Source organism: Bacillus sp. 7_6_55CFAA_CT2 (assembly GCF_000238655.1).
In the GTDB taxonomy this organism is placed as follows: Bacteria; Bacillota; Bacilli; order Bacillales; family Bacillaceae_G; genus Bacillus_A; species Bacillus_A cereus.
Genome location: NZ_JH414710.1, coordinates 335,109 through 392,779, shown reverse-complemented (window position 1 = coordinate 392,779; position 57,671 = coordinate 335,109). Strand labels below are relative to the sequence as shown.

Below are 57,671 nucleotides of genomic sequence, written 5' to 3'. Positions count from 1 at the left end.
TCTGATGCAGATACTACTCCGTCTGCATGTTGGAATAAAAGCTGAATATTATTCTCTACTTCTTGCATATTTGTTCTTAGCCCTGCAATCATCTCGTTAAAATTACTTACTAATATACCTAATTCATCCTTAGCAGTATAATCACCATGTACGGTTAAATCTCCTTCTTTCGCTCTTTCCATCATACGACTAACCGTTTGTAAAGGAGCAACTATAAGCTTGCTAATAATATAACTTACTATACATATAACGATTGTAGTAACTACTACAAGAATGATAAAGGTAATAACGGAACGATCAATCATTTTTTGAGAATCTTTAAATACTTGGTCAGCTAAATTTGAAACATACGATTCTAGATCCACTGCATAACCAGCTAACTCTATTCCCTTCGGTTTTAATTCCTTCTCAAATTCATTTACCATTTGTGGCTCGTTTGTTGCCTTCGCCTTTTCAAATAATTTTTTATATGTATCTTTATAACTTGGCAAAGATTTCTTCATCTTCTGAAACAGTTCATCCTCTTGCTTACTTAAATTAAAACCATCATCATATTCTTTTAATAAAGAATCATATTTTTTAAGATCCTTTTCAATATTATCAATTATTCCCTCTTTATTTGCCACTTCATTTTGTGATACCGTAATTAATTCTAATAAATTATATTCTAGTGAATTTTGTGTGCGAAGCATTCCTTCTAATAAAATTGCAGAATATTGATAATCATCTACTACAACCTCTGTATCATGCTTAATCTTATTAATAGAACTAATTGCTACACTGCTCATAATTACCATACCTAAAACTGCTAATGAAATAAGCGACAATAATTTATATTTCACTTTTAAATTTTGTAAAAAATACATTTTTCCACCTTTATTCCTTTATATATAGATTTTTAGAATTTTATAGCTTATTATTTACAAAATCGCAATAAAAAGCAATGATAAATATTCCCAATATCAAACTTATATCCCTATAAAAAAAGAAGTAGCTATCATGCTACTCCTTTTTGCTTTGTTTCTCATATTGTTCAAACGTATGAATTCTTTCAAAAATTGGTGGGTGCGTGTATAAGAAAAATTTTACTAACGCAGGCGGATTTACTTGGCTTAAACTTGTTTTTGATAAATATTGAAAAGTTTTCACACCAGATTTCCCGTCCTTCGTCATATTTAAAGCATATTGATCTGCGGCTCTTTCTTCTATACGTGAAACGTAGTTTGTTGCTGGTTGTGCTGCAAAAGAGAGTACAGAAGAAATTAAGAAAAATAAAGGTAAAATGGAGAAACATGCTACTTTTGAAATTTGCAATGTATCTCCCCATTTGCGAATACACATATTTATAATACGACTAATTAAAAACATACCTATAAACGATAGCAATACATAACTTGCAACGCCAAAATATATATGTTTCATAACATAATGCCCCATTTCATGAGCCATTATAAATAAAATCTCTTTATCTTTTAACTGCTTAAGCGTTGTATCCCACATTACAATACGGGCGTTAGGACCAATTCCTGTTACGTAAGCATTTAATGCATTCGTTTTTTCTGACATGTTTACTTCATATACGTGTTTAGCAGGAATGTCCGCTTTGTCTGCTATCGCTAAAATTTTCGTTTCTAATTCTTTATTTTTCAGCGTCGAGAAGTCGTTATAAAGCGGATCAATAACGACAGGCTGTATGAATGTTAAAAAGATTGTAAATGGAACAGAGAGCGCCCATCCTGCGAGCCACCATCTCTTCGGAAATTTACGGATAAGCCATAATAGAACGGTAACTACGATTAACATAGTCGCATAACTTTCCCAAAAACCGATAACATGATCTTTTATCCAGCTTTGTGTACTTTGTGTTGAAATGCCGTAATCAACGGACACTTTCCGGCCAATCCATTGCATCGGTAAGGCAAGCACTGTTGTCAATAATGATAAATAAAAGAAATAAATCGCAACTTGCAAAACACTTATTTTAGTCGTTTCCTTCGACCATTTCTCAAACTTTCTTGAAATACCTAGCACAAGTACAAATAATAAAATAATCCATTCAAGAGGCGTCGCTAAAAAGTATAGTAAATTTTTCACGCGCGAATAATCTTGGCTTAGCGTAAGCTCTCTAGCACTCATAAACGTTTCTGGATCTGCACTCGTTCCCTTATACATGTCCGGAATAAGTTCATGATTCCATCCAAATAAATACCAATATATAAGTAACGCAAATCCAACGTACAAAAAAAGCGACCAACCGATAACCTTCCTCACGCTATTCCCTCCTCTATGCTGCCTGTCTATTATTATTGTAAGTTCGTACACGCTAAATTAGAACAAGCTTATTATGTGAATTGCTCTGGATCTTTTTATTTACATAAAAAAACTCTTCTACATAAGAAGAGTTTTACCTATCTTTAAACACTTTCTTCGGTTCACAATCCGTACACTTACAAACCAACACGTACCCTACTTCCTTTTTAGATAAAATAAAAAGCCTCTTTAAGGAAGTACATCTATTAATAAACTAAAATCTTGTAAAGAGAAAGAACTATATTTCATAATACCCTGTACAGCTAAAAGTAAAACAAGACCGATCACACACATATAGTTAACGCTTTCTTCATTCTTTTTTTCAGTAACCACTCCACCACTTATACATAAAATCCCTAGCAAATGGAGCGCTAAATACATGAAAAAATAAGCTTCCTCCCAGCGCAAAATAACATTCACTGTCGTTATTAACACTAGACTAAGTAAAATCAAATAAAAAAACTTATTTGATGATATCGTTTCATTCATATAATTTTATACATCCCTTTCAAATTTCGAATTAATGATGTTTCAAAGCTATAAAGTAAATGCTTGTTTTCATACCATAAAACAAAAGGAAAGCCACCATTACTTTCTCGAATACTTTATGAATCCACATATACTTCTCTTCATTCTTTCTGAAGATGCGCTTCATCATTTCTTCTACAATTAGACCAAATATTAGTAAACCCCCGAACACAATAAGAAGAGAAATAATATTTTCTTTTAAATGAGTACTAGAAAATACGTAATACTCTGGAAACACAATCGTATCTACTACAGGTTGAAGCCAATGACAAACACTTCTATCACACATATCTGTAATAGACGTAGAATCTATAATGTCTTTTAATATTTTTTCAACCGTCTTCTTCATCTTATTTACTCCCGACTACATCTGAAAAGCTCTTTTTCTGCTCTGCATATATAACCGGCACTTCTTTACTCCAATATTTGCGATTAACAAATAAAAAGATAAGTACTAAGTTTAATCCTGTTATAAAAATAATAAGTCCAGGAAAGAATGTCGTATAATTTGAGAAATCGGCAAAACTCATAATTTTTTCTCTACTTATTAGAAAAGACGCACCTATTACAAATGCATTGTTTAACATATGTATTGCAATTGGCATGAGTAAACTTTTCGTACGAATATATACGATTGACAATACGATGCTGAATATGGCTGCACCGAGGAAATCAACATGTAACAACGCAAACAATATTGCTACAACGATGGTCGCTATGCTCGTTCCCCATTTTGTTGCAAAACGTTGAAGTAAAAATCCGCGAAAAACAAATTCCCCGATAATTGGTGCGATGAATACGACCCTAATGACTTGAGATACATATCCCCCAGTACTATCTACAATTGGTTCATGCAGGGCGTTCATAATAAAGTCCGGTGTAATCCATGCAAAACTATACATATACAAAATAAGATACCCGTAACTAAACATGCATAACATAACCGTAATGTATAAAACTTGTACCAAGTTAAATGTTTCATTTTTATTAACAAATAATGAAAATGAAATGTGGTGCTTTCTATACTCATAAGAAATCCATACCATCGGAAGGATATAGAATATAAGGATATTTATAAAAGAAGAATTTTGTATATGAAATATACTTGTTAGCAAATCGCCACTACTTCTCGCTATTAAAATTAATAGTGCAAATACAATTAAAAAATATCTAGCTCGCATCACTTGAAACGGGTTCACACTCATCTCCTCCCCTATGTTACTTTTATCATATCATTTGATTCTTAATTTTTTGCGAAAGAAAACCTTAAAATTTCCTTAAAAATTCCATAAGTTACAAAATGATGATATGATATTCGAGAAAATTAGGAGGGATGTTTATGTACCAAGCAAATATTTTACTCGTTGATGATGAAACAGCAATTTTACAATTACTAACTACCATTCTTGAAAAAGAAGGCTTTTCTCATATTACAACTGCAACATCAGCTGAAATGGCTTTATCTCTAACTAAGCAAAACAATTACGATTTAATTATTTTAGATGTAATGCTTCCTGGACAATCTGGTTTTGATATTTGTCCAATCATTCGCCAACAAACAGATTGTCCAATTTTCTTCCTATCAGCAAAAGCATCTGATTTAGATAAAATATCCGGATTTTCATACGGTGCAGATGATTATATTACGAAACCATTTAATCCATTAGAAGTAGTAGCACGTATGAAAGCACAGCTTCGGAGACATATGAAACAAACCGTACCACACGAACAAAAACCACACTCAATTTCATTTGGAAGATTTGAAATTGATCAGCACTCTGCAGAACTAACAGTAGATGGGCACATTGTCGAATGTTCTGCTCAACTCTTTCAACTACTACTCTTCTTTTGCGAGAATCCGAACTACGTATTTTCGAAAGAGGAAATATATGAAAAAGTTTGGGGAGCACCTGCCTATAATGGCGATGACAACACTGTTATGGTCCACATTCGAAAACTACGTGAAAAAATTGAACACGATCCAAGTAAACCAGAATATATAAAAACCGTTCGCGGGCTTGGTTATAAGTTCGTTACAAAGTAGGGTGACGATATGAATTTTAATAAACGACTTATTATTCAATTTATCATGCAACACATTTTTGTTTTAGTTACATTACTGATTGCTGTAGTAGCGGCTTTCACGTATTTAATTTTTCTTGTTACGAGTACTTCATACGAACCGAACATTCCAGATTCTGATAATTTTATGATTGCAAGATATATCTCTTCAGAAGATGGTGATATTTCGTTAAAAGCTGAAGTAAAAGACTTAATTAAAGAGAAAAATGATTGGATTCAAGTTGTGGAGGAAAACGGAAAAGTTCTCTATCACTTTAATACGCCTAGTGACGTGCCAACATCTTATACGAAAGCATCATTATTCTCGTATATACAGAATCATATAGAAAGCCCTTATACATTTAAATATTGGGAAATAGAATTAGAAGAAAAGAACGTACTTGTTATTTATGGCGGTATGTTAAAAAGCAATGTATTACTGAAAACGATCCAGAAAGAGCACCCTTCTGTATCTACAGATACGTTCACATTAACAGAAGAAGAAAAACAGTTACTTTCTAAAGAAAAGGCTACTCTTCAAATCTTTAATAGTGGCGGCGAAGAAGTATTCTCCTATCCAAATGGAAAGAAAAAAACGTTTTCTGCCATACAAGCTGCTCTTAACGCAAAAGAACCATGGAATCATAAAGAAAACACGTCTAGCTTTTACGATGCAAATAGTGGCAACCTTCTCGTTGTAACTGCAAAAAATGAGCACTACTATCCAGATGACGAAATTGAAGATGTATTTACTAAGAAGTTTCTCATCGGATGCGGATTAATCCTTCTTATCGTATTTGTTTATTTAGTCATTCTTTCTATTTGGTACGGTAATAAATTCGGAAAACCGTTATTACATGCGATGCGCTGGCTAAAAAATATCGCTGGTGGAAAGTATGAAGAACCTATTAGTAAAAAAGGAAAACCTGTCAGGTTCCGGCGATCTGGTAAAGAAAAATGGTCATTCCGTTTGTTTAGAGATGTAACAAGTTCACTAGAACACCTTTCTATTACACTCAAAAAAAATGATGCGATGAGGCAAGTCCTCCAGCAAACACGAGAAGAATGGATTACCGGTCTAACACACGACTTAAAAACACCACTTAGCTCTATATATGGCTACGCACTATTACTCGAATCGAATCAATATAACTGGACTGATCGTGATATTCAGCAATTTGGTAGTGTTATGAAAGAGAAATCTCAATATATGACGACATTAATTGATGATTTAAGCTTAACGTATCAATTAAAAAATAACAGCCTTCCTGCCCAACACGTAAACGTTGAAATCAATCAGTTCGTCCAAAAAGTATTATTGCAATTTATTAACAATCCAACACTTCAAAATCAAAATATTGAATTCGTACCGAGCTCAAATAAAATTCAATATTTCATTGAAGAAAAATGGTTCCAGCGTATTATCGAAAACTTACTAGTAAATGCTGTAAAACATAATAACGAAACAACTACTGTCATCGTAAAATTATCACAAAACGCTAATTCCTTTACACTCTCCATTTCAGATGATGGAAAAGGAATGGATGAAAAAACGAAAGAACTTCTATTCGAACGATATTACCGCGGAACAAACACAGAAGAAAGCAACATCGGAACTGGACTTGGCCTAGCCATTACAAAACAGCTCGTTCATGCTCATAACGGGACAATTTCCGTTGATAGTGCACTCGGAAAAGGAACGACGATTATTCTTGTGTTTCCGTTTCGTTCGTAGGAAAGACGCTATGTGGCGTCTTTTTTTCTTTTCTGGGAGAGTTTTGCGGTAATTGAAATTATGCAGATCGTTTTTTTGGGATGTTTTAGCGGTATATGAAATTATATCGGCGATTTTTTGAATATATCGGCGCAACTCGAATTATATCAGCGATTTTTTGAATATATCAGCGCAACTCGAATTATATCAGCGATTTTCTAGATATATCGACTTACCGACAAAAACCGACAATACTAACCTACTTCCCTACTATACAAAGTAAAAATAAAACTATTAACAAATACATTTCTAAACTGTTATACTATAAATAGAAGTATAAACTAACTAAGTTTTGCATAAAATGAAGTAGACGAGGTGCTTCCAACACCCCGTCACTGCAACTAATTACCGTAAGATGGAAGGTTGCAACTAAAGCTTATTTGCGCTTAGAAGACTTCCCACGCTTCGCAGGCAGACGGGTGGTCTTCTTTTTGCGCTTTTTTTGCCGTTAATTTCTTAAATCCCAAAACTATACCTTCTCTAGCTATAGTTTTTGTGATTTCCAACAAAATTTGCAAAAGAAATTCCATACGATTACACCTCCTTTCTTCACCAAATGAAGAAAGGGCATAACCTTCCACCCGCAATATTTAATTGCTATTTTATTTTACCATTTTCATATGTATTACAGATAAAACAATACAAATTTAACAATCCACTTATAAAAAAAGCGAACCATCTCCCAATGATTCGCTCTTACCTTATTATTTTTTCTTCACCGGTATCCAAAGCTCTACTTGTGCAAACTCACTTTTATCTTCGTGGCAACGCTCATCGTACAGTTCAAACTCTGTAACTCCGCAATGTTCATACCCTGAATGTGGGAACCATTCTGAGAATACTGCATTCCAAGTTTGGTGAATAGACGATACCATTTCTTTATGAGGAACTTTCGGCGTTGTAAATACTGCATATGTTGCTGCAGGGAAAGTACGCTTTGCAATTTCATTTGGTACATTTTCAAAGTCTGTAACTTCCATTCCGATAATATAAGTGAAGTCCCCTGTTTCTAAATTAAAATCAGTACATAATCCAAGCTCTACCCATTGGCTCGTATCTTTACGATTCGGAATCGTTGTTCCAAGATCTTTTTGTAAATATTCTTGCCAAAATGCTGGGATGTCTTGATGGTTTTTCCCTTCTTTACTTGTCGTCTTCAGTTCATAACCTACCATTAAAAATTCTGGTTTATTTACAATACGATATTCCATTTGTATGCCTCCTAAATACGGATTTAATTTTCTTTGCTTTACATTCACGCTGTAATACATCGGTGTTTCAATTTCTTGTTTTCGATATTCACTCGGTGTCATTTGAAATAATTTCTTAAAGGCTCTCGTGAACGTTTCGTGAGATTGAAAGCCATGCTCAAATGCGATATCAATAACTTTTTCATCCGTATGAGAAAGTTGATAAGCTGCCCGGGCTAACCTCCTCTTTCGAACATACTCCATTACTGTATCACCTACTAACGCCTGAAATACACGATGAAAATGCGACTCAGAAAAACCTGCAATACGTGCTAAATTACGCAGCGTCTGTTTTTCCATGACATCTTCCTCAATATAATCAATTGACCTTTGAATTTGTGTTTCATAGCTTTCCATCTCTGTTCACCCGCCTTATATGTATTATGATAAAAGAGAATCCTATCCAATTCTTGACGTTTTTTACTATATTTTTAAAAACAAATGTAACTTTTTGATATGTATTTCGTTGTTATGTATGAAGGGAGGGAAATGTAGTGAAACGCAAACAATCATTAGAAGACATTTACTCCAAGCACATGCAAGATTTATTTCGCTATCTTCTCTCCCTAACCGGAGATTCTCACTACGCGGAAGATCTCATGCAAGAAACGTTTTACCGCATGCTCATCCATATTGACTATTATAAAGGAGAAGAAATTAGGCCGTGGTTATTTACAATTGCCTACAACGCCTTTATCGATTGGTATCGAAAAGAAAAAAGATATAAAACAACGACAGTGGAAGAATTCCATTTACCAAACGTACCAAGTACAGAACACTCTTATTTTGTAAAACATGAGATTGCTAGTTGGTTAGACAGTTTATCTTCGCTTCCCCTTGAAAGACGAAATGTTCTACTATTACGAGATTACTACGGATTCTCGTATAAGGAAATAGCAGAGATGACTGGTCTCTCACTAGCGAAAGTGAAAATTGAATTACACAGGGGACGAAAAGAAACACAAGGCATAAAGGAGTGATTAGGATGGGTTGTACAAAGTTTAAAAAACTATGGGAGAAATACGAAAACGGAACGCTCACGCAGGATGAACAAGAGCGGTTAGAAAGTCATATTGAAACATGTGAAGAGTGTGACGATTACTTAGATGATTTGCTTTCAAAAAGTGAACCGATAAAGAAAAGACTACCACCACAAAATCTAAAAGTCCCGTTTTGGAAAATAAAATGGAAACAGCGTTGGCAAACCGTTAGTTTTGTCCTTGCTGTTTGTATAGCAATCTATTTTGTTGGTCATTTTGCATCTTCCTTTTACTTCTATTCGAACGAAATGAAAAACTTCCGGAAAGTGGATGATATACCAGCACTCGCAATAGAAGCAACAATGCCAAATAGTCGTTCCGCTGGAGGAAATACGAAGGTTAAACCTTTCTTTCGTACAGAAACTGAAATGGATTTATATAAAACGATCGGTAAAAAAGAATTTCCAATTGGTACAGTAACAATGCGTAGTTTCTTATCATCTGTAACTGTCACAAATCAATCTTGGGAAAACAGAGCCTATTCAAAAAAACTTTCCTTTGTTCATCCAAAAATTAAGGAAGAAGCTTCTTTGAAAGAATCATCTAAAAAAGTTTGGGATACACTTGGAAAGATACATGAGGGTACCGTTGCAGAATTAGCGATATCTTTCGATAAAGTTTACACTTTACAAGAAGTCGAATCCATTCTATATAGCGCATTTGAAGCACAAGAAATGCCACCAACTCCTTTATGGTACGCCTTAGACACAGGACAAGAAAGAATAAATGAAGACGATTTTCTCTTGCATAGCGGAGAAGTTATCGGATTTCGAGAACATATAAATCTTCCTGAAAATGAAACAAAAAAACTACACACAAAAGAAGATGAAGTAATCGAAATGATGCGCATTCTTTCTATAAATAAAGAAACTGTAAGTAAAACGACTTGGACTCGTGAAAAGGATCTGAACTTAGATAAGCGCTATCAGTATATAAAAGATAACGGCGTTAAAGTATACGGCATGGTCATTACTGGCCCGTCGAAAGAATTATTGAAATTACAAAACTCACCGAATGTGCGTTATGCGACTCTTGGGGATATTGAGGTTTGGAATTGGTTTGATCAGTGATGAGGAAAAGGAGAGCAAAGATATGCTCTCCTTTTTAATCCGAAATCACTTTCACATACATCCCTCTCAACGCTTTTTCATAAGCGACCTCGCTCATCTGTCTTATTTTTTCCGACACAACAGACGATGGAACAACTTCACCTTCACGAAATAATGGAGAATCAATGAGACGGACTTTATTTTTCTGATACAAATCATAATCGTTTCTATCTTCTTTTACTTTTACATTCGGATGAACTTTTCTTAATAAAGCATGTACTTCTGAATCAGTACATTGCTGCAATTTCGAAATAAGCTCCTCATCTTCAAGAAGAAAATCATCTGCATGAATAATCCTTTTATGAAGAGCTACCTTTAACGTTTTCGCTAACATATCATTTCCGTAAATATTCATTGGTTCCATAAAGAAATCGATTACTTCCTTGTAATACGTTTCTGTAAACCATTCCGCTATTTCGATATTTTGCAGAACCATTTCCCCCTTTACTTCGATGACATCCTCTAAAAAACTGTGAACTTCTTCTAAAGAAACATACCCATATGTATACATATCTCGTAACGTATAATCCACTCGATCTGCACATAATTCGGGCGCTGACCTTTCCAGTAACGTCCACTTCGAATCATCTAATAAAATATCTTCATAGTTATAACCATACTTCGCAAGGATCGCTGGAATTTCTGAGTTTTTCACAACAGAACTAAATATCTCTTCATGATAACTTTCATCTTCATTATCAAAAACGTAATCAATCACATGGGAAAAAGCAGTATGTGATACGTCATGTAGTAAACCAGCAATCTGTTCTTCTACTGAACCACCTAGTTTTTTCACTAATAACATAACACCAACTGAATGATCAAAGCGCGTTACATTCCATTTCTCGTTCATTAAGTAACTTGCGCCTGCTTGATGAATTCCCTTTAGTCTTTGCATAGACTTACTTGAAATTAATTCTTCTACTACTTGATCCACTTCAAATTCTCCGTATAGTACATCTGATATGATCACTTACAATCCCCCTTTATTTTAATCGAGTCTTATAATCTTATCTCTTTTATGAAATTAGCACCAACATAAATATTTATTGTTATTTGTTTTTATTTAAAAAAATAGAGAGCCATCAGCTCTCTATTTCATAACCCCTATTCAAATGTAACTTCTACCTGCACAATCTCCGACCTACTTCCAAGTCTAAGCGGTGGTCCCCAAAATCCAAATCCAGAAGAAACAATTGCGTGGAACGCGCCTTTTTGTGCGTATCCCCAGTCTAGCTCGTACATTCTTCTCGTTACAATATGATTGGGCGCCATTTGTCCGCGGTGTGTATGACCGGATAATAATAAATCTACACCTGCCGCTGCTGCTTGTTTCAACTCAAATGGCTGGTGATCCATTGCGATAACAGGCATCGATTTATCTACCGTACTCATTAATTGTTCAAAGCTTTGACGATCTCGCTCTGTTTTATCTCTTCTTCCAACGAGATAAAAGTCATCTTCAATTGTAATTACTTCATCTAAAAGAATACGAATATCAATCTTATCCATCTCTTGTAAAAACTCTGGAACCGCTCTACCGTAGTATTCATGGTTCCCTAAAACACCATATACGCCTAATGGTGCTTTCATTTGTTTCATGATTGGTCCCATATTCTTTTGAATGAACACACCTGGATGATCATCGATAATATCACCTGGTAGCAAAATAATATCGGGCTCCATCTCATTTACATGACGAACAAGTCTTTTTAAATGCGAAACGCCAGACAGTTTACCGAAATGCATATCAGAAGCCATCGCAATGCGTAAACTTTTACGCCCCTCTACCTTTTTCGGTATGTGCACCTCGTACTTTCTTACTACCGGGCTATACGCATTAAATACTCCATACGCAAAGATAAAGATAAATGCAGCTATCACAGCCGCCCCTGTCCAAATAATTGCCGCTTCTTTCTCTACTGAAAACTGTAAAAGAAAGACCATAATATTAGCTAATGGCAACAGCATAAGCGCATATTGTATAACCGCAAACCAAATCGAACCTATCGTTCGCAGAAATGGCAAAAACTTAAACACTTGCACGAGAATGTACGCATATGAAATAAATGCAACTATAAAAGCATAATATCCCCAAGATTCCCAGCCAAATACCGCATGAAGCCAAACCCATCCGTTCCAGCCAATGTAAAACATAAGTAGTGTGTATATAATTAATATGGTAAATATATTGAGATAACGAAGATTCTTCACAGCCAGCCTCCTTATTGATTTCTTCTATTATAACTTGTTATGCACTTATAACGTAAATATTAAGCGCTTCAATCTTCAGAATAAGAACATTGATAAACATATTGTCTTAAAATTTTTAAGAACGGCTGTAATGGACATTTTTGAGTCTTAAGTGTTGGATGAAATTCTATTATCTTTATCCTTCAAAACTCATCTATGCAATTATGCATAACCATCCATTCCGTTTTATTTTCATGTTACGATATAAATGTAATACGACATATATCGACAAAGATAAAAGGAAGTGATTGTATGAAACGTTCTAAAACATACTTAAAATGTTTAGCATTATCCGCTGTTTTTGCTAGTAGCGCTGTAACTCTTTCAACACCTGCTGCTTATGCTCAAACAACATCGCAAGTTGTAACAGATATCGGACAAAACGCAAAAACACATACGAGCTATAATACATTTAATAATGATCAAGCTGATAATATGACAATGTCTTTAAAGGTAACTTTTATCGATGACCCAAGCGCTGATAAACAGATTGCCGTTATTAATACAACTGGTAGTTTTCTAAAAGCAAATCCTACTATAAGTGATGCACCTATTGATAACTACCCAATCCCTGGCGCTAGTGCAACATTACATTATCCTTCACAATATGATGTTGCATTTAACCTTCAAGATAACAGCGCTCGTTTCTTTAACGTAGCACCTACAAATGCTGTAGAAGAAACGACTGTAACATCTAGCGTATCTTATCAACTTGGTGGCTCTGTTAAAGCTTCTGTAACGCCTAATGGCCCTAGCGGTGAAGCTGGTGCAACTGGTCAAGTCACTTGGTCTGACTCTGTAAGCTATAAACAAACTAGTTATAAAACAAATTTAATTGACCAAACGAACAAAAACGTAAAGTGGAACGTATTCTTTAACGGATATAACAATCAAAACTGGGGTATTTACACACGTGACTCCTATCATTCTTTATATGGAAACCAACTGTTCATGTACTCTCGCACATACCTATATGAATCTGATGCAAAAGGTAATTTAATACCGATGGATCAACTTCCAGCATTAACAAATAGCGGTTTCTCTCCTGGTATGATTGCTGTTGTTATCTCTGAAAAAAATACAGATCAATCTAACTTACAAGTCGCTTATACAAAACACGCCGATGACTACCAACTTCGTCCAGGCTTCACATTCGGAACTGCAAACTGGGTTGGAAACAACGTAAAAGACGTTGATCAAAAAACATTTAATAAATCATTTACACTAGATTGGAAGAATAAAAAGTTAGTAGAGAAAAAATAAGTAAAAAAACGAAGGGACTATTTAGACTCTTCGTTTTTTTACTTATTCATAATAAGATCCCGCGAGTAATACCGTCGCTATGAAATTCCATGATATATTTTTAGGCATCTCTTCACCTTTATTTTGAAAAGCATCCATTAAAATATCAATGCTTTCGTCACTTATAATCAATTTATCCCCTTTTATTTCCTTTTTATAAAAAGACATATTTCCTCTCCTTTACTCTCTTATACATATCCCTTGAAGACTCTCTTTTTCTTTCTATCACACTAAAACACGTACCACTTCTTCTAATAATAAACCCAACCACTCATCCAATTTGTTTCAAAACACTCTAATACATTCAGCCTTCTTTCCATAGTACTATTTCAACATTATACTCATTTTTTTAAATTGATAGGCTTCAACAATAGACTTAAAACTTATTAATTCTTTACATACAATATCTTTCATATACATCAAAAACCTCTCGTTTATTCTAAACATAAAAAATAAGCATCAAACTTCCTTAATATTAATAAGTTTGATGCTTACTCACAATTATTATTTAAAACATTTTTATCAAACCGTAGATAAACGATGTGGATCACAGAAAGTTTCTGTATCAATCTCTTTTTCCAGCCAAAGGTCAAAGAGCGCACTAATATCTCCATCTCCTTGTTCCATCATATACTCTTTTTCTGCTTGATGAATAGGTAATAACCAAAATAAATCAAGCTCCTTTTCTTCAAAAAACTCCATTAGCTCTGGAGACTCTCCTGCCTCAATAACTGCCGGGCTTACTAAAAGCACATTCATTGAAAAATCAGATTCAGCATCCGCATTAGAAATTGTATCCCCGTAATCAAATGAGGTTTCATCTATAAATGGATAATGTGCTAATCCAGCAAGCAAATCAATTATTTCATCATTTTAATTTGCATTTAACCAAATTAATTCTCCTTTAGCACCATTGATCATATATTCAGCTGACATCCCTAATGTCACATATGTCCATACTGGCCTATCTTCATTTTTCGGGAATTCTAAAACGTATAGCATTCCTTTTTTTAGAGCGGTATTATCTAATTCTACTCTTTTAGCTACTCTTTTAGCTCCTCTTTCACCCCAGGTATATTCAAGAATCTGACTAGGCTCTCCAAAATGTTCATAGTACTTTTTCTGAATGTCACTTAATTTATTTTTTCGAAAAAAATTCATTTATGCTCTACAACCCTCTTTCTACTATACAACCTTGTTATTAAAGATAGATTTCTTCTTTCCAACTACTGGATTTAGATTGAACTACTATTAGATTTTCACTTTCCCATTTTAATGTCCCTAAGAATCTAGAATATACCATTTCATTCCCTACCTCTTCCACCAATAGTTGATCTCGAATCTTTAATCCCTTTTCATCATACACTTCACATCGTAGTTGGAAACCTTTAACACGATGAATTCCTTTTAATATCGCTATCCTCTTACGGCTTGGGCTTTTCTTAGGTGTCTTCCCAACTAAAAATATTCCTTCATAGTTTTGCTTCACAATTTCATCTAAAGATTCCTCTATATACCCTTTCACAACAGATGATGAAAGAGTAGAGTTTTCTTCAAGTCCAGGGACAACATATTGGCGTACTAATTTGCAAAACTCTTTGTATTTCTCTTCAACTGAATTTAATGCTAAAAAGTCCATAAAATCATATGGAACATATATACGAATTTCACCCAAAGCTCTATTCACTTCATATGAAATATCAGTGTTTTCGTTAGCTAAACAAAAGACAGTTACTTTTTCAATCTCTCTTAATCCCATCTCAAACTCGCTAACTTTCTTTGAGAAAATTAGCTCAAAAATTCTAATTTCATGTACAAGCAAATAATGTTTTTTAGGACGTTTTTTTTCCAATCGTAAAACTTTACTTCAAGCAATATAATTCACTCCTTTAAATTTATCACCATGCATCGAGGACCTATGATACCTTTTATTAATTTATTAAACTGTACTCCTTTTTCATTCTACCTTATCTATATTTTTAATATGCTCTACTCACAACGCACACGGTGACATAACAGCCATAAATACATCACTTCTCTCACCTGGTGCTATATACACTCCTTCTGCATCTAAATATTCAATGGAAAAGGCTGCTAGCTCATACGCCATTTCTTGATCGCATTCAAAAAGTGGATTTATAAAAACCTCACTTCCTGTAATCTTTTGTAAATCTTTCAAACAGTTAGACTTACTTCTTGCATAATCAGCCACATTCTCATTAGCCCAAGACCACATCCAACTGTTACTCTTTTCAGACCAAGAACCTATAAAAACAACACTAAATTCAAGTAATACTTGACCATTTTTTTAAAACTGTAATATACATTGATCTTGATCATACCAATACTCATCAAAGTTATAGATATTATAATCTGAAATGAATTTTTGCTGTTTACTTTCTAATTTGTCATAACACATAACAAGATAATTTTCGAATTGTTCATCCGTCATTGCCAATTATCACACGCTCCCTTCCTTCAAGATCTCCGCTACAAACAATATATCTTACTCTCTCAAAACCTATATAAAGTGAAACTTTAATTAGCCCTTACCAATTGGGCTTTTACCAGTAGCCCCCGCCCACATATCATATACGTTTCTATCACTAAGATATCTTAATATATACAAAGAAAGAAGAACTTATATAAGCCCTTCTTTCTAAATCTTTTTCTATCCCTTCAGCACATCTGGATAATCACTTGATTTACCATTAAAGAAGTTCAATCCGATTTGCTCTTTCATTTGTTTTTCTAATAATAAAAACTCTTCTTCCTTCTTATTATCTAAAACTATTAATAGTCCCTTTTTTAGCAGAAAAGAATTAGACCACGAAAGGGATTGAAGCTTATCTTCCTCTATAAAATCAACAAATAATTTCCCGAAATAATTATATTCAAAGATTCCAGGTATTCTATTTTCTATTGAGCCTGTTATATGTTGTCTATATATGCTTCCCTCATCACTAATATATCCGTATATAGCCTTAAATTCTGATACCAACTTTTTAAATACCGCTACAATTTTATCCTTATATTTCAAAAAGACCTTGTTTGAAAAACCAATTACTAAATAGTTGACGGGTTTTTCTTTAGGACTCTCCCACCAATTTACCATCAGGGAAATACCTTTTCCTTTTCCCAGCATTCCACCTGCAGTACCTATCATCTCATCTAAATCAAAATCATAGCACCCTGGTTCAGCATGTGTCCACATTTCAACGGCTTTCTCCATAGAGAATTCTTTATTAATTGGTTCATATAGCGCAATCTTTTGAAACTCTATCCCAATCTCTTGAATCAGCTGAAAAAATATCTTTGCATATATTTCTGAACTAATATTTTCAGTTGTATAAATATTCATTTCTACCATAATAACCCTCTTTTGTATATTTATTATTTATTGTACGTATAATACTTATTTTTCCCATGTTTAACTTTTAGTGTTCCCTTAGAATTTCCCATTAATTTTTTTTATGGTTTGGATACTTTAGAGTGTTTAGAAATTATTAAATTAATACGCTTTCCTGCCTTCGCATAGTCTTTAAACTGCTGAGTCTTCAATATTCTTCGGACATCTTTAATTTCGATAATTCTACCTTTAGACAAACTATCAGGAATACGGCTATTTACCTTTTTAGTATTTTTCTGTAATCCAAGTTCTTTTAATACTTTCTTTTCAAAGCTTTTACCTATATACATAGTGTCCGCCTTTTTCACCCAATTTTTTAGCTGCATAACGAGCTATATGAGGGGCAGCCATTCTTACTCCAACTACTAGTTTTTTCCCACCAGTTATAACGAGAACTATGTGGATAAATCTAAATGAAATAAGGCTCTTACTTTGTCCATAAATCCACAAAGTAAGAGCCTTATTTTTTCTATTCACGACTTATTTTAAACTTGATTTCTCAGAGGAGTAGACAAAAACATCCATTTTAAAAAGGAAGTCAAAATTACTTTTAATGAATGTCATCCTTCTGATAATTCGAGAAAACTTTCTTTGATATCAAAAACTTGTAAAATATCCTCTTCTAACTTTAGTGCATTAAAATCAGACTTCGCCTTTTCCCCTAGTATTCTAATAGATTGAATAATGTTTTTTAGTATCAATATTTTCCTCGCGGAATAATTTGCCGTTGAAAATGTTTCATAGTCAATCCTTAATCGAAAGTCTGCTACTTTACTCTTCTTTTTAAAAAGCTTTCTTTCTTTAAAGAAACCCGCATCTTCATATTCCGGAGTTATGTTAACTACTATAGGGATTATAGCTATTTCTTCTACTTCGCTACCATAATTATTACTATTTAATTTTTCAAGGTCACTACTGATTTCTGAAATTATATTTATAAATTCCTCAGCAATGTCTCCTTCTAATTCACCACTTAAAAAAAATCTCATAATCACTCATCCTTTTCAATAATCGCTTTTATTTAGCGGGGGACGTTTCCCATTATTTTTCTTTTTATACGCTAAAATCTTTTGATGTTGCCATTGATGCATTTGTTTTTTTGTCCCCTTGGCTTCGATTTTCATATAAGCATTATGCTGCTTATAAAATTTTTGCGTATACCTTTTAGTTCCTTGTGTTGTCTCGCCATATTTTAATACTGCCTGAGTTTTTTTATCCCTTAAAGAATATCCTACCGCAGGCGCTTTTGTAGCATGCGAATTTTTATGGACTCCGCCTTTTGACTGTGGTTTTGGTTTTGGTTTTGGTTTTGCTTTTGCTTTTTTTCTACGCTCTTGTTCTTGCTTTATTAATTGTAAAAGAGCCTTAACCCCTCGATTTCCCTCTGGATCTATCAACATCATTGGATTATTATTCACATACGTATATCCATTCTGTGTCACAGGATCATCTGCATCACCTGGATCAGGGTCTACCGATAAGAACGCACCGTGGTCTGGATTATAGTAACGGGCGATCAAGTAATACATACCAATCTCTTTATCATACATATATCCCGCATATCCAAATGGATTGTCAGTCGCGATACCTTTGGTATCACTCTTTAATACATTCCCCCATGCATCGTATTCATACGTGGCTACAACTTCTCTATTTTGGTCCGTCATCGCAACTACGTCACCACGAGGGTTGTAATGATAGTATACCGTTTGACCATTCAATTTCATAGCCAAACGTACACCATCTACTGAATATACATATTGACGAAGGACTTTTCCACTTCCGTCTGTCTCATATAATGGATTGATACTATCTCCATCATAGAAATAACGTGTCACTTTTCCTTCTACATTCTTTTCAATACGACGATTATCCTCATCATACTTATAGGTCGCGAATGGAGTAGTTGCCCCTTGTTTTGTAATCGATACAAGTTGATCGTCTTCATTCCATGTATACTTATACTTCCCATCCGATGTACGATTTCCATTCGCATCATACGTTAACGATTCGTTTCCGAATTTTACAAGCTGATTTCCTTCATTGAATGTTGCCGCTATAGACTTTGTTTCTTTTCCATTCTCTACAACTTTCACACTTGTACGGTTTCCAAATCCGTCATATGTGTATGATTTACTTGTTCCGTTTGGTAATGCTTCATTTAATAGTTGGTTAATCGGGTCGTATACAAAGTTTGTTTCTGTTACTTTTCCGCCTGCACCTTCATGCTTAATCTTCGTACGGTTACCCGCTTGGTCATATTCATATCGTTCAGAAAGAAGAATACTGTTTGATGTACCTACTACTAAATCTTTAATTTTGTTCGCATGGTCATAGTTAAAGGTAGAACCTGAACCATTTCCGGCTGTATACGTACGAACATTTCCTTGATCATCATAGTCAAATCGATACGTTTGAGAACCGTCTGTCACACGAATGTTTTGATCTAACGTGTTGTAGTCATACGATACTTTATTTGTGTATCCACCTTGCGTAATTGTTTGTTCTTTTAGTTTTTCTGTCTTACTGTTTGCTTTATCGTGGTATGCCCAATCAATTTTTCCGCCTCGGCTATCTGTTGCGCTTGTGACGCGGTCAGCCTTATCGTATGTTTTCGTGCGTTCTACGCCGTTGACAAGATCTTTCACTTTCGTAACTTGTCCATTTTGATCACGTTCAAATGTAAATGAATCTTTTCCGTTGCGCTTTTCACCAATGACACGGTCTGCTGTATCATAAACAGATTCTAAAATGGATCCATTTGGCATTTTTGTTTTAATCTTGTTTGCATTTTCATCGTACGTATATTCAATACGACGGTTTAACGCATCGATATACACTGTATTTTTATTATCTACATCATATTCATATTTGTGTGTTTGTGTTTTCCCACCAAACATGACAGATTTCTCTGTTGTGTTTCCATTATGATCAAATACTCAATTAAAGAAATTGTAGAAGGAACTGATATATCACAAGGATCTCTCTATCGAACGAACAATCAAAGAAAATTTGAAGAAACACAGAGGTGACAAATTTCTATATTTTTACTTTATGGTCTATGACAGTAACCCTGTCACTCCCCAATTTACTTGGATAGCTTGATGTGCATGACGTGCTACCCCGTATATAAAAGAAACCGAAGTCTTGGCTCAGACTTCGGTTGTTCAACTTACAATGAATGACACCAATTACTAGTGGTCACATAATATTTAGTCATACATGTTTATTTATGGATATCTTTTAAGAAACCTCGCAACAAATCCACATAGTGTCTTCATTGATCTTACTAGTTATTTCTGTTAGCCTTCTTGAACTTATTATGTGTAGATGATTAAACAAATACCAATGAATACTGTTACTATACACAATATAATAGTTGTTGCTGTATCTAGCAAAATGCTTACGACCAGGAAAACTATTAGTTTAAGAGTAAAAGAAGGTCCTTTTTCTTTCCATTGTCGATAAATTTGTACCATTGCATAAATTAATGGAATCATACCACCTATAATCAGAATAATTCCTATTATTTTTTCCATGTCTCTCCTCCCGTTAAAGATTCGAATCAATAAATATAATATATAATTATACGTTCTCAAAATATATTCTTACATTTTTGAAGTTATTTATATCTGTAAAACTCTCTAATCAATTAACAATATTTTATTATCTTCTTTTTTTACTTATTTTTCTACTTATTTTTTTACTTGTTTTTTTACCTTTCTTTGCACCAAAGAGGAAAACCCCTACTCCATATCTAACTCCCCCTGAAATAGAACCACTTATTGCACCAGCATGCATTCCAAAAATCGTCCCACCTATTACTCCTACTTTACCGGCTGCTTGGTAGGTTGATGGTTTAACTCCCGTCATACCTAGTGAGGTAATGATCCCTCCTGTAGCTCCTCCAAATGCACCCCAGGTAATAGCTTTGGTTCTTATATGTTTTCCGACCCATTTCGAATCGTTTGGAAACACCTTCCTAAGTGTTTTCTTCACTGGCGCTGGAAGACGCTTAACAGTTCCTCGAACAAACTTTTTAATTGCATAATGTCCATCTGGATCCACCATCATCACCGGATTATTATCACCATACGTATATCCATTCATGGTAATCGGGTCATCTTCATCACCCGGATCAGGGTCCACTGATAAGAACACACCATGCTCCGGACTATAGTAACGCGCAATTAGATAATACATACCAATTTCTTTATCATACATGTATCCCGCATATCCAAATGGGTTGTCTGCTGCGATACCTTTTGCGTCGCTCTTTAATACGTTACCCCATGCATCATATTCATACGTTGCTAAAACTTCTCTATTTTGATCTGTCATTGCGACTACATCACCGCGTGGGTTATAGTGGTAGTATAACGTTTGTCCTTTTGATTTCATCGCTAAGCGCGTGCCACTTGTTGAGTATACATATTGACGGAGTACAGTTCCACTACCATCTGTCTCATATAACGGATTAATGCTATCTCCATCATAGAAATAACGTGTTACTTGACCATTTACACTCTTTTCAATACGACGATTATCTTCATCATACTTATAAGTTGCGAATGCATTGCTCTCACCTTGTTTTGTAATAGCTACAATTTGGTCATCTTCATTCCATGTATACTTGTACTTTCCATCAGATGTACGATTTCCATTCGCATCATACGTTAACGATTCGTTCCCGAATTTTACAAGTTGATTTCCTTCATTGAATGTTGCTGCTATAGATTTTGTTTCTTTTCCATTCTCTACAACTTTCACACTTGTACGGTTTCCAAATCCATCATATGTGTATGATTTAGTTGTTCCGTTTGGTAATGCTTCATTTAATAGTTGGTTGATCGGGTCATATACAAAGTTTGTTTCCGTTACTTTTCCGCCCGCACCTTCATGTTTAATCTTCGTACGGTTACCCGCTTGGTCATATTCATATCGTTCAGAAAGTAGAATACTATTTGACGTACCTACTACTAAATCTTTAATTTTGTTCGCATGATCATAGTTGAAAGTAGAGCCTGAACCATTTCCAGCTGTATACGTACGAACATTGCCTTGATCGTCATAATCAAATCGATACGTTTGAGAACCGTCTGTCACACGAATGTTTTGATCTAACGTGTTGTAGTCATACGATACTTTATTTGTGTATCCGCCTTGCGTTACTGTTTGTTCTTTTAGTTTTTCTGTCTTACTGTTTGCTTTATCGTGATATGCCCAATCAATTTTTCCGCCTCGGCTATCTGTTGCACTTGTGACGCGGTCTGCCTTGTCGTATGTTTTTGTTCGTTCTACACCGTTGACATGGTCTTTCACTTTCGTAACTTGTCCATTTTGATCACGTTCAAATGTAAATGAATCTTTTCCGTTGCGCTTTTCACCAACGACGCGATCTGCTGTATCATATACAGATTCTAGAATAGAGCCGTTTGGCATTTTTGTTTTAATCTTGTTTGCATTTTCATCGTACGTATTTTCAATACGACGGTTTAACGCATCGATATATACTGTATTTTTATTATCTACATCATATTCATATTTGTGTGTTTGTGTTTTCCCACCAAACATGACAGATTTCTCTGTTGTGTTTCCATTATGATCATAACGATAATTTACAGAAGTACCATTTTTTAATGTAACCTTTGTTAATAGATTATCTTTGTTATAATCATATAGTTTTGTATTTCCTTTTTCATCTGTCTCGCTCTTTTTATTTCCTGATGCATCGTATGCGAATGTATTTTTCTGTCCTTCTTCATCATACGTCGCAACAACATTTCCATCGTTGTCGTACTCGTTTTTAATAAGAGCGTTTCCTTCTAATAGGCGTATATCATCAAACCAAACTTTTCCTTTATTCTCTCTTCTAAAGAGCATATAAACTTCCATACGTTTAATTGGTTTAGTGGCAGGGATTACAACCGCACTACGATTCCAATCATTTGTCCCACTTGGGAATTTCGCTTGGAAATTTTCCCCACTACCATCTTGATAATGTACATCTGCCCAAATAGAGTAATCTCGAGAGAGTTTATCTGGTGCAGTATTTTCTACATTTACTGATTTAGACATTCCTGTTAGCGTAATTGGTTCTGCTTTTTTCTGATTTATAGTGATATGCTTGCCATATCCTACATCTGAACCACCATATTGGCTACGCTCTAATACAATAGATGAATGTCCCGTAAAGCTCTCTTGCTGAGAAACATCTTTCGGATCACAGCTTGTTCCATCTCCTCTAATCCAACCTGGCATACAGCCATTTCCCGCCATATTTTCTAAACTACTATTTTCAATTGGGTTAAAGCTAGAAGAAACTTCACCTTTTTCTAGTTGAATCTTATCAAACCAGACTGAACCACTCGTAGCAGAACCGCCATTTTCTACTTGTAAATAGATTTTTACTTTTCTCGTTTGTTCTGTTGTTTTAAAAGTAACTTGACGGTTAACCCAATCCCTCGTTCCTTGAACTTTATTGTGACGAGTATCATGCCATCCACCATCTACACCAGCACCGTTTTCATTTAATAACTGTACATTGAAGAAAGCGGCACCATTGGCTAAATCCGTTTTCATCATACCACTTAACGTATACGTTGTATTTGGTTCTAACGTTACTTCTTGAATTGCAGCAATATAGCCCCAATCATTATTCGTTGCTTTTGTTGAAATTTTAAGTGATGATTCTCCGCCCAGACCACCTGGTGCTGATGTTGCATCTTTTGTAATAGCTCCGGAATTATTCACATTTACTGGTACCCATTTTTCCGTACCATTCATTTCAAAGCTTGGATTTTGAATCAGGTTTTCTCCTGTTCCCAGCTCTCTAGTTGTCGCAATTGGATTTCCAAACTGATCATACTGCATGAAAGATGATGTATTTGCTGCTTGGTCTGTTTCAGATACTTCTGTATTTGCAGCCTTATAAGCAACTGTTGTTTCACGATTTTCGTTATCTGTCGCTTTTATAAGCCCGTTGTCTTTATTGTACTCAAACTTTTCTGTTCCCATTTCATCAGTAACAGAAGTTACATTCCCATTACCATCATAGGTCGCTGTTTCTGTTTGATTTTTAGGAGTTGTTGTTTTTACTAAGTTATTTGCATTATATTCATATGTTGTTGTTAAATTTAGACGTCCGGAATCTTCAACTGTTTTGACTGGGTTTCCAGCATCGTTATACGTATAAACAGTTTTACGTCCTTTAGGATTCGTTAACGTAACTTCTTTCGTATCTGTATTATATGCTAATGTCGTAGCTTTTCCTAATGGGTCCGTTACTTTTACTAATCTATTATTCTCGTATGCATACGATGTTTTATATGGTTTGGCATCTGTATGTTGCGGATCATAAATAGATGTTAGTAATCCATTATCATATCCGTATTTATATACTTTTCCTTCTGGTGTTGTAGAAGAAACGAGTAAATCTCCATCATATTTAAATGTAATCGTTTTGCTATCTGGGCCGATTACTCTTGCTGCTTTTTTATTATTTCCATCATATTGTACGACTAACTCTTTACCAGAAGCGTTCTTTACTTTTGATAAACGGAATTCCCCATCATACTCATATGTCGTCGTATTTCCGTATTTATCTTTTGTATACTGGATACGACCTTGTGCATCTCCAGATTTATAGAAAGTAACCGTTTGGTCTTTATCTTTTATTTCATACCCGCCTGATACTTGTTTAATTTCTAAATATATACCAGTAGGGGCTTGATACGTATTATCTCCCGTTCTAGTAAAAGTAATATTTGCGCCATCGGCAGAAATTAATAGTAAGTTTCCGTTTCCTTCAGCCAAAATTCTTTCTTCTAATCTACTAGACCAACCCGTACCAAATAAACCTACTTTTTTACTTTGGCTATTATACGTTCTTTCCACTGATACATCCGGTCCGCGCCCAGATAACGTAATATCTTTCTCACTCATGATAAAGTTACCATTTGTAGCATTTACTTTACCATTTAGTACCGGAACTGATGCCCAGTAATCAAACATCCCTATAAACCCAAAGTCTTGAGCAAATTTAGGTACAAACTCATGCGAAATTTCACTTTCAGCATGTCCGGCTTTACTATACGCTGTTACACGGAACCAATAATTTTTAAAGCCAGCATAAATTCCGCCAGAATTCTTATACACAGGTGATGGATCAACTGCTAATTCTGCACCTTTTTTATCATGATGAAGTAAATATTGGCCTTTTGCAATTTCATCTTTCGTTGGCCAAATTTTCTCATTTTGCGTTGTCCAATTTGTTTTATTTCCTACATCGAACGCTTCGTAATCTTTTCCGTTATAAATCCAAACTTTATAGCCTGCAGCCGCTGGAACTGCATCCCACTTTAATGTGACATATCCTGTTTCTTTATCTGTCGCATTAATGTAGGCCGATCCATCTGGCTTTTTCACTTGTTCTAATGGAATAAATGGAACTATTTCATCTGAAAGTGGACTATCCCCAAACGGATACTCTGCTACAATACGAATCCAGTAGCTACTTCTTCCGCTATAATCCCCGTACGGACCTCCTGACTCGTAAGCATTTTTATATATTTGTCCTGGGTTAGTAGGCGCTTCTGCACCTTTTCCGTCATCATGTATCCAGTAACGCCCTTGTGCAATTTCTTCTGGCGTCGGGAATATTTTTTTATCTTTCGTCGTCCAGCTTGTCACATTCCCAACAGGAATATATTCATAGTCATATCCATTAAAAATGGCAACTTTATAACCTGTTGCTCCTGGAACTGCGTCCCATTGTACATTGAAGTGACCTGAACCACTCCCACTCCCATTTGAGTAAGCTTGTACTCTTGGCTTATTTGGTTTTGCGTAGGAATATTTCACTTCCAAGAATGGTGCATTCGTTCCATTTTCAGCTGCAATGAATTTCTTCCAATGGTTTTGACCATTACCATTTGCATGTAGCTTAAAGCCATTGTTTGGTCTCGCGCCTTCTACCCATGCTTTCACTGTATTCGTTACATTGAACTGGGCCCATTTTCCGCGGCCCACATCAGCGTGTGCAATGTTGTTAGAACCTGGTTTGTTATTCCAGTTTACACTTCCAACATTCCATCCACTTGTTACTTCATCTAACCAAACACCATTTGGTTGATTCGCATAATAATGCCAAACTGCATAGGCATGGAATGTTGCACTTTCAATCTTTGCACCCTTTAAGTTTGAAACATCTGGTTTAATAAATGAAAAATTAGTTCCAGATGCTCCATCATAATATCCAACTTTTAACGTATAAGCATTTTGACCTGAATCCCAAAGTTTTCCCCCTGAATAATTGACAGTTGGATACGCACTTGAAGCGTAAGCATTTTCAAAATTATCCAATTCAATTGAAGGATCTACATATACCGGATATTTTCGCTCTGGTGCTTGTAACCACTGCGGGTCTGCAGTAACAGTTAATGTATATGTTTTTTCATCTTTCTTCTCAATATTGTAGCGAACCGCATCTGACGTTACAGCCTCACCTGATTGCTGATCCACATTGGAATCATTCATATACGGTTTCGGCAATGTGAATACTTTTTCTTTTTTCTCATCTTGGAAGTCGATTGAACCATCTTCCTGTAAGCTAGGTGTTAAATCTGTTTCTAATGCAAATGTAAAAATGTGGTGTCCTGTATACTCACGTAATACAAAATCTTCTTTTACATTTTCATTGAATGTCGTACTCTTTAAATCAATATTTGGGAAGACCCCTTTATACCATACTGTATTATTTTCATGTGTTGCGGTTACTGGTGATGGCTTTATTTCACCTTTTTCACCATTTGCACTTATTAGTTTATACTGAATAGTATGATCTTTTACTTTAAATTGAACGTACTTTCCATCTTTTGTCGCTTTCTCAAACTCTGGTTCTAATGTTGTATTTTCCGTTACAATTTTTTCATTTGGTGCTTCTACTAATTTTGGTGAAACCTCTTCTAGCTTTCCATCTTTCTCTGCATGAATCGGTTCCGTATATACCCTCTTTGTAAAAGTACCATCATTGTTATCAAAAACCTTTTCGGTTTCCGTTCTTTCTTCTACAACCTCAGTCGGACTCGCCTGTGTTTTAGCCTTATCCTTCTTTAATTGATCTGGATGTGGAGCTGGTAATTCCTGCTCCTCTTTCTTTTCCACTTCTGGAGTTTGTTCTGAATTTGGAGATGGTGTAAACGGTGGTGCCGTTTCTGCCAACCCATTCAGTGGTATAGAAGTAACAATTAATGCAACTACGATAAGTTGTATTAAATACTGATACCACTTTCTTTGTTTCTTACCTTCCATAAACTCACCTCACTGAAATATTTTTAACATATATAATGTTACATATCAAAATTTATATAAACTAAAGAGTAAAGTAAATACAGTTTTAAAGTTTTGAAGATTTTGTGCACAAAATACGACAATTCAATAACAATTTTTAAAATATCATTACAGATAATTATTTCTGTTATATAATTTAAGATTACAATAATCACATCTATTATTATTTACTAACGACAGAATATGAACATGATTCAACTAAACTTTTACATTCACTTTTGTTCTAGTATTCCAATGAAGCTAATACATTGAGTTTCATTGGAATAGCATAAATGTGGGTCTTCTAATTGTAATAACTGTGTTTAAGAAAGTAAGAGAAATATCTTCATTACTACTCGTATCAAATAGTTGAACACGCTCCGCTATTATATATACAAACTTCCTACTACATTTCATATGAGAAAAAGTTATTACGATAAACAAAGAAAAGGTCTCCTAAAATATCTTTTAGGAGACCTTTTCTTCATTACACTTGCATCGCTTTCTCTCTCAATGCTCTTCTTAACAACTTACCAGTCGTATTCTTCGGTAATTCTATTAAAAACTCAATGCTTTTCGGCACTTTATATTTCGCTAAATGTAACGTACAGTAATGCATTAGTTCTTCTTCTGTTACGTTTGCTTGCTTCAAAACGACGTACGCTCGCACAGCTTCTCCTAAGTTTTCATCAGGAACACCGATTACGACAACTTCCGCTACTGATTCGTGCGTATATAATACTTCTTCTACTTCACGAGGGTATACGTTATAACCGCCAACTAAGACGATATCTTTTTTACGATCCACGATATAGAAGTAACCTTCTTCATCCATTTTCGCCAAGTCACCTGTATATAGCCAGCCGTCTTTCAATGTCGCAGCTGTATCTTCTGGTGCATTATAGTATCCTTTCATAACGTTAGGTCCGCGAACAATTAATTCACCGACTGCGCCGACAGGTACTTCTTCCCCAAGTTCATTTACAATTTTATTTTCTACATGCCAAATATTTGTGCCAATTGATCCTGGTTTCCGAGGACGATCTAGCGGATTGAAACAAGTAACTGGTGATGCTTCTGATAAACCGTATCCTTCTGAAACAATAACGTTAAAACGTTTTTCAAAGTTTTGCAGAAGAGCAACAGGCATCGATGCACCACCGGAAATACAAAGGCGAAGCGTCTTCACATCTTCTGCGCTTGCTTCTTCAAATAAATATAAATAATTGTACATCGTCGGTACGCCAGCAAAGATCGTTGGTTCGTACGTGCGACAAATACGGAATACTTCTTTCGGACTAAATTTCGGTAACATTAAAATCGTTGCCCCGTTCACAATCGGTGCATTTACCGCAACTGTTAAACAGAATACATGGAACATAGGCAGTGCCGCAACAACGCGGTCATCAGCCGTATATTGTAAATACGACGCCACATCGTTCGCATTACTATATAAATTTTTATGTGTTAACATAGCGCCTTTCGGTTTTCCAGTTGTGCCCGATGTGTATAGAATAACCGCTACATCTTCTTCATCTAGTTCAGGACCTTCGTAAGTTGTATCTCCAGTCCCCACAAAACTAGTAAACGTTTTCATTTTTTCGGTTTCTGTATGGTTAAAATCTGATGAGGTTTCGCATATGATGATGTTTTCTAATGAAGGAAGTCTTGTTGTAAGAGATTGTATAACAGGTAGAAGGACGTCGAGTACGATGATTGTTTTTACATCTCCATTTTGTAAAATATAATGCATTTCGTCTGCTGTATAAATTGGATTAACTGGAATAACAGTTGCTCCGGCTTTCATTGTTCCGTATAAACCGACCAAAAAATGTGGTGAGTTCCCAACAACTAATGCGACATTGTCCCCTTTTCCAATGCCCATTTCTGCTAAATTGCTAGAAAACCTTGTGACCATTTTGTTTAATTGGTCATATGAGACCGACTGATCCATAAATATATAAGCCGGTTTTTCCCCCTTCTTTTTTGCCGTTTCAGCCAAAGATTGAACGAGATTCACAAAAACCCCACCTTTATAAAATTTAGAATATTTAAAAATTCTAAATTAATTATATTAAAAGAAAATTAAAGTAGCAAGTGATATTCTATTAACTGCATATAGACAGATCACCTTCTCTTAGTTTACTTTGGAAAGATAAGGGAATTTTGTTCGCAAGTAATTTATGAAACTAGACCAGAAATCATTTTAGGATAATATGCATTCATCTTTTCTCTAAGTTTAGTAAGTTCCTCTTTATTTAACGTCGTATGCTCTCCGTGCAAGTTAAGAGCATCCGCTCCATCTTCATGAAAATAAACTGTAACATATAATGCCGGTAACCCTATATTGTCTTCATCTATTGATAAGACGACATCTGGTGTTTTATTAACAGTGCTGAATGTTTCATTTCTTTTCCACTTCTTATTTTGAAACATGTCTTGTATATCATGTATCTTTCGTTTGTTATCTGTATGCGTAAAATATATGACATTATCCTCCGCTGGTTTTCCGATAGACAAAATTGTACGACTTGAGGGCGATCCACTGCTACACGCTGTCATTCCGATAACTAAGCTGAGTAATAATACAACGTACATTACCCTTTTCATTTCGATCCGCCTCCTTTTGAATATATATATTCCTTTACGAGGGGCAAATGTCCTGTGATTTTATGTTTTGTGGTAAATGAAATTATATGAGCGATTTTTCAGTTATATCAGCGCAGCTCGATTTATATCGGCGATTTTCCAAATATATCAGCGCAACTCGGTTTATATCGGCGATTTTCCAAATATATCAGCGCAACTCAATTTATATCAGCGATTTTTCAGTTATATCGACTTACCGACAAAACCTGACAATCTACGCAAAAAAGAAAGAGGCTGCCCGTTATGGAAGCCTCCCTCATTTTTAGAAGAATAAATGTAAGAAATCTTCTGTTGTAATGTTACCGAAGTAGCGTGCGATATCTACGCCTTCTAAAGCTGCAGTGAATGCATCTTTATCGAACTGAACGCCTGTTAGACGCTCTTCGATATCATGAACATCTAGTGAACCGAAGAAGTCGCCGTAAATTTTACATTCTGTTACTGTTCCTTTTTTCACTTCAAGACGAACGTCAACTTGTCCAACTGGGAAGCGGTGTGAATGTTGTAAGTTGAACTTCGGTGATTTTCCGTAGTTCCAATCCCAATTTTGGTAACGTTCTTCAGAAAGTTTATGGATTGCTTTCCAATCCTCTTCTGTTAATTCATACGTTGGGATTTCTGTTTCTCCTTCGAAAATTGTTTCTAGAAGAAGTTGTCTAAACTCTTCTGTCGTCATTTCTTCGTTTAGGAACTCTGTAATGTTCGCAACGCGGCTACGGATTGACTTAATTCCTTTTGATTGAATCTTATCCATTTTTACTTTTAACGCTGATACGACGTGATCGATTTCAGAGTCAAATAGTAACGTACCGTGGCTGAACATACGACCTTTCGTTGCGAACTGTGCGTTACCTGAAATTTTTCTACCTTCAGCTAAAATGTCGTTACGACCACTTAGTTCTGCATTTACGCCTAATTTACTAAGCGCTTTCGTTACAGGTTCTGTAAATTTTTTGAAGTTGCTGAAACTGTCTCCATCATCTTTCGTAATAAAACTGAAGTTTAAGTTTCCTAAATCATGATATACTGCGCCTCCGCCTGATAGACGACGAACAACATGAATACCTTTTTCTTTTACGTAATCTGCATTAATTTCTTCTACTGTGTTTTGGTTTTTACCAATGATAATCGAAGGTTCGTTAATGTAGAACAGTAAATATGTTTCGTTAATATCTAAATTTTTCACACAATATTCTTCAATCGCTAAGTTTATTCTAGGATCTGTAATTCCTTTATTATCAATAAATAACATCGTATCACCTCATGAGTTCCATACGTAGCCACTATGCGCTAGCGTAATGTGGCCACTGAAAATTTGTTTTGCTTCTGTTACTAAATCAGATGGGTTGCCTGTATGCGGTAAGTGCGTTAATAAAAGTTCTTTTACATTTGCATCTTTTGCAATACTTGCTACTTCTGTACTATTCATATGCCCTGCTTTTGCAGCCTCTTGATGTGCATACATATTACACTCACAAATGAAAAGATCAGCATCTTTCGTGAATGGAATGAATTCAGGAATATAACTTGAATCAGCGCTGTATACTACAGCATCATCTCCAGCTGTAATACGCATCGCAAAGCATGTAACAGGATGAACAGTTTTTAAGAACGAAATCGAGAACGGTCCAACTTGAAGTGTTTCTTCTGGATTGTACGCGATTCCTTTCGTATGTGGTTCATGTGTTAAAGAATGGAATCCATTCTCGTCAAACGTATGACCGTATATTGGTAATTCCGGTAGTTGCCTTGTTGTCGCACTCGTAATTAATCTCGCATATTGCAATACCCCAATGTCCGCAACATGATCGTGATGATAGTGTGACAGTACAACTGCATCTATATGAGATGGTGTTATATATTTTTGAAGCTGTGCTAGTACACCACTACCACAGTCTACAAGTAAACGAAAACCATCGTGTTCAAACAAATACCCCGACGTTGCTTCTCCCGCTTCTGGAAAGCCGCCCCAAAAGCCGACAACAGTCATTTTCATATGTATCCATCCTTTCTAAAACCGAGTAGGAATGCAGTTTTTCTCCGTACTTGAGAAAGTTTTTTACTTACATCCTACATTGTTAACTATAATCCATTTCCTAAACTTTTTCATTAATTTTCAATTTTGTTATAAAACAGTTGTTGACTTTTATTTTTTGTACTAATACAATGATAGTAAGAAATGGAAATGGAGGGATTGACATGATCGATCAACCAATGGAGTTTTTCAGAAATTTACCGACGAAAACTTGTGCGCACTGCGGGAAAGAAATTGATGAGCAACACGAAGCATACCATAACAAATGTGATGATTGCGTTCACGAAGAATAGTAGTTTTTGAACATAAAAAAACCTAGCAGACATAGTCTACTAGGCTAATAACATCTTATCCTTCATCGTTGAACCTTTCACCAAGAGCTCCAGTTCAAACTCATACAATTCTTTTTTTCGATAATTTTTCGTATGGATTTTATCCATCATTAGGTCGACAACTTTTCGGGCCATTTCATCAATTGGCTGTTCAATTGTCGTAATACCTGGTTCTGTAATCTGCGATAATATTTGATTATCAAAACCGATAACAGCAAGATCATCTGGAATGCTCCAGTTATGGCGTTTCGCCTCTGAGATAATTCCAGCTGCTACCTCATCGCCTCCTGCCAAAATCGCGGTAGGATTTTTTTGTCCTTTAATACTTCATGGAATATTCGTTTTCCATCTTCCCAAGAGAAAGCGTTTTCAAGAAAGTCAATCGCTTCTACTTGGCGGCTCTTCTCAGTTATTGCACGTAAAAAGCCCATTTTTCGCTGCTGGCTAACGACTTTGGTTTCGTTACCACGGCAAAAAATAAGATTACGATATCCTTGATCTAACACATGCTTCGCAGCTATGTATGCTCCTTGCGCATGATCAAACTTCACTGTTGGAATATTTGCTTCCTCAATATATTCATTACACAACACGATTGGACCGTGCTGTAAATATGGCTCTACATCTTCCCACGGATTTTCTAGTGAACATAGAATAATCCCATCTACTTGTTTCGTAGATAATAATTGTAAATACTCCATCTCTTTTTCCGGTAAATATCTTGTTTGACAAATAATCAGTTTATATTTATGTTCAGAAGCAGCAATCTCGATTGCTTCAATAAATCTACTGAAGAAAGGATTTGTAATCCTTGGAACTAGCACCGCAATTGTTTCCGTTTTTTGTTTACGAAGCCTTCTCGCCGCAGAATTAGGAACGAAGCCTAAATGCTTCATTGCTAATTGAACCCTTTTTTTCTTCTCATCTGAAACATATGGATGATTATTAATCACCCTAGAAACCGTTGTCCTTGATAACCCTGCTAATTTCGCCACGTCCTCTATAGTCGACACGAAATTCTCCCCCTTTGCATGAAAACGTTTTCTTAAATTGATTATATAGTATATTATTGGAAACTGCAATATCGGTTGTTATGATTTTACTATATTAATATTATACATAGGTAAAAGTCTGTTAATGCATGGGCAATATACTGCTTTTAAAAATTTACGTTATGTACATTCCTTTTCTTAATACCATATATCCTTTATTCAATATAAAACCCCATCAATACGTCATCTCCATATGATCCATCTTCATACTTTATTTGCTTTCGTTGTCTTCCTTCTTCTACAAAACCCATACGTTTGTACACTTTAATTGCCCGATCATTAACAGAAACTACACCTAAGCAAATTTTCTCTAAACCTTTCTGCCCTTTCGCCCAACTAATAAGAAATTCAATTAATTTCGTACCGATGCCTTGATTACAATACGCCTCTTTAATCCCCATTCCCATTGTGCCTGCGTGTTGTAACCGTTCTAGTTCATATCGGTTGAAAAGTAAAAAGCCTACCACCTTATAATCTACTTCATACACAATATAAAGATTACCTTTCTCATTACTTTTCCGTATCTTTTCTCTTTCTGCATCAATATCATTCGGTAATTTCTTTGGAGATACTATGAAAAACTTTGTAGTATTTTCCGATAATATAATTTCTTTTCTAATGTTCATTATTGCTTCTGCATCAGCCTCTTTTGCTAATCGTATCATTGAATCACCTCGTACTTTTTCTTTTAAAAAATAATATTAAAACTATAAAACGTCCAATATGCAATATTGCATATTGAGAATCTTTTTACTCTTGATACAATATTCATACATCAAAATAAAAGGAATGTATGCAATGAATCCAATCTTAACAGCTGCAAAACAACTATTACATAAAGAAGAAAAGATTTTATCTACTTTAAAATGTTCACTTACTGGCTATATGATTACGCATAAAGTCCCGTATCCTGGCATGTTACTTGCTACTAATCAAAGACTTCTCTTTTTTAGCCAATATAAAAACACATTCATTGCCGAATTTGATTATGAAAAAATTCTATCCATAGAAACGAAGAGAAGAATCTTTGACAAAAAAATAATATTTTACTATGAAGATGAATATATAACGCTTGGATACATTACAAGTTCGAATGTTGAAGCGTTCATAGACTTACTACAAAGAAACAGCAAGACTAGCACAGGCTTATAATCAGCGGGGATCTCCTCGCTGATTCATTATTTTAACTCCTCCCACTTCGTCCAAACTTCTCTCCCGTTTATACGGTACATATTATCCTCTCTATCCATAAACCTATGTACAATAAATTCACGTCTAATTGTACAAAAATCATCATGATATTGTTTTATAAATGTATTAATTTCTTTTTCTGTATATTGATTTCCAGCATCTAACTTGCTAATTAAATGCTCTAACAATACTAGTTTCTTCTTCTTTTGACCTGGAATCGATTTTAAACGATCCTCTTTATCGAAAAAGTTATGAATGGTCGTATCACGGAATTTCATTTCACTTTCAGTCATTTTTTATCCTCCATCTACTTTTTTTCTTTATCTTTTCACTTAAAATATCAATAAAGTAATATCCACCCATTAACACATAATAGAACGTAAGTATTCCAAATGCATCTTTCATACTTGTATATACTTCTTTATCAAACAATATAGGTGAAAGGGCATAAACAAGAAAGATTATTAGCGGATTTACGATAAAATAATAAGTAAGATTGCCTTTCATCATATCAACTCCTCTACCCTATGTTTCTCTGTAAATTGTTGTAATTCCTTTTCTTTCGTTTCTATAGCTTTTAGAAAGACTTATAGATGAACTAAGGAAAAGATGCCCTCTATTAAAATAAAAAAGCACCAAAAAGGTGCTTTTATCTACGCTTCAACCGATTGATTTCCAACCACATTTTTAAATTTTCGTTTGTGCATCAAAGTTAAGGAAGCGATTGTTCCAAGTGATAATACAACGATAAAGATCATGAGCATTCCTATGTTTTGCCACATGAAGTCAAAGTCTCCACTCGATACGACTGCTTTCAATCCTGATACAGAGTATGTCATCGGTAACCAAGCATTGAATGGTTGTAAAAACTTCGGAATCAATTCTAGTGGGAATGTTCCGGCACTTGTTGTAAGCTGCATAATTAATGTGATGATGGCGATAAAACGGCCTGCATCACCAAATGCTGTTACTAAACATTGAATTAATGCGATAAAGGCTAAACTTGTAATGATGCTAAAGAGTATGAAGTATGGAATGCTTTGTACTTCTACACCTAATCCGAACAGTAATATAACATCTGCTACTATCGCTTGAATAATACCAACTGATAGTAAAACACCGAACTTACTAATAAACCAACTAAATCCTGATTTTGGAACGCCTACTGTATCACGTAATGGGTATACGATAGATAATAATAATGCCCCAACAAATAAACCGAGTGATAAGAAATACGGCGTAAATCCAGTTCCGTAGTTAGGAACTTCCGCCATTTTCTCTGTCTTCACTTTTACAGGACTTGCAAACATATCATACGTTTTATCCGTTCCTTTTACTTCCCCAGTTTTCTCTGCCCCTTCGCCAAGTTTCTCTGCAAGTTCACCTGAACCGTCGTTTACTTTTACGAGACCATCTGTTACTTTTCCTGAGCCATCTGCTAGTTTATTTACGCCGTCGATTAGCTGGATTGAGCCATTTGACATTTGATTTAGGCCACCATTTAGAGTACCTAAGCCCGTTGTTACTTGACCAGATCCATCTGCTAATTGATTTACGCCACCTGCCATTTGGTTTGCTCCTACAGATAATGTACCTAAACCGCCTGTTACTTTACTCGAGCCATCTGCTAATTGATTTACTCCACCTGCCATTTGGTTTGCTCCTGCAGATAATTGACCTAGGCCGCCTGTTACTTGACTTGAGCCATCTGCTAATTGATGTACACCACCTGCCATTTGATTTGCTCCTGCAGATAATGCACCTAAACCGCCTGTTACTTGACCAGACCCATCTGCTAATTGATTTACTCCTGCAGATAATGTTCCTAAACCACCTGTTACTTGGCTTGAGCCATCTGCTAATTTCGTTACACCTACAGATAATGTCCCTAAACCGCCTGTTACTTGACCAGACCCATCTGCTAATTTGGATACTCCTACAGATAATGTTCCTAAACCGCCTGTTACTTGACCAGACCCATCTGCTAATTGATTTACTCCTGCAGATAATTGACCTAATCCTGCTGTCACTTTTCCAGAGCCACTTTGCAATTGCGTTACTCCATCAATTAATTGAACTGATCCATCTTTTAATTTATCGGCACCTATTTTTGCATTATCTAATCCCTCACCAAATCCATGAAACTTACTAACAAATTCATTTTGTGCGCTCGTTAGTTTCTCAATAGCACCTGCTAGAGTTTTTATCCCTGCTGGATTTGGTAAGTTTTTTGCAACCCATTTGTTGTTTGATGTATTTCACCTTTTAATTGTTTCACTTCTTCATTTAATTTATTTGTTCCACCTGCTACTCCGGCAGCTTTTTGCTGAACTGTCGCTGTACTTTTTACAGCACTTGTTACGAATGGCTGTAACTGCTCTTGATATTCTTTTGGTAAACTTTCAATTTGCTTTTGTAAATTCGCTACCTCTTGTGCTGCATTTTTTGCATCTCCTGCTGTTGATTGTGTAAGTTCATTTAACTGATTTACATTCGCCCCAGCTCCATCTATTTTTTCATTTACTGTATTCAATATAGAAGGAACTTTCGACTGCATTTCCTCTAAGCCTGCAGCAGACTTTTGTACGTTACTATTTAACTCTTGCAATCCCTTTTGGATCGCTTGAGAACCTTCCTCTAATTGGCTTTGCCCTTCAACAAGTTTTCCCATACCATTTGATAGATCCGTTGTTCTTGTTTTTAATTCACCGGATTTACTTACTAATTTGTTCAAGCCACCGGTCACTTTCTCAGATCCATCACGCAACTCACCCGTTTTACTATTTAACGTATTTAAACCGTCTGTTACTTTGCCCGATCCGTCTACTAACTTCCCAATACCTGCATTGCTATTTAATGCATGTAAACCATCTGTTACTTTGCCTGATCCATCTACTAGTTTCCCAATACCTGCATTGCTATTTAATGCATGTAAACCATCTGTTACTTTGCCTGATCCATCTACTAATTTTCCGATACCTGCATTGCTATTTAATACGTGTAAACCATCTGTTACTTTGCCTGACCCATCTACTAATTTCCCTATACCTATCTGCATTTCACCTGTTTTGCTATTTAGTGTATTTAAACCATTTGTTACTTTGCCTGACCCATCTACTAATTTCCCTATACCTATCTGCATTTCACCTGTTTTGCTATTTAGCGTATTTAAACCATTTGTTACTTTGCCTGACCCATCTACTAATTTTCCGATACCTACCTGCATTTCACCTGTTTTACTATTTAGCACATTTAAACCGTTTGTTACTTTGCCTGATCCATCTACTAATTTATTAGATCCATCTGCTAATTTCTGAACTCCATCCTTCATCTCCCCAGATTTCCCTTGCAGTGTATGAAGGCCATCCGTCACTTTACTTGAACCATCATGCAGCTCACTTGATCCGTCGTGTAGTTTATTTGCTCCTTCCGCCCCATCTGCTAATCCTTTTGAGACGTCTTGAATGGAATCAAACATTTTCTCTGCATATGTTTTCGTTAACGTGCTTGCTACTTCACCTTTAATTTTTTCAATGGCTGTTCCGCCAATTTGTGAAGATAAGAAGTTCAAACTTTCGTTTGGAATATATTCTAAGTTTAATGGCTTCGGATCGTCTTTTAGTAACGTTGTAGCGTTACTTGAGAAGTCATCTGGAATGCGCACTAACATGTAATACTTTCTACCTTCCATTCCTTTCTTCGCTTCTTTTTCACTTACGAACTCCCATTTAAAACTTTTATTATCTTTTAAATTATCAACGAGCCCTTTTCCGACCTCAATTGGTTTCCCATCAAATACTGCGCCTTTATCTAAATTGACTACTGCAACTGGTAAGTCATCTAACTGTTTATACGGATCCCAAAAAGCCCACAAAAACATCCCTGCATATAAAATTGGTACGAATAAGACCGCAATAATTGGAATTAATATTTTTTTACTTTTTATAATTTCCGTGAACTCTTTCCGAAGTAACTGATTCCCTTTCATAATTTCTCCCCCTTTTATAAAATGACCAAAATGTTCATATAGTCATTTTTACCCAAACAAAAAGGCTATACTTGTTCATACATATGCCTTATCCCTGAATTTATTACTATGCAACTTTTTCTTATTATGATTATAATTTTTCTATATCCCCCCTTAACTTAAATATATGACCTTATTGTTCATTTGGTCATTTTTTATAAAATTAAAAGGATTATCTTAGTTTGACAATCCTTTTAGTAAATAAAGTTCAAATAACTCTGCAATTTTTTCTTTTTCTAGCGGTTCGTGATTTTTTTCCCAATCAAAAATAAGCGATACATATAGACGAAGCATAATAAATGCTGTAATTTCTGGATCACATTTGCTAATTTCACCTTTTTCAATCGCAATTTTTAAATACGATTGAATAACAGAAACGATTTCCACATCAACTTGTTGCATCACTTCTTGTACTTCTTTCGTTCCCATATCGCGCTCTTCTTGAATTAATTTAATCATGAGCTGATGTTCTTTTCTAAATTCCAAGATGCTATATAATGCTCTATGTACATTTTCAAAAAATGAAACATCTGAACGAATTGCACTTTCTGCAACTTGCTTCATTTCTGTAATTAAATTAGAAATAATTTCACCAAATAACTCTTCTTTATTTTTGAAAAAAGTATAAATCGTTCCTTTCCCTACATTCGCTAACTTCGCTACTTGATCCATCGTTGTTGCTTTATAACCGAACGCTGAAAAAGACTTTGTTGCAGCCTCAATAATAGAACGTTTTCGATCTATTGCCACATCATCACCTCCAAAAATGACCAATTGGATAATATAGTCAATCAGTACATCTTTGATATTACCACACGCTTACATTCTATACAAGTTCTCTTTTTATTATTTCCAGTATAAAAAAATTTCAGTCAGTGTATATCATACTTTCCATAGTTTATCAGAAGAAAAGAGAAAAGGAAAAGATGTTCTAGAGATATACAGCTAAACCTTACTTCACAACAACAAAATTCCTCTTTTTCAAATAATCAAATAAAAAAACAAGAAAATCTTTACAATTAATAGTAATATAGAAAATAGACAAGTTTATCAAAACAGTGGAGGCTTTTTCAGTCATGATGCGTGCACTTCGTTTAAATATAAAGCAAGCTTTTTGTAGTCGTATTTCTTTAATTATGATGCTTAGTGGATTCGTTCTTATTTGCATTTATCACTATTATTATGTAATTCGTTATTTAGGAAACGCAGCAAATGGTCCTATATCAACAGATTTAAAATGGATTGGATTTCGCGACAATGAAATGGATGTTTATTTATTATTAATGCCAGTTATTGCGAGTTTCCCCTTTAGTACAAGTTACAATTCGGATAAGTCCGATGGTTTTAAACCGTTTGTGAGTAAGGGGATTTCTATATTTCCTTATTCAGTAGCGAAATATATCGTTACTTTTTTTTGCGGAGGATTTCTTTATACACTTCCATTCATCTTATCGTTATTATTTTGCAAATTAACCATTCCAGACGGAACACCTACGGTTGGTTCAGGCATCATAAATGCTGATGGAATGTTCGCAAACCTATATTTTGATGCGCCTCTCACTTACATTGCTGTATATATCGGAATTAATTTTTTATTTGCAGGTTTAATGGCCCTTTTAGGACTTGCTGCATCTGTATGGTCACAAAAAGACTATATGGCAATTCTCTTTCCATTTGCAGCCGCCTCCATTCCGTACGTCCTGCTAAATACAATACTTCCTTCAATAGGCGGAGCACCTTTTCATTTATATGATCCGAAACAACCATTGCAAGGCATGTCACCATATATTTTAATGACGCAATGTGCTTTCTTCCTTTTCGTTAGCTTACTTATGTATATACAAGGAGTAAAGCGGGATAGAAAAAAATATAAAAGAAGACTGCAAAAAAGAGAGCGGTGTAGAAAAGCGTTTCAAGTATAATAAAACCCTAATTTCCTTACTATATTGGAAATTAGGGTTTATTTACTATTCACTTATGGCGTACCTGCCAACCCCCATAAAATAACAACCGCTACAAAATAAATCGCTTTAATACCTACAACTAAACATAATGAAACAATTGCATATTTACTTAATTCTCTTCTTGCACCTATTAAAGTGAAAATAACCGCCAAACTAAATGTTATATAAGAAGCTGCTGTATGTATTAAGTTATACGTAATATCTAGATTGCTTGTAAGTCCTGTTATATCAGCTACAAACTGAAGCATGACGATCGTACTAAAAAAAATTGCAAACTGATTCATTACCTTTCCATTTATTTGTAACTGCATTGTTGTCCTCCTTGTTAAAAACTGAATATTCAATCAATTTTATCATTAGATTACAAAAAAAGGAATCATCTCTTTATACTATTCTATAACGATGCAAAAAAAGAACGCTTAGTCACCTAAGCGTTCCCCACTTTAAGAAGCCTTCTTCAAATCAATTTGAGCAAGTACTGGGTCGTGGTCACTTACACGTCCGTGTTCTTTCATAATGTTTGAGTTTAAGTGTACTGGGTCTACAATTGTGTGCGGTGCGATGTTGTTTGTTACTAAAATATGATCTAACACTTGTGCATTTCCTTCATGAATGTACGTGTAACGATTCTCTTTCGGCACTGTGTTTAACATATCTTTTAAGATTGTTCCCTCTAGTGTTTTTAGTGGTTTAGAGAATTCGAAATCGTTCATATCACCTAACACAACAACTGGTGCATTTGTATTCTTTTTCTGAATTCCTTGCACGAAATAATTTACTTCTTGTGCTAACTGAATTCGTTTGTCTTCACTCTTTAATACGAGCGGCTGCACTTTTCCAAATGGCGTTGCATCTCCTAGTTTTGAGTTTAAGTGATTTGCAACGACAACAATGTTTTGTCCTTGGAACGTAAATTCTGCCGCTAGCGGTTTACGTGTACTTTCAAACAATGGATTTTCGTCTCCAATACGAACAACATTTTTATCAAGTAACTTCGGTACCGTCGCTAATTTCACGCGTGATGGATTATAGAAGAAGCCGACGCGAATATTCGCTCCTGGTGCTCCTCCGTCTTGATTATTGTTTGGAGCGATTTCTACATACTCATACTTCGGCCCACGAATTTCTAGAACTGCATCAATGATACGTTTTGCGCTTAATGACGCATCTGTTGTACCGTCATTAATTGATCCGTTATTATCTTGCATTTCCTCTACACCGATAATATCTGGCATTTTTAAGTTGTATTTAATAGAATACGCTAACGCTTTTACTTTTTCATCTGTTGTTTCTTTTTTATTCGCTGAGAAGTTTTCAATGTTATATGTAGCAACCGTTAACTTATCAAGACGTGGCTGAATATTTGCCCCTACTTGCTTAAATCCACCATCCACTACAGCTGGCAGTTCTGTTATTGGCGAAATACGGAAAGAACCGTAATCATATCCTACTACCCCTGTTATATCTCCAGTAAAAGTATCTCCTACTTTTGCTACATAATCGCGAGGTACTTTTACAGAAAGGCGCTCTGGGTTTAATTGATTTTCATCTAATAGAGGTGTGCCATATTGTGTTACTATTTTATCTCCACCATTTTTTACTGTTACATATAAATTTCCGTTTTTCTGAGGTGTAATAATTTTTGGTGTTGGCATCGTAACACGCATACCTTCTATACTTTCATAGAAGTCAATTGCATCTTCATTTGGATCAAATAAACCAAATGCATCATTATCAATAATCTGGTCCGGGATTTTCACACCGTTTTCCCCAAGTACAATCGGTGCTGGCAAAGATTGATCTTTTGCGATTACAGCAACGCGGCTCGCTTTAATTTCAGTCGTCGTTAAGTCTGTTTCAAATCGCTCTGCATATCCTGGTCCAACATATTCTTCTACTACTCCATCAACTTGAATAAGATCTCCTACTGCTACATTCGCATCTTTTTTATATACGTACATACCTTCTGAAGTAGCTGGATCATTATCTGGCTGATTACCTTCTATATAAAAGCCGTTTTTATCAAGCGCTGTGACAACGCCTTCCACATTGTTTACTTTCTTCCCGTTGTAAGGAGACATATGTGATTTCCCTTGAATGTCATGAATACGAACCTGTTCATTATTTACGATAATAAATGAAAATGTCGAAATTGCTGAAGGAGTAAGTCCTTCTTTTTCTGCGATTGCTTTCACTACACTATTTTCATTCACTACAATTTGTCCATTATAACGAACGCTTTTATTAGTAGGATTAGAGCCATCTAACGTATAGTAGATTGTTGCGTCTTCTGTATTCGTCGTTAATGTTACCGCTGTTCCTTTAGCAACTTCTCCACCGTTCGGTGAAGCTACTACATCGCTAACACGGTTTTGTCCTTCACCTTGAAACTTATAAGCTGTTACTGATTTTAGACCTGGGTTACTAAAATATAATTCAAGGGTCCCAGTCAAACTAACTTTCTTCCCGATATTTTCAGGGTGATCTTTTACATTCACTGCCGTTCTCACATCACCTTTCGGTAACTGAACGGGCATGATTTTGTCTGGATTCGTTTCGTTTGGCGAATCTGCAATTGCTACGTTTGTATCATCAAACTTAGCTGGATCCTTCGTATATTTAGAAGAACTTTGCGTATATCCAACAATATATCCTTCTACTATCCCCTTCGTTTTCCCTTGCTGCTTAAATACTTGAATTGCTTTTTCTACTGACATAGAAGCAGTTTCTTCTGCTTGCGCTAAAGTTCCAGTAAATGAAAGCAATAGCAAGAATGATAAAAAGACACTTAACAATTTCTTCACAGCCATTTTCCTCTCTCTATTTCATATTTTCTCAGCATTTCTATCATAACAAATGATTCGTTATATAGAACTATATTTCGACAAATTTTACAAAAGATTTATTTAATTTACAAGCTTTCAAACTATAATACAAAATAATAATTTTACACCTTCTACAAATACACTCTATAATGTTAGAGAGAGAAAACAGAAAATACCGACATTTAATTGGCATGTAAAATGGATTCATTTGAATAGGAGTGATTGGATGGAAGTGCAAACAGAAACATACCGCGCAGCTATGAATGGAACATTAGAACGTCATTTTTCAGATATGATTGCCGTTATACCAACTAGAATTACAATTGAGCAGTTAAAACAGCGACTAGAAACGATCGCTACTAAAGTTGATGATTTAAAAATTGTTTATAGTGATGAGACAAGCCTTATTGTTGAATTACATATGGGTGAAACAGTCATACCGTATGAACTGCATATTGATGAACCGAACGATCCAGAAGGATATAAAATGTACAATAGACAAGATGCTACAATCGTAGATCGTAATTTTGAAGATGCAGCTTTCGGCACTGAAATTTTCACTCGTACGCTATTTGTAGGCGATGTACTGGACTGCTTTTTCCAGCAGTTACAGTTCTTATGGAATCTCGCCCCAGATTTGTTATTTGTAATCGATTCAAGTGCAGCAATGAAAGTGATATCTAGAAGCTATATTGAATATCACGTTGAAAATGAATTATTACCTGACATTCCTGACTTATACGTTATTCATTCCGTTTATGAAGACGATAAAGACGGTGAGCCTACGCAATATTGGTTTCATACACATGGTCTTTTAAGAGCAGGCGTAACTGAAATAGAGTTAATTATTCCAAATCGCATTTCTTCCTACTACGGCATTAGCGATCTCTTTCAAACATTTGCTAATAATGCCGTTGAGAATGGACAAGTCCCTATGAATGAGCCTATCGTTATCGCGCATAGTCAGCAAGGTTCTATACATACAGTCGCTGTTCCGTGGGAAAAAGGATTATCTTATATAGGGCATAAAACGAGTATGGACCAATTATCTTCAATCGAAGATGAGGAAGTGAAACTACAACCAATAGATGCACAAAATACATTCTTAGGCGGAATGGATGCCCGAGATGAATACCATCAATCTCCATCCGTTCTCTTATTCAAATTTAATACTTCAGAAGAATATATTGAAAGTTTTTTCAAAGAACACGAGGAAGCTACAGGGCTCATGTTCTATAAAACAAATAGTGAAACCGATCGTATGGCTTACAATGCGAAAAATACTTTTGGGTATTTCAGCAACATTTTTCACATTGAACAATCAAATGAAGATTTTCGTTTCCTTGCTAAGTTTGGTGTCTCCTACGAAGAAGGAAAAAGTGAACATATGTGGTTTGAAATGCAAAACATTACGGAAGATTTCATTCAAGGAATACTCATTAATGAACCATATTTCATAGAAGATATGAGTGAAGGAAATAGTTATCATTTAGATTTTGATAACTTAACAGAGTGGGTTATTTATGCAGGAGATGCTGTTATAAAGCCAAATAACTTATATATGTTTATTGGCGAATAAGTATTTTATATAATAAACGAAACGCCTTCAATATGATTGAAGGCGTTTCTTATAATTTATTGTGCGATTAATTCAGCATCTATTACTTTCTCCAAATGAGATAATACACGCTTTGCAGCTTCCTCACCTTGATTAATACAGTCTGGAAGTCCAGCGCCAGCATAGGAGCTGCCTGCCAAGTATATACCTGGCAACTCTTTCTCCATAAATGTTGTGAGCTGTTTCATTCGCTCGTTATGGCCTACTGTATATTGAGGCATCGCTTCTTTCCAGCGACTTACGATTGTAAACTCTGGATCCTCTGTAATATCCATCGTCTTCTTTAAATCTTCTAGTACGAGCTGAACGAGTTCTTCTTCAGTTTGTTCTACAACCGCTTCATCACCAGCACGTCCAACGTAACAGCGAAGGAGTGTTTTTCCTTCTGGCGTTGTATGCGGCCATTTTTTATGCGTCCACGTACATGCTGTAATGGTGTAATCGCTATTTCGTGATACGACAAATCCTGTACCATTAATATCGCGCTGGATTGCAGACTTTTGGAAAGCAAGTGCCACATTCGCAACGGATGTGGATGGAATATTACGGAAGAAACGAAACTGCTTGTACTGAGCAAACATGGACGGCAATACTTTATGCGAAGTTGCCACTACGATGGCGTCCGCTTCTATTTCTTTTCCGTTACTAAGAGTAATTGTATAACCATCACCCTGTTTTGCAACTTTTTCAATGCGAGTTCCCTTTATTATCGTACCTTCATGCATCTTTGCTTCGAGAGATTTTACGATAGATTCTAAACCTGTTTTCACTGTTTGGAACATTCCCTTTTTCGGTTCAGCTTTCTCTTCTTTCGGAGCGAGCGTACGCATACCGAGTGAAATACTGCGATATTTCTGCTCAATCTGATACATTTGCGGGAATGTTGACATTAAGCTCATTTCATCAATATCCCCTGCATAAATACCCGATAGTAACGGTTCTATTAAGTTTTCAACCACTTCGTTTCCAAGACGATGTCTGAAAAATTGTCCGAGTGATTGGTCAGATACTGGCTTTGACCTCGGCATTAATAGATCAAAACCAGCTCTTAGTTTACCAATTGGGGAGAACAGCCCGGAAAATAGAAACGGCGTAATTTGCGTTGGAATTCCCATCATTGATCCATTCGGCATTTTATGTAACCGATTGTTTACGAGGATAAATGATTGACCGGCTTGATTATTTACAAGTTCATCGCCAAGACCTAATTCTTTCACTAATCTTGCTGCACTTTCTTTTCGTGCTAAGAAAGAATCCGGTCCGCGCTCAATTGTAAATCCATCTTTTCGAACGGTTTGAATTTTTCCGCCAAGTTTACCCGATGCTTCTATAAGTAATGTATCAATCGGCAAGTTTTTTTCATGAATATTTTTTTGTAAGTTATACATTGCTGTTAATCCAGTGATGCCTCCGCCGACGATCACAACTTTTTTCCTCAAGCAGGCTCCCCCTTTCTTCTTACAGTACAGATTCTTTTTTCTTTAATACAACATCTGTTAAACAATCAATAAATGCGTCCGATGCATTTGGCATTTCTGGACGATAATATTTCGCACCAATTTCATCCGTTACAACTTTACACTCAAAGTCGTTGTCATATAAAACTTCTAAATGTTCCGCAACAAATCCAACTGGTGCATATACGAATGAAGTATAACCGTGCTTTTCATTTAGTTCTCTCGTTAAATCTTGTACATCTGGACCAATCCAAGGATCTGGTGTGTTTCCTGCACTTTGCCAACCTACTGCATAGTTTGCTACTTCAGCTCCGCGCGCGATATAATCCGCTGTTTCATTTAATTGATCTGGATATGGATCGCCCATTGCAATAATTTTCTCTGGTAAGCTATGTGCAGATACGATTAATACTGCTTTTTCACGCTCTGCATCTGACATACCGTTATATATGCCTTTCACTGCATCAACCCAGTATTGGATGAATTTTGGCTCTTTATACCAGCTATCAATGCCGTGAATTGTTAAGTTTCCAAGTTTCTCAGCTTCTTCTTGTGCTCGTCCAACGTATGATTTCACGCTAAACGTAGAATAGTGAGGTGCAAGAACAAGTGCGATTGCATCTTGTATTCCGTCGTTATGCATATCTTTCACCGCATCTTCAATAAACGGTTCAATATGTTTTAAGCCAAGATACATATGGTACTCTACTTCATCTTGTACTTCATTTAAACGCTTCTCTAACTTCTTAGCTTGCTCTAATGTAATAGTAGCTAAAGGAGAAATACCACCAATTGCACGGTAACGCTCTGTTAAATCTTCTAGCATTTCAGGACTTGGCTTTCTTCCTCTGCGAATATGTGTATAGTAACGTTCAATATCTTCTTCTTTATATGGCGTTCCGTATGCCATTACAAGCAAACCAATTTTCTTTTTCATACAGCAATTCTCCTTTACTTCGCTAACTGCCCTTTAGAGTATTCATGAATAAATGTAGTTAAACGTTTTAATGTATCCGGATTTACTTCTGGGAATACACCGTGACCTAAGTTAAAGATATAACCCGGCTGTTTCATCCCTTGATCTAAAATACCTTTTACATGTTCTTCAATAACAGACCATGGTGCAAGTAAGAATGAAGGGTCCATATTACCTTGTACCGCCTTATGAACGCCACGTGCACGTGCTTCTTCAATCGGTAAGCGCCAGTCTAAGCCGACTACATCAAGCGGTAAGTCGTGCCACTCATTCACTAAGTGTGCAGCTCCTACGCCGTGCATAATCATCGGTACACCCATCTTACGAACTTCTGCAAAAATACGCTCCATTGCTGGTTTAATAAATACGCGATAATCTGCTACATTTACTGTTCCAACCCAAGAATCGAAAATTTGAACTGCTTTTGCTCCTGCGTTTATTTGCGCTTTTAAATATGTAATAACCATATCTGCTAGTTTATCCATTAAAGCGAACCAAGCTTTTGGCTCTGCATACATGAACGCTTTCGTATTATGGTAGTTACGAGATGGACCGCCTTCAATCATATAGCTCGCTAATGTAAATGGAGCTCCTGAAAAACCGATTAACGGTACGTCTAACATTTCTGTCGTTAATAAACGAATTGTATCTAGTATGTACGGTACGTCATCTTCTGGATTGATTTCCCCTAGTTTTTCTACGTCTTGTAAAGAACGGATTGGATTATCAATAACTGGGCCAATACCTGATTTAATTTCTACATCCACACCAATTGCAGGTAGTGGTGACATAATATCTTTATAAAGAATTGCTGCGTCTACGTTATACTGATCAACCGGCAATTTTGTAACGTAAGCACATAACTCTGGATTATGTGTAATTTCAAATAAAGAATACTTTTCTTTAATCTTTCTATATTCCGGCTGTGAACGACCTGCTTGACGCATATACCATGCTGGTACATAATCGGTACGTTCCCCCCTACATGCTTTTAAAAATGTCTCATTTATAGTTCTTACCAAGACCCTTGCTCCCTTCCTTACCAATGCTTCGAATACGTTCGATATTTATCTTTTTTTACTATACAGCTTGTAAAAACAAAATGCATAATATTATGTACGTTGTTCATTAAATTGACACAAACATTCTTAAAAACGCTTACTATTTTCACAACATTCTTATTATAACACAGAGAAAAACTATGGTTTAGCTACTTTTGACTTTTCTCCTTCACGATTCGTTTGTGTATTATATGGTACAACGTAAAAGCTCGGTTTTGAAAATATGTTAACGAACTTTTCCTCATATTCCCCAGCACCATTTACAGTGCTAACATGTGTATGAATTCCGTTCTCCACTCTATAGATTCGGTACATAATTCTGTTATCTGGAAGTGGCGTCCAACTTAATTTTGCTTTAAATAAACCGAAAGGGCTAAATGATAGTTTCATTTTTACATCTTCAATTTTGCGCAGTCGAATCGGAGCGCCGATTGTTTCCACACCTTCAGGCTTCATAAACTTCTCTTTATGTTCTACATTAGCCTTCGTTAAAATTTTCTTAAACAATTTTGTCGCAGATGCACTTTCTCCTTGCAACTGATGCTCCTTATCCGTACGGTCATAACCAATCCAAACAGCGCCTACTAAGTTAGGTGTATAGCCGACGAACCACATATCTCTTGCTCCCTTATCGTCATTTGGCAATGAAGTTGTACCCGTTTTTCCAGCTAACGCACCGTTATATACACCAGCTCTCGCTGTTCCTTCCTTCACAACTCCTTCTAACATTTTCGTCATATACCATGCTGTCTGCTTCGAGAAGATTTTCGTCTCTACTTTTGGAGATTCCCCAATGACTGCACCGTGTCTATTCAATACTTTATCAATAACGTGCGGCTCAATAATATTTCCATTTGCTAAAAATGAACGATACATTTTTACAAGATCAAATGTTGAAACGCCATTTTTTAGTCCCCCAAGCGCTGTACTTAAACCAGCATCTGCAATATGGACATTTCCTTTTTCTAAATATTGCTTTCCTTCTTCTACCCCTAACTCATTTAATAAAGAAACTGCCGGTACGTTTGCCGACTCTAAAATCGCATCATACATCGTCATTTCTTTTGAATACTCATGATTATAATTTCGAGGTTCATACCCTTCAAAAGAATTTCTTTCATTCGTTAATAAAGAATACGGATTATACTTTTTCGTTTCTAGTGCTGGTGCATAAACGATAAGTGGTTTTAAAACAGATCCGGGCTGCCTTTTGGCAAAAACACGATTAAATCCTCTCGGGACGTACTTTCTTCCCCCAATCGCCGCTTTAATCCCTCCCGTACGATTATCCATTAATAAGAAAGCACCTTGCGCCCCTTCTTCTTTCCCAGGAAAATTCCTTGCATCTTGAAACTGGTTATATGCTACCTTTTGAATCTTTTCATCCATAGGTACGACAAACGTATATCCTCCGCGAAGTACTTCTTGATGAGACAACCCGTATAAACGAGCGGCTTCATCTATGACCATATCAATATACGGCATATATGCAAGCTCATTCTCATCTAAATTTTTATATAGAGCAATTGTCTTCCCTTGATAACGAACGCTTTCTTCTGCAGTCAAATAGCCTTGTTTATGCATAAGTGACAATACTAGATCGCGGCGTTCCTTACTCTTCTCTGCAGAATAGTATGGTGAATATCCGTTTGGTGACTTCGGAAGGCCTGCAAGCATTGCCCCTTCCTCTACTGTTAAATCCTCAACATTTTTATTAAAATATAACTTTGCTGCTGCTTGAATACCGTAAGCCCCATGACCAAAATAAATATGATTCATATACATTTCAAGAATTTGTTGCTTCGTATATTTTTGCTCTAATTGAAGAGAAATTGCGACTTCCTTCAATTTGCGCGTAAATGTTTTTTCACGAGTTAAAAAGACGTTTTTAGCGAGTTGCTGCGTAATGGTACTACCGCCCTCTACCTTCTCTCTAGCTAACGTATCTTTATAAAGAGCACGGAATATAGACGGATAATCAATCCCTTGATGCTCATAAAAACGAGAATCTTCCACCGCAACAAACGCCTGCTGCACATACTTCGGAATTTGCTCGATCGGTACGAGGTCTCTATTTTCTACATATAATTTCGTAATTTCTTTCCCTTTCTGGTCAACGATACGTGATGAAGAGTGGAAAACGAGCTGCTTTTCATCCATCATATAGCCACCAGCTAACACGATAAGTTTATAGAGTACAATCGCTACTACGAACGTTGCGACGCCGCCTAATAAAGTCCACTTTACTTTCTTCATACATCGTCCTTCTTTCCAAATGATGGTACATTTATTATTTGAAAAAGAAGTATCTTTATGTATATAATCTTCGAAGTTTTTTAAGAGAGTTGATATAATAGAAACAAACTAGTAAGGGGGCATTAAAATGAAGGCTATTATTTCATACGAAACACCTCTAGAACAAGCACATTTCACTGACAAAAAATAATGAAAAAGATATGTTTTATAAAGAAAATACAGGAGAATTAGTAGAAGGTTCACTTCAGTATGACGTACTAGATGCTGTCGGTGAATTCAAAGGACAACCTGGCTATATCGTTTGTAACAACATTTCTGTAACAGACGAAGGTCGCTCTGTATTTGAAAACCGCTTTAAAAACCGCGCAGGCCTTATCGAAAACGAACCAGGATTCCAAGCGATCCGCGTTCTACGCCCATTAAGTAACGATACATATGTCATCTTAACGATGTGGGAAACAGAGCAAAACTTTAAAGACTGGACAGAATCACGTTCATTCGAAAACGCTCATAAAAAACGTCCCACGCAAGTAGAAGGAAAACCTCAGACTCAAGCGCATCCACATGCGGAACAGCAAAAGAGTATTTTCTCTCGCCCTTCTTTTGTGACTACTTTTGATGTGTTAGTTTAATTTTTTTGAGTTTGGATTTCGGAAACCACGGTATGTGAAATTATATCGGCGATTCTTCGAATATATCAGCGCAACTCGAATTATATCAGCGTTTTTCTGAATATATCAGCGCAACTCGAATTATATCAGCGATTCTTCGAATATATCGACTTATCGACAAATCATGACACAAAAAGGAAACACCATTACACACCGGTGTTTCCTTTTTCTTTGTACCAATTATATATACGAAGTGAATCTTTTTTTCTCATATGCTTTACTTCATAACCCCGCCCCGCTACCGCTACAAGAGTTGTACATAATTCATCCTTTCTTTGAAAATACGATTGATTATAACCTACTGCTTGAACATGTCTTCTTCGCATTATTCCTGTATATTTCGAAAAATTACGATATACAACCGTTAGTTGATTTTCTCTTAATTCATAACCGCCACTTTTATATCTAGCATACGCAAGTAACGAAAACACGATAAATAACGGTAAAATAAAAAACAACGCAATATATTGTTTTAAATATATACTTACGCTAACAATTAGAACTGTGAGTATGATACTTATTAACCAGCCCATAATGAAATAACGACGCAACGCTGTTTTTGGTAAGTGAGCGATCTCCGCTTCAATTTCATAAGGTAACTCTAAATCTGTGAGCAGGTGCTGTACATCTTTTTTCTTCATAAAAGGATGCAGCATCACTTCATTACTTGCTGCTCCAATACTGTGAATTGCTTCCACTTCAATAGCGCAATAACCAAATGGCTGGCGAAGCATACATTCTTTTACAGTAATCGCTTGAATTCGGTGCAATTTTAAGACAAACTCTTTCTTTTCAAATAACCCTTGAACGATACGAATTTCTTCCCCTTTTCGCTCAATTTTAAAGTTTGCATATTTCAACACATATCCAGCCGTGGAAATAATCCATGAAATTGCCATTAAAATTAATGCTATTACAATTAGTTTATAAACACCGTTTCCCATCACATACGCTTCTACTTTACTTGTGAATCCTTCAGGAAGAACAAAATCAAACTTTGTGTAAAGAAGTACCAGTCCAGAAAACACTAGTCCGAACCGACCAGATGTAATCGCTGCTGCTAAAACCTCTTTCGCTGTTAACTGATAAATCGTCTTGCTTTCTTCCTCTTCTATTTCTTCTTTTACAGTAGTTTCTTTCTTATGTAATAAAGAGATTAAATGTTTTGCCTCGTCTTCTTTAATACCAGCCAACATCACTTCTGGTTCACTACCACCACCCGCTACTTCTATATTTAACTTCATAAGTCCAAGCATCTGATAAATGACGTTAGAAGACGTACTAACATTTTGCACACGTTCTTTATTTAAATAACTTTCCTTCTTTACAAAAACACCGTGCTTTATATGTAAAATATTATTCTCAATCCAGTACACTTTAAAATACCATTTAATTGCTGAAAAAATAGCCATGATGAATAAAACAACCAGAAGGAAAAGATAAAATAAATACCAAGGTTCCACTTGTTCATCAGGTTTAAATAAAACAAGAATAATAAGTGGCAACAAACTCGCAACTCTAATACCTAACAATATCGTAATCGGATGTTGCCTCTTATACATCCTTATCACTCACTTTCGCAAGTTCTCCAATTTGTCTTTTTAGCTGTTCTGCTTCTTCTTTCGTTAAACCTGGAATACTATGAGAAGTTGCGGCTGTTGAAATGTGTAATTCTGCTAAATTATACTTTCTCATGATCGGCCCTTGCTCAATCGTTACGTGCTGCACACGGATCATCGGAATAAGTACGCGTTTTACAACGAACATTCCCTTTTGAATCTCAATCTCTTCTTCATTTAATCTGTAACTATAATAGCGCTGACGCAAATTTGGAAACACAAAATAATCAAGTGGAATAAATGTAATAGCTCCTGTTACTAATAGTCCAAACAACCAGCCCCACCAGTTAAAGTTAATCATAAAAAAGAAATACGCAATTACGACTGTTAGTATAACTGCCGCCCCAATTAAAGCGTGAATTCGCCACACTTTCAGCATATTAAAATGAATCTCTCTTTCTAACGGCTGCATCTCATCACTCCAATTCTATGAATTTATTACTTATATATTATCAAAAATAAGATTTCATATACATTTTTGTAAATTTATAGTCAAATAATAACATTTGAATCAAAAGCATATTAAAGAAAAACATACCTCAGTTTTGAAAATTATATATTATAAATATGAATTATATTATTGAACTAAAATAAACCTTACATGATTCATGTAAGGTTTATCGTTTTATACACAATATATTTCATTATTGTTGAGATATACTAGCATCGCTTTCAATTCGCTTTTCTTTTTGGCTCAGTTTTTTATCTTTAGATTTTTTTAATGTTAAAGTCATACCAATAAAAATAAAAAGAATTCCTGTTATTTGCATTAAAGTTGGACGGAATCCAGTAAGTACAGTATCTAATAATATTGCCACTGCCGGATCCAAAAAAACTAATATTGAGATTGTTTTTGTAGATAAATAGCGTAAACTATCAAAAAACAGATAATATACTATCCCTGTGTGAATAAAACCAGTAGCTATAATATATGTCCAATTACTTTGAGTGAGGCCACTAAAAGCATCTAAATCTATAAATGGTATTAAAAGAAATATCCCCAAGAATGTTTGTAAAAATGTCATTGCATACGCACTCATTTTGTTAATCCCTTTACCAAATAAAGTTGTAAATGCATAAAAGAGAGCTGCAAGAAATCCCCATATCATACCTGAAGACATTAATGAACCGACAGAGAAACTTCCATCGATACCAGCAATTAATAAAGCTCCTGCAAAACACACAATTATTGAAATGATAGATATGAATGTTAATTTTTCTTTAAAGACGATACTTCCAATTAACAGTACAATTACTGGTGCAAGATGATAAACCGAGATAGCAATTGTAACTGACATATTTTCAAAGGCTTTAAATAAGAAAACCCAATTAAATACTAAGAAAAAGCCACATATTAAAACTTGAATAACTTCTTTTCGTTCCCATTTATCTTGTTTATATTGCCCTGTAAGCAACCAGCATACACTTAAAAATATTGTCGCAAAAATACACCTTACAAACACTAATTCAAACGAAGGTAAGTTTGTTTGAACTGAAAAAAATCCAACTGATCCAAAGATAACCATTGATGCTATCATCTTTAAAGCCGGTACCGTTTTCTCTTGCTTAAAACTTTTTTGAAGCAAATTAATCCCCCTCCAATAAAAACTCGGTTTATAGTGAGAAAAACACCAGCCTAAAAAAGGACAGGTGCTTTTCCTCAAAAACACTCAATTATAAATTTTTCCCAGCAGTCCAACCACCATCAATTACAAAATTAGAACCAGTAATAAAGCGGGCCTGATCAGAAATCAAGTACTCAATACATGAAACAATATCCTGCGGCAACCCCCAAGTATCTAAAGATTGATTACTTTTTATCATAGACATCAAGGCTGTATTACTAAAGTATTCTTCTGTAAGTTCAGTTCTAATAACACCGGGAGAAATGCTATTCACCCTTATATTTTGCTTTCCAAATTCCATAGCCATCTGTTTAGTCAATCCGATTAAAGCATGCTTTGATGCAACATAAGCAGCTCGCTCTGGTTCAGCCATTAATCCAGAAACCGATGCTATATTCACAATACAACCTTTTATTTTCGATTCACACCATCGCTTAGCTACTTCCCTAGAAAGGATAAATGGGGCTACTAAATTTACATCAATTACTTTTTTAAACATATCATCGGATAAATGTAAAACAGGTGTTATCTCTCGAATACCAGCTGCATTTATTAATATATCAGGAGAAAGCTTTTCTAAATCTAATTGAGTAAAAAGATTATGAATCGCTTCGCTATTACTTAAATCAATTTGCACTACTTTCAAAGGCATATCTGTTTTCATATAATCTATTAAGTTATTATTATTAATATCAAGCGCTATTACATGAAATGATTTTTCTAAAAAGTATTTTATACAAGCATGACCTATACCGCTATTGGCTCCAGAAATCATAATTATTTTATTCTCTCTCATTTTGTCTCCTTATAAGAAAATGTTACTAATAAAATATCACGAAAAGCCTCCGTACTACATTCTGTTCCAAGTGGCGTTACGGCATGGAAGACCTTTTGTCCAAATACTAAAGTTTCTAAAGGCTCCTTCAAACTTATAAACTGATTAATTTCCCGAGGAGAATTAGCTATTAAATTATCTCCACCAATAGCTGTATTACTTAAATTCATAAGGTGTAAAAACACTACTGGTTCATCATCTTTATGTAACCAAATAGGTGAACTAAAAGATGGTCTTTCTTTAGTAGCTTTATATCTTACTTGATGTAAACCTATAATTAAGTCTTTACTTGTATCTATTATATTTGTTTTAAATGCAAATTCAGTATCAAAGCGCACGATATTTTGAATTAAAGGATTACATAAAAAGCTATCATTTATGCTATTGAACTGTCTAACTTTCCCGCCATCGTCATAGTTATATTCTTTAGATTGGAAGTAATCATTACTATTATCTAAAATATACTCTGGTGAATCAACATACTTTATATACCTTGAATAAGATCTAGCACGACATTCACCGTATGCATCATCTTCCAAATTATAATAATCTAACTGTGCTTGTGTTAATAGACGATGATTCTCTTCCTCTTGTAAAAAGATTTCATTTGAAATTTCAAGGAATCCTTTAGATTCAAATTCATGTACCTTTTCTTCTATGCTAAAGCCACTCATTTTACTAAGAACAAACGTCATTATAAAAACCTCCACACTATTGTATTTTTCTATCTCACCCTATGTTAGAAATGCAATAAGTAACCGAGATTCTTGCTTAATAAAATTAAAAATTATGATATTCGATTAATACACCAAATGAAATATACGTAATTCATTAAAATTATTTATTAAGCAATATTATATATCCTTTCGGGTATTTTTTCTAATTATCTGAAGATTTATCAACATTAGTCTTAATATTCAAAAATAAAGAAATAGATTTTTCAGAAAGATAAAACTGCGCGTATTGCAATTATTTATGTATATAACTTTTTTTAAAATTATATTTTAAATATAGCTAGTTTTTTATAAATTTTTTGATATAATTACATACGGGAAAAGGGAAGAACTTTGTCTTCCCTTGTGTTTTTATTTGCATCTAGTACTTTTGCTAGATGCTTTTTTTATGCTAAAAAAGGTATCCTCAAATACTTTGAGGATACCTTTTCACCTTTATTATCTCTGCTGTTTTCTACCTAATATGAGTAATCCAAAACTCATCATTACAAGAAGTGCTCCCATATATGGTTCCACAGGCATTTTCTGCCCTGTCTTCGGTAATTCTTTTTCAGGTTTCTCTGGATTCGGTGTCCCAGGCTTTTCTGGATCTGGTGTCCCAGGTTTTTCTGGATTCGGTGTTCCAGGCTTTTCTGGATTCGGTGTTCCAGGTTTCTCCGGATCTGGTGTCCCAGGTTTCTCCGGATTCGGTGTTCCAGGCTTTTCTGGATCTGGTGTTCCAGGTTTTTCTGGATCTGGTGTTCCAGGTTTTTCTGGATCTGGTGTTTCTGGGCCTGGTGGCGCTAAATGATTCAATTTGTTTAATACTTCTAATTGAACTGCATTTATCATTCCATTTGTAATTTCAAATGGAATTGGATTAGTTAATTTTTCATATCCTTTTGGTGCTTCTACTTCTACTAGTGTGTAGTTACCTACAGATAGATCTGTGATTTTTGCCTTTCCATCTTTATCTGTTGTTACTTTCACTACTACTTTTCCCTTTTCATCATGAACCTCAAACACAGCTCCTGATAAGACTTCCTTGCTTTCAGCGGCCATTTTTGTAATCTCCACTGAACCTTTGTCTAACTGTTCATTCTCTACTTTCAATGATAAGACTTTTGTCATACCTTTTGTAATTTCGAATGATACTGGTTCCGTTAACTTTTTGTAACCTGGTAAGCTCTTCGTCTCTACTAATTTGTATTTTCCTACTGATAGATCTGAAACGTTTGCTTTTCCTTCTTTATCCGTCGTTACTTTCGCAACTACTTTTCCTTTTGAGTCACGTACTTCAAATACAACATTTTCTAATGGTGCTTTACTGTCTTTATCTATTTTTGTGATTTCTACATTCCCCGTATCTACCATTTCATTTTCTACAGTGAACGCTAAAG

Annotated in this window: 47 protein-coding genes and 8 pseudogenes (1 of these 55 only partly in view); 12 read left to right on the top strand and 43 right to left on the bottom strand. The window is 35.3% G+C overall.

All coding sequences use genetic code 11. From position 1 onward, the window contains the following. Positions 1 to 86: 86 nt before the first annotated feature. The 5 genes and pseudogenes from HMPREF1014_RS32620 to HMPREF1014_RS17600 form a co-directional block, all read right to left on the bottom strand. Positions 87 to 866 (bottom strand): annotated as a pseudogene (locus HMPREF1014_RS32620) (MCP four helix bundle domain-containing protein); the annotation flags it as partial. Between the two features lie 136 nt (positions 867 to 1,002). Continuing rightward, the gene (locus HMPREF1014_RS17615) at positions 1,003 to 2,271 is read right to left on the bottom strand and encodes a M48 family metallopeptidase (protein ID WP_001233318.1); all 1,269 of its coding nucleotides are present in this window, start codon (positions 2,269 to 2,271) and stop codon (positions 1,003 to 1,005) included. A gap of 228 nt (positions 2,272 to 2,499) precedes the next feature. Then, a complete protein-coding gene (locus HMPREF1014_RS17610) occupies positions 2,500 to 2,799 on the bottom strand; it encodes a DUF2101 family protein (RefSeq protein WP_001006050.1) in 300 nt (99 codons plus the stop codon). A 31-nt stretch (positions 2,800 to 2,830) separates the two neighbouring features. Further along, a complete protein-coding gene (locus HMPREF1014_RS17605) occupies positions 2,831 to 3,187 on the bottom strand; it encodes a hypothetical protein (RefSeq protein ID WP_000754340.1) in 357 nt (118 codons plus the stop codon). 1 nt (position 3,188) lies between these two features. Beyond that, positions 3,189 to 4,037 carry a CPBP family intramembrane glutamic endopeptidase gene (locus HMPREF1014_RS17600; RefSeq protein WP_001067986.1) on the bottom strand — a complete coding sequence of 283 codons (849 nt, stop codon included), beginning with the start codon at positions 4,035 to 4,037 and terminating at the stop codon, positions 3,189 to 3,191. 140 nt (positions 4,038 to 4,177) lie between these two features. Here HMPREF1014_RS17600 and HMPREF1014_RS17595 point away from each other — a divergent pair, with 140 nt between their 5' ends. Both HMPREF1014_RS17595 and HMPREF1014_RS17590 read left to right on the top strand, forming a co-directional pair. Continuing rightward, a complete protein-coding gene (locus HMPREF1014_RS17595; RefSeq protein WP_000283870.1) occupies positions 4,178 to 4,882 on the top strand; it encodes a response regulator transcription factor in 705 nt (234 codons plus the stop codon). Positions 4,883 to 4,891: 9 nt separating this feature from the next. Then, positions 4,892 to 6,634 carry a sensor histidine kinase gene (locus tag HMPREF1014_RS17590; protein WP_001010433.1) on the top strand — a complete coding sequence of 581 codons (1,743 nt, stop codon included), beginning with the start codon at positions 4,892 to 4,894 and terminating at the stop codon, positions 6,632 to 6,634. A 425-nt stretch (positions 6,635 to 7,059) separates the two neighbouring features. On the opposite strand, the gene HMPREF1014_RS31675 is transcribed toward HMPREF1014_RS17590, so the two are convergent. Further along, positions 7,060 to 7,203: a hypothetical protein gene (locus HMPREF1014_RS31675; protein WP_009327236.1), complete on the bottom strand. Its 144-nt coding sequence runs from the start codon at positions 7,201 to 7,203 to the stop codon at positions 7,060 to 7,062. A 174-nt stretch (positions 7,204 to 7,377) separates the two neighbouring features. After that, positions 7,378 to 8,280: an AraC family transcriptional regulator gene (locus HMPREF1014_RS17585; RefSeq protein WP_000446847.1), complete on the bottom strand. Its 903-nt coding sequence runs from the start codon at positions 8,278 to 8,280 to the stop codon at positions 7,378 to 7,380. A 137-nt stretch (positions 8,281 to 8,417) separates the two neighbouring features. Here HMPREF1014_RS17585 and HMPREF1014_RS17580 point away from each other — a divergent pair, with 137 nt between their 5' ends. Next, complete coding sequence (locus tag HMPREF1014_RS17580; protein WP_000823986.1) at positions 8,418 to 8,903, top strand: RNA polymerase sigma factor; 486 nt, start codon at positions 8,418 to 8,420, stop codon at positions 8,901 to 8,903. A gap of 5 nt (positions 8,904 to 8,908) precedes the next feature. After that, positions 8,909 to 10,033 carry an anti-sigma factor gene (locus HMPREF1014_RS17575; protein ID WP_000501953.1) on the top strand — a complete coding sequence of 375 codons (1,125 nt, stop codon included), beginning with the start codon at positions 8,909 to 8,911 and terminating at the stop codon, positions 10,031 to 10,033. 34 nt (positions 10,034 to 10,067) lie between these two features. On the opposite strand, the gene HMPREF1014_RS17570 is transcribed toward HMPREF1014_RS17575, so the two are convergent. Continuing rightward, on the bottom strand, positions 10,068 to 11,045 hold the full coding sequence (locus tag HMPREF1014_RS17570; protein WP_000587061.1) for an HD domain-containing protein: 978 nt from the start codon (positions 11,043 to 11,045) through the stop codon (positions 10,068 to 10,070). Positions 11,046 to 11,179: 134 nt separating this feature from the next. Further along, complete coding sequence (locus tag HMPREF1014_RS17565; RefSeq protein WP_000793735.1) at positions 11,180 to 12,286, bottom strand: metallophosphoesterase; 1,107 nt, start codon at positions 12,284 to 12,286, stop codon at positions 11,180 to 11,182. Positions 12,287 to 12,320: 34 nt separating this feature from the next. Between HMPREF1014_RS17565 and HMPREF1014_RS32495 the strand changes: the two are divergent. Next, positions 12,321 to 12,434 (top strand): annotated as a pseudogene (locus HMPREF1014_RS32495) (TetR family transcriptional regulator); the annotation flags it as partial. Positions 12,435 to 12,577: 143 nt separating this feature from the next. Continuing rightward, on the top strand, positions 12,578 to 13,588 hold the full coding sequence (gene cytK2, locus HMPREF1014_RS17555; RefSeq protein WP_000830623.1) for a beta-channel forming cytolysin CytK2: 1,011 nt from the start codon (positions 12,578 to 12,580) through the stop codon (positions 13,586 to 13,588). A 42-nt stretch (positions 13,589 to 13,630) separates the two neighbouring features. On the opposite strand, the gene HMPREF1014_RS31670 is transcribed toward cytK2, so the two are convergent. From HMPREF1014_RS31670 to HMPREF1014_RS31350, 9 genes and pseudogenes are all read right to left on the bottom strand, one after another. Further along, positions 13,631 to 13,795 (bottom strand): hypothetical protein, encoded by a 165-nt coding sequence (locus HMPREF1014_RS31670; RefSeq protein ID WP_000011711.1) that lies wholly within the window; start codon positions 13,793 to 13,795, stop codon positions 13,631 to 13,633. 354 nt (positions 13,796 to 14,149) lie between these two features. Beyond that, positions 14,150 to 14,482 carry a suppressor of fused domain protein gene (locus HMPREF1014_RS17550; protein WP_000879446.1) on the bottom strand — a complete coding sequence of 111 codons (333 nt, stop codon included), beginning with the start codon at positions 14,480 to 14,482 and terminating at the stop codon, positions 14,150 to 14,152. Positions 14,483 to 14,500: 18 nt separating this feature from the next. Further along, complete coding sequence (locus tag HMPREF1014_RS32490) at positions 14,501 to 14,788, bottom strand: suppressor of fused domain protein (RefSeq protein WP_001008991.1); 288 nt, start codon at positions 14,786 to 14,788, stop codon at positions 14,501 to 14,503. 40 nt (positions 14,789 to 14,828) lie between these two features. Next, positions 14,829 to 15,386, bottom strand: a complete 558-nt coding sequence (locus HMPREF1014_RS17545) for a hypothetical protein (protein WP_009327234.1) — start codon at positions 15,384 to 15,386, stop codon at positions 14,829 to 14,831. A 234-nt stretch (positions 15,387 to 15,620) separates the two neighbouring features. After that, positions 15,621 to 16,085, bottom strand: a pseudogene (locus HMPREF1014_RS31105) (DUF6882 domain-containing protein). A gap of 213 nt (positions 16,086 to 16,298) precedes the next feature. Beyond that, complete coding sequence (locus HMPREF1014_RS17535) at positions 16,299 to 16,997, bottom strand: hypothetical protein (RefSeq protein ID WP_000229999.1); 699 nt, start codon at positions 16,995 to 16,997, stop codon at positions 16,299 to 16,301. A 101-nt stretch (positions 16,998 to 17,098) separates the two neighbouring features. Then, positions 17,099 to 17,362 carry a putative toxin gene (locus tag HMPREF1014_RS17530; protein WP_255344394.1) on the bottom strand — a complete coding sequence of 88 codons (264 nt, stop codon included), beginning with the start codon at positions 17,360 to 17,362 and terminating at the stop codon, positions 17,099 to 17,101. Between the two features lie 234 nt (positions 17,363 to 17,596). After that, the gene (locus tag HMPREF1014_RS17525) at positions 17,597 to 18,025 is read right to left on the bottom strand and encodes an Imm44 family immunity protein (protein ID WP_001210419.1); all 429 of its coding nucleotides are present in this window, start codon (positions 18,023 to 18,025) and stop codon (positions 17,597 to 17,599) included. A 15-nt stretch (positions 18,026 to 18,040) separates the two neighbouring features. Then, positions 18,041 to 19,972: pseudogene (locus HMPREF1014_RS31350) on the bottom strand (RHS repeat domain-containing protein); the annotation flags it as partial. Here HMPREF1014_RS31350 and HMPREF1014_RS32235 point away from each other — a divergent pair. Continuing rightward, positions 19,970 to 20,068 (top strand): annotated as a pseudogene (locus HMPREF1014_RS32235) (recombinase family protein); the annotation flags it as partial. The pseudogenes HMPREF1014_RS31350 and HMPREF1014_RS32235 sit on opposite strands and share 3 nt — an antisense overlap. A gap of 288 nt (positions 20,069 to 20,356) precedes the next feature. Here the strand turns inward: HMPREF1014_RS32235 and HMPREF1014_RS17515 are convergent. From HMPREF1014_RS17515 to HMPREF1014_RS17485, 7 genes are all read right to left on the bottom strand, one after another. Continuing rightward, positions 20,357 to 20,575, bottom strand: coding sequence for a hypothetical protein (locus HMPREF1014_RS17515; RefSeq protein ID WP_000411163.1), 219 nt, complete (start codon positions 20,573 to 20,575; stop codon positions 20,357 to 20,359). A 127-nt stretch (positions 20,576 to 20,702) separates the two neighbouring features. After that, entirely contained in the window at positions 20,703 to 27,347 is a 6,645-nt protein-coding gene (locus HMPREF1014_RS17510) for a DNRLRE domain-containing protein (protein ID WP_000398600.1), read from the bottom strand. A 294-nt stretch (positions 27,348 to 27,641) separates the two neighbouring features. After that, entirely contained in the window at positions 27,642 to 27,809 is a 168-nt protein-coding gene (locus HMPREF1014_RS31665; protein WP_170950089.1) for a hypothetical protein, read from the bottom strand. 43 nt (positions 27,810 to 27,852) lie between these two features. Further along, positions 27,853 to 29,385 (bottom strand): fatty acid--CoA ligase family protein, encoded by a 1,533-nt coding sequence (locus tag HMPREF1014_RS17505; RefSeq protein ID WP_001055200.1) that lies wholly within the window; start codon positions 29,383 to 29,385, stop codon positions 27,853 to 27,855. Between the two features lie 161 nt (positions 29,386 to 29,546). Further along, entirely contained in the window at positions 29,547 to 29,975 is a 429-nt protein-coding gene (locus HMPREF1014_RS17500) for a hypothetical protein (protein ID WP_000832643.1), read from the bottom strand. A 301-nt stretch (positions 29,976 to 30,276) separates the two neighbouring features. Next, complete coding sequence (gene lplA / locus HMPREF1014_RS17490; RefSeq protein WP_000897275.1) at positions 30,277 to 31,266, bottom strand: lipoate--protein ligase; 990 nt, start codon at positions 31,264 to 31,266, stop codon at positions 30,277 to 30,279. A 9-nt stretch (positions 31,267 to 31,275) separates the two neighbouring features. Then, the gene (locus HMPREF1014_RS17485; RefSeq protein WP_000784690.1) at positions 31,276 to 32,010 is read right to left on the bottom strand and encodes an MBL fold metallo-hydrolase; all 735 of its coding nucleotides are present in this window, start codon (positions 32,008 to 32,010) and stop codon (positions 31,276 to 31,278) included. Positions 32,011 to 32,213: 203 nt separating this feature from the next. Here HMPREF1014_RS17485 and yhfH point away from each other — a divergent pair, with 203 nt between their 5' ends. Beyond that, positions 32,214 to 32,342 (top strand): protein YhfH, encoded by a 129-nt coding sequence (gene yhfH, locus HMPREF1014_RS17480; protein WP_000567010.1) that lies wholly within the window; start codon positions 32,214 to 32,216, stop codon positions 32,340 to 32,342. 39 nt (positions 32,343 to 32,381) lie between these two features. On the opposite strand, the pseudogene HMPREF1014_RS17475 reads toward yhfH, so the two are convergent. Continuing rightward, positions 32,382 to 33,394: pseudogene (locus HMPREF1014_RS17475) on the bottom strand (LacI family DNA-binding transcriptional regulator). A 194-nt stretch (positions 33,395 to 33,588) separates the two neighbouring features. Continuing rightward, a complete protein-coding gene (locus HMPREF1014_RS17470; RefSeq protein WP_000620017.1) occupies positions 33,589 to 34,098 on the bottom strand; it encodes a GNAT family N-acetyltransferase in 510 nt (169 codons plus the stop codon). Positions 34,099 to 34,231: 133 nt separating this feature from the next. Here HMPREF1014_RS17470 and HMPREF1014_RS17465 point away from each other — a divergent pair, with 133 nt between their 5' ends. Continuing rightward, positions 34,232 to 34,585: a PH domain-containing protein gene (locus HMPREF1014_RS17465; protein WP_001068220.1), complete on the top strand. Its 354-nt coding sequence runs from the start codon at positions 34,232 to 34,234 to the stop codon at positions 34,583 to 34,585. 26 nt (positions 34,586 to 34,611) lie between these two features. Here HMPREF1014_RS17465 and HMPREF1014_RS17460 read toward each other — a convergent pair whose 3' ends face one another. The 4 genes and pseudogenes from HMPREF1014_RS17460 to HMPREF1014_RS17440 all read right to left on the bottom strand — a co-directional run bounded on the left by HMPREF1014_RS17460 (position 34,612) and on the right by HMPREF1014_RS17440 (position 39,401). Then, entirely contained in the window at positions 34,612 to 34,917 is a 306-nt protein-coding gene (locus HMPREF1014_RS17460) for a DUF2087 domain-containing protein (RefSeq protein ID WP_000140283.1), read from the bottom strand. Next, entirely contained in the window at positions 34,910 to 35,134 is a 225-nt protein-coding gene (locus tag HMPREF1014_RS17455; protein WP_009327231.1) for a hypothetical protein, read from the bottom strand. The genes HMPREF1014_RS17460 and HMPREF1014_RS17455 overlap by 8 nt, the downstream gene beginning before the upstream one ends. A gap of 143 nt (positions 35,135 to 35,277) precedes the next feature. Further along, positions 35,278 to 38,612: pseudogene (locus tag HMPREF1014_RS31345) on the bottom strand (YhgE/Pip family protein). A gap of 216 nt (positions 38,613 to 38,828) precedes the next feature. Then, on the bottom strand, positions 38,829 to 39,401 hold the full coding sequence (locus HMPREF1014_RS17440) for a TetR/AcrR family transcriptional regulator (protein WP_000963381.1): 573 nt from the start codon (positions 39,399 to 39,401) through the stop codon (positions 38,829 to 38,831). A 326-nt stretch (positions 39,402 to 39,727) separates the two neighbouring features. On the opposite strand from HMPREF1014_RS17440, the gene HMPREF1014_RS17435 reads away from it, so the two are divergent. Beyond that, positions 39,728 to 40,573, top strand: a complete 846-nt coding sequence (locus HMPREF1014_RS17435; protein WP_000984174.1) for a hypothetical protein — start codon at positions 39,728 to 39,730, stop codon at positions 40,571 to 40,573. A gap of 53 nt (positions 40,574 to 40,626) precedes the next feature. Here HMPREF1014_RS17435 and HMPREF1014_RS17430 read toward each other — a convergent pair whose 3' ends face one another. Together HMPREF1014_RS17430 and HMPREF1014_RS17425 are read right to left on the bottom strand one after the other, a co-directional pair. Next, complete coding sequence (locus HMPREF1014_RS17430; protein WP_001176849.1) at positions 40,627 to 40,926, bottom strand: hypothetical protein; 300 nt, start codon at positions 40,924 to 40,926, stop codon at positions 40,627 to 40,629. Positions 40,927 to 41,058: 132 nt separating this feature from the next. Beyond that, on the bottom strand, positions 41,059 to 43,425 hold the full coding sequence (locus tag HMPREF1014_RS17425) for a DUF6359 domain-containing protein (protein WP_000279272.1): 2,367 nt from the start codon (positions 43,423 to 43,425) through the stop codon (positions 41,059 to 41,061). 241 nt (positions 43,426 to 43,666) lie between these two features. Here HMPREF1014_RS17425 and HMPREF1014_RS17420 point away from each other — a divergent pair, with 241 nt between their 5' ends. Further along, positions 43,667 to 45,019 (top strand): DUF4026 domain-containing protein, encoded by a 1,353-nt coding sequence (locus HMPREF1014_RS17420; protein WP_000453718.1) that lies wholly within the window; start codon positions 43,667 to 43,669, stop codon positions 45,017 to 45,019. A gap of 56 nt (positions 45,020 to 45,075) precedes the next feature. On the opposite strand, the gene hemY is transcribed toward HMPREF1014_RS17420, so the two are convergent. From hemY to HMPREF1014_RS17400, 4 genes are all read right to left on the bottom strand, one after another. After that, positions 45,076 to 46,497 (bottom strand): protoporphyrinogen oxidase, encoded by a 1,422-nt coding sequence (hemY, locus tag HMPREF1014_RS17415; RefSeq protein ID WP_001228106.1) that lies wholly within the window; start codon positions 46,495 to 46,497, stop codon positions 45,076 to 45,078. Between the two features lie 19 nt (positions 46,498 to 46,516). Then, positions 46,517 to 47,452 carry a ferrochelatase gene (hemH, locus tag HMPREF1014_RS17410; RefSeq protein ID WP_000726775.1) on the bottom strand — a complete coding sequence of 312 codons (936 nt, stop codon included), beginning with the start codon at positions 47,450 to 47,452 and terminating at the stop codon, positions 46,517 to 46,519. 14 nt (positions 47,453 to 47,466) lie between these two features. Then, positions 47,467 to 48,513, bottom strand: coding sequence for a uroporphyrinogen decarboxylase (gene hemE, locus HMPREF1014_RS17405; RefSeq protein WP_000252605.1), 1,047 nt, complete (start codon positions 48,511 to 48,513; stop codon positions 47,467 to 47,469). Positions 48,514 to 48,690: 177 nt separating this feature from the next. Then, the gene (locus HMPREF1014_RS17400; RefSeq protein WP_000756294.1) at positions 48,691 to 50,808 is read right to left on the bottom strand and encodes a transglycosylase domain-containing protein; all 2,118 of its coding nucleotides are present in this window, start codon (positions 50,806 to 50,808) and stop codon (positions 48,691 to 48,693) included. A gap of 127 nt (positions 50,809 to 50,935) precedes the next feature. On the opposite strand from HMPREF1014_RS17400, the pseudogene HMPREF1014_RS17395 reads away from it, so the two are divergent. Then, positions 50,936 to 51,440 (top strand): annotated as a pseudogene (locus HMPREF1014_RS17395) (antibiotic biosynthesis monooxygenase family protein). A gap of 185 nt (positions 51,441 to 51,625) precedes the next feature. Here the strand turns inward: HMPREF1014_RS17395 and HMPREF1014_RS17390 are convergent. The 6 genes from HMPREF1014_RS17390 to HMPREF1014_RS17365 form a co-directional block, all read right to left on the bottom strand. Next, positions 51,626 to 53,041, bottom strand: a complete 1,416-nt coding sequence (locus tag HMPREF1014_RS17390) for a PH domain-containing protein (protein ID WP_000278147.1) — start codon at positions 53,039 to 53,041, stop codon at positions 51,626 to 51,628. Next, positions 53,034 to 53,510, bottom strand: coding sequence for a PH domain-containing protein (locus HMPREF1014_RS17385; RefSeq protein WP_001182698.1), 477 nt, complete (start codon positions 53,508 to 53,510; stop codon positions 53,034 to 53,036). The genes HMPREF1014_RS17390 and HMPREF1014_RS17385 overlap by 8 nt, the downstream gene beginning before the upstream one ends. Positions 53,511 to 53,742: 232 nt before the next feature. After that, entirely contained in the window at positions 53,743 to 54,684 is a 942-nt protein-coding gene (locus HMPREF1014_RS17380; RefSeq protein ID WP_000939625.1) for a DMT family transporter, read from the bottom strand. Positions 54,685 to 54,772: 88 nt separating this feature from the next. Next, positions 54,773 to 55,519: an SDR family NAD(P)-dependent oxidoreductase gene (locus HMPREF1014_RS17375; protein ID WP_001208941.1), complete on the bottom strand. Its 747-nt coding sequence runs from the start codon at positions 55,517 to 55,519 to the stop codon at positions 54,773 to 54,775. Continuing rightward, positions 55,516 to 56,253 carry a 2OG-Fe dioxygenase family protein gene (locus HMPREF1014_RS17370; RefSeq protein WP_000144822.1) on the bottom strand — a complete coding sequence of 246 codons (738 nt, stop codon included), beginning with the start codon at positions 56,251 to 56,253 and terminating at the stop codon, positions 55,516 to 55,518. The genes HMPREF1014_RS17375 and HMPREF1014_RS17370 overlap by 4 nt, the downstream gene beginning before the upstream one ends. Before the next feature lie 477 nt (positions 56,254 to 56,730). Then, on the bottom strand, positions 56,731 to 57,671 hold the 3' end of the coding sequence (locus HMPREF1014_RS17365) for a SpaA isopeptide-forming pilin-related protein (RefSeq protein WP_001178121.1). Its footprint extends 4,738 nt past the window's final position; 941 of the gene's 5,679 nt are visible here — the last part of the coding sequence; its start codon lies beyond the right edge, outside the window — the gene reads right to left on this strand; it ends in the stop codon at positions 56,731 to 56,733.

Excerpts from the sequence above, each read along its gene's own strand:
- HMPREF1014_RS17610 (WP_001006050.1), bottom strand. The coding sequence starts at position 2,799 with ATGAATGAAACGATATCATCAAATAAGTTTTTTTATTTGATTTTACTT.
- HMPREF1014_RS17605 (WP_000754340.1), bottom strand. The coding sequence starts at position 3,187 with ATGAAGAAGACGGTTGAAAAAATATTAAAAGACATTATAGATTCTACG.
- HMPREF1014_RS17595 (WP_000283870.1), top strand. The coding sequence starts at position 4,178 with ATGTACCAAGCAAATATTTTACTCGTTGATGATGAAACAGCAATTTTA.
- HMPREF1014_RS17590 (WP_001010433.1), top strand. The coding sequence starts at position 4,892 with ATGAATTTTAATAAACGACTTATTATTCAATTTATCATGCAACACATT.
- HMPREF1014_RS31675 (WP_009327236.1), bottom strand. The coding sequence starts at position 7,203 with ATGGAATTTCTTTTGCAAATTTTGTTGGAAATCACAAAAACTATAGCT.
- HMPREF1014_RS17585 (WP_000446847.1), bottom strand. The coding sequence starts at position 8,280 with ATGGAAAGCTATGAAACACAAATTCAAAGGTCAATTGATTATATTGAG.
- HMPREF1014_RS17575 (WP_000501953.1), top strand. The coding sequence starts at position 8,909 with ATGGGTTGTACAAAGTTTAAAAAACTATGGGAGAAATACGAAAACGGA.
- cytK2 (WP_000830623.1), top strand. The coding sequence starts at position 12,578 with ATGAAACGTTCTAAAACATACTTAAAATGTTTAGCATTATCCGCTGTT.
- HMPREF1014_RS31670 (WP_000011711.1), bottom strand. The coding sequence starts at position 13,795 with ATGTCTTTTTATAAAAAGGAAATAAAAGGGGATAAATTGATTATAAGT.
- HMPREF1014_RS32490 (WP_001008991.1), bottom strand. The coding sequence starts at position 14,788 with ATGAATTTTTTTCGAAAAAATAAATTAAGTGACATTCAGAAAAAGTAC.
- HMPREF1014_RS17545 (WP_009327234.1), bottom strand. The coding sequence starts at position 15,386 with ATGGGATTAAGAGAGATTGAAAAAGTAACTGTCTTTTGTTTAGCTAAC.
- HMPREF1014_RS17535 (WP_000229999.1), bottom strand. The coding sequence starts at position 16,997 with ATGGTAGAAATGAATATTTATACAACTGAAAATATTAGTTCAGAAATA.
- HMPREF1014_RS17530 (WP_255344394.1), bottom strand. The coding sequence starts at position 17,362 with ATGCAGCTAAAAAATTGGGTGAAAAAGGCGGACACTATGTATATAGGT.
- HMPREF1014_RS17525 (WP_001210419.1), bottom strand. The coding sequence starts at position 18,025 with ATGAGATTTTTTTTAAGTGGTGAATTAGAAGGAGACATTGCTGAGGAA.
- HMPREF1014_RS17515 (WP_000411163.1), bottom strand. The coding sequence starts at position 20,575 with ATGGAAAAAATAATAGGAATTATTCTGATTATAGGTGGTATGATTCCA.
- HMPREF1014_RS17510 (WP_000398600.1), bottom strand. The coding sequence starts at position 27,347 with ATGGAAGGTAAGAAACAAAGAAAGTGGTATCAGTATTTAATACAACTT.
- HMPREF1014_RS17500 (WP_000832643.1), bottom strand. The coding sequence starts at position 29,975 with ATGAAAAGGGTAATGTACGTTGTATTATTACTCAGCTTAGTTATCGGA.
- lplA (WP_000897275.1), bottom strand. The coding sequence starts at position 31,266 with ATGTTATTTATTGATAATAAAGGAATTACAGATCCTAGAATAAACTTA.
- HMPREF1014_RS17485 (WP_000784690.1), bottom strand. The coding sequence starts at position 32,010 with ATGAAAATGACTGTTGTCGGCTTTTGGGGCGGCTTTCCAGAAGCGGGA.
- yhfH (WP_000567010.1), top strand. The coding sequence starts at position 32,214 with ATGATCGATCAACCAATGGAGTTTTTCAGAAATTTACCGACGAAAACT.
- HMPREF1014_RS17470 (WP_000620017.1), bottom strand. The coding sequence starts at position 34,098 with ATGATACGATTAGCAAAAGAGGCTGATGCAGAAGCAATAATGAACATT.
- HMPREF1014_RS17465 (WP_001068220.1), top strand. The coding sequence starts at position 34,232 with ATGAATCCAATCTTAACAGCTGCAAAACAACTATTACATAAAGAAGAA.
- HMPREF1014_RS17460 (WP_000140283.1), bottom strand. The coding sequence starts at position 34,917 with ATGACTGAAAGTGAAATGAAATTCCGTGATACGACCATTCATAACTTT.
- HMPREF1014_RS17455 (WP_009327231.1), bottom strand. The coding sequence starts at position 35,134 with ATGATGAAAGGCAATCTTACTTATTATTTTATCGTAAATCCGCTAATA.
- HMPREF1014_RS17435 (WP_000984174.1), top strand. The coding sequence starts at position 39,728 with ATGATGCGTGCACTTCGTTTAAATATAAAGCAAGCTTTTTGTAGTCGT.
- HMPREF1014_RS17430 (WP_001176849.1), bottom strand. The coding sequence starts at position 40,926 with ATGCAGTTACAAATAAATGGAAAGGTAATGAATCAGTTTGCAATTTTT.
- HMPREF1014_RS17425 (WP_000279272.1), bottom strand. The coding sequence starts at position 43,425 with ATGGCTGTGAAGAAATTGTTAAGTGTCTTTTTATCATTCTTGCTATTG.
- HMPREF1014_RS17420 (WP_000453718.1), top strand. The coding sequence starts at position 43,667 with ATGGAAGTGCAAACAGAAACATACCGCGCAGCTATGAATGGAACATTA.
- hemH (WP_000726775.1), bottom strand. The coding sequence starts at position 47,452 with ATGAAAAAGAAAATTGGTTTGCTTGTAATGGCATACGGAACGCCATAT.
- HMPREF1014_RS17400 (WP_000756294.1), bottom strand. The coding sequence starts at position 50,808 with ATGAAGAAAGTAAAGTGGACTTTATTAGGCGGCGTCGCAACGTTCGTA.
- HMPREF1014_RS17390 (WP_000278147.1), bottom strand. The coding sequence starts at position 53,041 with ATGTATAAGAGGCAACATCCGATTACGATATTGTTAGGTATTAGAGTT.
- HMPREF1014_RS17385 (WP_001182698.1), bottom strand. The coding sequence starts at position 53,510 with ATGCAGCCGTTAGAAAGAGAGATTCATTTTAATATGCTGAAAGTGTGG.
- HMPREF1014_RS17375 (WP_001208941.1), bottom strand. The coding sequence starts at position 55,519 with ATGAGAGAGAATAAAATAATTATGATTTCTGGAGCCAATAGCGGTATA.
- HMPREF1014_RS17370 (WP_000144822.1), bottom strand. The coding sequence starts at position 56,253 with ATGACGTTTGTTCTTAGTAAAATGAGTGGCTTTAGCATAGAAGAAAAG.